General features: G+C 72.6%; 50 protein-coding genes and 2 pseudogenes (1 of these 52 only partly in view). 18 read left to right on the top strand and 34 right to left on the bottom strand.

Annotated elements, in window-relative coordinates; genetic code table 11:
- The 5 genes and pseudogenes from ACT3SP_RS07790 to adhP form a co-directional block, all read left to right on the top strand.
- Positions 1-443: pseudogene (locus tag ACT3SP_RS07790) on the top strand (ornithine cyclodeaminase); the annotation flags it as partial.
- Positions 444-445: 2 nt separating this feature from the next.
- Positions 446-1441 (top strand): citrulline utilization hydrolase CtlX, encoded by a 996-nt coding sequence (gene ctlX / locus ACT3SP_RS07795; RefSeq protein WP_444586700.1) that lies wholly within the window; start codon positions 446-448, stop codon positions 1439-1441.
- 70 nt (positions 1442-1511) lie between these two features.
- On the top strand, positions 1512-2828 hold the full coding sequence (locus ACT3SP_RS07800; protein ID WP_444586701.1) for a helix-turn-helix domain-containing protein: 1317 nt from the start codon (positions 1512-1514) through the stop codon (positions 2826-2828).
- A gap of 288 nt (positions 2829-3116) precedes the next feature.
- The gene (gene adh / locus ACT3SP_RS07805) at positions 3117-4640 is read left to right on the top strand and encodes an aldehyde dehydrogenase (protein WP_444586702.1); all 1524 of its coding nucleotides are present in this window, start codon (positions 3117-3119) and stop codon (positions 4638-4640) included.
- Between the two features lie 174 nt (positions 4641-4814).
- Complete coding sequence (gene adhP, locus ACT3SP_RS07810) at positions 4815-5837, top strand: alcohol dehydrogenase AdhP (RefSeq protein ID WP_444586703.1); 1023 nt, start codon at positions 4815-4817, stop codon at positions 5835-5837.
- A gap of 115 nt (positions 5838-5952) precedes the next feature.
- On the opposite strand, the gene ACT3SP_RS07815 is transcribed toward adhP, so the two are convergent.
- Positions 5953-7863 carry a BCCT family transporter gene (locus ACT3SP_RS07815; RefSeq protein WP_444586704.1) on the bottom strand — a complete coding sequence of 637 codons (1911 nt, stop codon included), beginning with the start codon at positions 7861-7863 and terminating at the stop codon, positions 5953-5955.
- A 296-nt stretch (positions 7864-8159) separates the two neighbouring features.
- On the opposite strand from ACT3SP_RS07815, the gene ACT3SP_RS07820 reads away from it, so the two are divergent.
- Complete coding sequence (locus ACT3SP_RS07820) at positions 8160-9182, top strand: ornithine cyclodeaminase (protein WP_444586926.1); 1023 nt, start codon at positions 8160-8162, stop codon at positions 9180-9182.
- A gap of 8 nt (positions 9183-9190) precedes the next feature.
- Here ACT3SP_RS07820 and ACT3SP_RS07825 read toward each other — a convergent pair whose 3' ends face one another.
- From ACT3SP_RS07825 to ACT3SP_RS07855, 7 genes are all read right to left on the bottom strand, one after another.
- The gene (locus ACT3SP_RS07825) at positions 9191-10489 is read right to left on the bottom strand and encodes a uracil-xanthine permease family protein (RefSeq protein WP_444586705.1); all 1299 of its coding nucleotides are present in this window, start codon (positions 10487-10489) and stop codon (positions 9191-9193) included.
- A gap of 63 nt (positions 10490-10552) precedes the next feature.
- Positions 10553-12337 (bottom strand): DUF7937 domain-containing protein, encoded by a 1785-nt coding sequence (locus tag ACT3SP_RS07830; RefSeq protein WP_444586706.1) that lies wholly within the window; start codon positions 12335-12337, stop codon positions 10553-10555.
- Positions 12338-12465: 128 nt separating this feature from the next.
- Positions 12466-13131 (bottom strand): DUF6320 domain-containing protein, encoded by a 666-nt coding sequence (locus tag ACT3SP_RS07835; protein WP_444586707.1) that lies wholly within the window; start codon positions 13129-13131, stop codon positions 12466-12468.
- Entirely contained in the window at positions 13128-14639 is a 1512-nt protein-coding gene (locus ACT3SP_RS07840; protein WP_444586708.1) for an alcohol acetyltransferase, read from the bottom strand. The genes ACT3SP_RS07835 and ACT3SP_RS07840 overlap by 4 nt, the downstream gene beginning before the upstream one ends.
- 53 nt (positions 14640-14692) lie before the next feature.
- Complete coding sequence (locus tag ACT3SP_RS07845; protein WP_444586927.1) at positions 14693-15643, bottom strand: alpha/beta hydrolase; 951 nt, start codon at positions 15641-15643, stop codon at positions 14693-14695.
- Between the two features lie 123 nt (positions 15644-15766).
- A complete protein-coding gene (locus ACT3SP_RS07850) occupies positions 15767-16264 on the bottom strand; it encodes a flavin reductase family protein (RefSeq protein WP_444586709.1) in 498 nt (165 codons plus the stop codon).
- Between the two features lie 3 nt (positions 16265-16267).
- Entirely contained in the window at positions 16268-16687 is a 420-nt protein-coding gene (locus ACT3SP_RS07855; RefSeq protein WP_444586710.1) for a YccF domain-containing protein, read from the bottom strand.
- Between the two features lie 143 nt (positions 16688-16830).
- On the opposite strand from ACT3SP_RS07855, the gene argS reads away from it, so the two are divergent.
- Positions 16831-18597: an arginine--tRNA ligase gene (gene argS, locus ACT3SP_RS07860; RefSeq protein WP_444586711.1), complete on the top strand. Its 1767-nt coding sequence runs from the start codon at positions 16831-16833 to the stop codon at positions 18595-18597.
- A gap of 200 nt (positions 18598-18797) precedes the next feature.
- Positions 18798-19505 (top strand): lysoplasmalogenase family protein, encoded by a 708-nt coding sequence (locus tag ACT3SP_RS07865; RefSeq protein ID WP_444586712.1) that lies wholly within the window; start codon positions 18798-18800, stop codon positions 19503-19505.
- On the opposite strand, the gene ACT3SP_RS07870 is transcribed toward ACT3SP_RS07865, so the two are convergent.
- Positions 19506-20408, bottom strand: a complete 903-nt coding sequence (locus ACT3SP_RS07870; protein ID WP_444586713.1) for an alpha/beta hydrolase fold domain-containing protein — start codon at positions 20406-20408, stop codon at positions 19506-19508.
- A gap of 131 nt (positions 20409-20539) precedes the next feature.
- On the opposite strand from ACT3SP_RS07870, the gene mtnN reads away from it, so the two are divergent.
- Together mtnN and ACT3SP_RS07880 are read left to right on the top strand one after the other, a co-directional pair.
- Positions 20540-21289, top strand: a complete 750-nt coding sequence (mtnN, locus tag ACT3SP_RS07875) for a 5'-methylthioadenosine/S-adenosylhomocysteine nucleosidase (RefSeq protein WP_444586714.1) — start codon at positions 20540-20542, stop codon at positions 21287-21289.
- Between the two features lie 255 nt (positions 21290-21544).
- Positions 21545-23485 (top strand): BCCT family transporter, encoded by a 1941-nt coding sequence (locus tag ACT3SP_RS07880; protein WP_444586715.1) that lies wholly within the window; start codon positions 21545-21547, stop codon positions 23483-23485.
- Between the two features lie 71 nt (positions 23486-23556).
- Here the strand turns inward: ACT3SP_RS07880 and ACT3SP_RS07885 are convergent, their stop codons facing one another.
- Positions 23557-24495, bottom strand: coding sequence for a phosphoglycerate dehydrogenase (locus tag ACT3SP_RS07885; protein WP_444586716.1), 939 nt, complete (start codon positions 24493-24495; stop codon positions 23557-23559).
- A gap of 81 nt (positions 24496-24576) precedes the next feature.
- Here ACT3SP_RS07885 and ACT3SP_RS07890 point away from each other — a divergent pair, with 81 nt between their 5' ends.
- Positions 24577-26370, top strand: a complete 1794-nt coding sequence (locus ACT3SP_RS07890; protein WP_444586717.1) for an alpha/beta hydrolase — start codon at positions 24577-24579, stop codon at positions 26368-26370.
- Positions 26371-26417: 47 nt separating this feature from the next.
- Here ACT3SP_RS07890 and ACT3SP_RS07895 read toward each other — a convergent pair whose 3' ends face one another.
- Entirely contained in the window at positions 26418-27266 is an 849-nt protein-coding gene (locus tag ACT3SP_RS07895) for a sulfurtransferase (RefSeq protein ID WP_444586718.1), read from the bottom strand.
- 5 nt (positions 27267-27271) lie between these two features.
- Positions 27272-28492, bottom strand: a complete 1221-nt coding sequence (locus ACT3SP_RS07900; RefSeq protein WP_444586719.1) for an endonuclease/exonuclease/phosphatase family protein — start codon at positions 28490-28492, stop codon at positions 27272-27274.
- A 92-nt stretch (positions 28493-28584) separates the two neighbouring features.
- Here ACT3SP_RS07900 and ACT3SP_RS07905 point away from each other — a divergent pair, with 92 nt between their 5' ends.
- Together ACT3SP_RS07905 and ACT3SP_RS07910 are read left to right on the top strand one after the other, a co-directional pair.
- On the top strand, positions 28585-29451 hold the full coding sequence (locus ACT3SP_RS07905) for an NAD(P)-dependent oxidoreductase (protein WP_444586720.1): 867 nt from the start codon (positions 28585-28587) through the stop codon (positions 29449-29451).
- Between the two features lie 96 nt (positions 29452-29547).
- Positions 29548-30807, top strand: a complete 1260-nt coding sequence (locus ACT3SP_RS07910; protein ID WP_444586721.1) for a prolyl oligopeptidase family serine peptidase — start codon at positions 29548-29550, stop codon at positions 30805-30807.
- A gap of 28 nt (positions 30808-30835) precedes the next feature.
- Here the strand turns inward: ACT3SP_RS07910 and ACT3SP_RS07915 are convergent, their stop codons facing one another.
- From ACT3SP_RS07915 to ACT3SP_RS07930, 4 genes are all read right to left on the bottom strand, one after another.
- Positions 30836-32491: an FAD-binding dehydrogenase gene (locus ACT3SP_RS07915; RefSeq protein WP_444586722.1), complete on the bottom strand. Its 1656-nt coding sequence runs from the start codon at positions 32489-32491 to the stop codon at positions 30836-30838.
- Position 32492: 1 nt separating this feature from the next.
- On the bottom strand, positions 32493-32813 hold the full coding sequence (locus ACT3SP_RS07920) for a hypothetical protein (protein WP_444586723.1): 321 nt from the start codon (positions 32811-32813) through the stop codon (positions 32493-32495).
- Positions 32814-32901: 88 nt separating this feature from the next.
- Positions 32902-34272, bottom strand: a complete 1371-nt coding sequence (locus ACT3SP_RS07925) for a TFIIB-type zinc ribbon-containing protein (RefSeq protein WP_444586724.1) — start codon at positions 34270-34272, stop codon at positions 32902-32904.
- 22 nt (positions 34273-34294) lie between these two features.
- Positions 34295-35524 (bottom strand): SPFH domain-containing protein, encoded by a 1230-nt coding sequence (locus ACT3SP_RS07930; RefSeq protein ID WP_444586725.1) that lies wholly within the window; start codon positions 35522-35524, stop codon positions 34295-34297.
- 108 nt (positions 35525-35632) lie between these two features.
- Between ACT3SP_RS07930 and ACT3SP_RS07935 the strand changes: the two genes are divergently transcribed.
- Positions 35633-36604 (top strand): arsenic resistance protein, encoded by a 972-nt coding sequence (locus ACT3SP_RS07935; RefSeq protein WP_444586726.1) that lies wholly within the window; start codon positions 35633-35635, stop codon positions 36602-36604.
- Here the strand turns inward: ACT3SP_RS07935 and ACT3SP_RS07940 are convergent.
- The 3 genes from ACT3SP_RS07940 to ACT3SP_RS07950 all read right to left on the bottom strand — a co-directional run bounded on the left by ACT3SP_RS07940 (position 36570) and on the right by ACT3SP_RS07950 (position 38903).
- Entirely contained in the window at positions 36570-37358 is a 789-nt protein-coding gene (locus ACT3SP_RS07940; RefSeq protein WP_444586727.1) for a class I SAM-dependent methyltransferase, read from the bottom strand. The two genes, ACT3SP_RS07935 and ACT3SP_RS07940, sit on opposite strands and share 35 nt — an antisense overlap.
- Before the next feature lie 35 nt (positions 37359-37393).
- On the bottom strand, positions 37394-38215 hold the full coding sequence (locus ACT3SP_RS07945) for an alpha/beta hydrolase (protein ID WP_444586728.1): 822 nt from the start codon (positions 38213-38215) through the stop codon (positions 37394-37396).
- Positions 38216-38345: 130 nt separating this feature from the next.
- A complete protein-coding gene (locus ACT3SP_RS07950) occupies positions 38346-38903 on the bottom strand; it encodes a helix-turn-helix domain-containing protein (protein ID WP_444586729.1) in 558 nt (185 codons plus the stop codon).
- A 74-nt stretch (positions 38904-38977) separates the two neighbouring features.
- Between ACT3SP_RS07950 and ACT3SP_RS07955 the strand changes: the two genes are divergently transcribed.
- Complete coding sequence (locus tag ACT3SP_RS07955) at positions 38978-39349, top strand: hypothetical protein (RefSeq protein ID WP_444586730.1); 372 nt, start codon at positions 38978-38980, stop codon at positions 39347-39349.
- 23 nt (positions 39350-39372) lie between these two features.
- On the opposite strand, the gene ACT3SP_RS07960 is transcribed toward ACT3SP_RS07955, so the two are convergent.
- The 6 genes from ACT3SP_RS07960 to ACT3SP_RS07985 all read right to left on the bottom strand — a co-directional run bounded on the left by ACT3SP_RS07960 (position 39373) and on the right by ACT3SP_RS07985 (position 46219).
- Positions 39373-41247, bottom strand: a complete 1875-nt coding sequence (locus tag ACT3SP_RS07960; protein ID WP_444586731.1) for an ABC transporter ATP-binding protein — start codon at positions 41245-41247, stop codon at positions 39373-39375.
- Between the two features lie 245 nt (positions 41248-41492).
- Positions 41493-42428 (bottom strand): bile acid:sodium symporter family protein, encoded by a 936-nt coding sequence (locus ACT3SP_RS07965; protein ID WP_444586732.1) that lies wholly within the window; start codon positions 42426-42428, stop codon positions 41493-41495.
- A 33-nt stretch (positions 42429-42461) separates the two neighbouring features.
- On the bottom strand, positions 42462-43127 hold the full coding sequence (locus ACT3SP_RS07970) for a LuxR C-terminal-related transcriptional regulator (RefSeq protein WP_444586733.1): 666 nt from the start codon (positions 43125-43127) through the stop codon (positions 42462-42464).
- Positions 43124-44305: a sensor histidine kinase gene (locus ACT3SP_RS07975; RefSeq protein ID WP_444586734.1), complete on the bottom strand. Its 1182-nt coding sequence runs from the start codon at positions 44303-44305 to the stop codon at positions 43124-43126. Before ACT3SP_RS07975 ends, ACT3SP_RS07970 begins: the two co-directional genes overlap by 4 nt.
- Positions 44306-44333: 28 nt before the next feature.
- On the bottom strand, positions 44334-45182 hold the full coding sequence (locus ACT3SP_RS07980) for an ABC transporter permease (protein WP_444586735.1): 849 nt from the start codon (positions 45180-45182) through the stop codon (positions 44334-44336).
- Between the two features lie 44 nt (positions 45183-45226).
- Positions 45227-46219 carry an ABC transporter ATP-binding protein gene (locus ACT3SP_RS07985; protein WP_444586736.1) on the bottom strand — a complete coding sequence of 331 codons (993 nt, stop codon included), beginning with the start codon at positions 46217-46219 and terminating at the stop codon, positions 45227-45229.
- A 105-nt stretch (positions 46220-46324) separates the two neighbouring features.
- On the opposite strand from ACT3SP_RS07985, the gene ACT3SP_RS07990 reads away from it, so the two are divergent.
- Positions 46325-47845, top strand: coding sequence for an amidohydrolase family protein (locus tag ACT3SP_RS07990; RefSeq protein ID WP_444586737.1), 1521 nt, complete (start codon positions 46325-46327; stop codon positions 47843-47845).
- Between the two features lie 51 nt (positions 47846-47896).
- Here ACT3SP_RS07990 and ACT3SP_RS07995 read toward each other — a convergent pair whose 3' ends face one another.
- The 3 genes from ACT3SP_RS07995 to ACT3SP_RS08005 are packed head-to-tail and all read right to left on the bottom strand — an operon-like array spanning position 47897 to position 50961.
- The gene (locus tag ACT3SP_RS07995) at positions 47897-48787 is read right to left on the bottom strand and encodes a carbohydrate ABC transporter permease (protein WP_444586738.1); all 891 of its coding nucleotides are present in this window, start codon (positions 48785-48787) and stop codon (positions 47897-47899) included.
- Positions 48780-49691: a carbohydrate ABC transporter permease gene (locus ACT3SP_RS08000; protein ID WP_444586739.1), complete on the bottom strand. Its 912-nt coding sequence runs from the start codon at positions 49689-49691 to the stop codon at positions 48780-48782. The genes ACT3SP_RS07995 and ACT3SP_RS08000 overlap by 8 nt, the downstream gene beginning before the upstream one ends.
- Positions 49681-50961 carry an ABC transporter substrate-binding protein gene (locus tag ACT3SP_RS08005; RefSeq protein WP_444586740.1) on the bottom strand — a complete coding sequence of 427 codons (1281 nt, stop codon included), beginning with the start codon at positions 50959-50961 and terminating at the stop codon, positions 49681-49683. Before ACT3SP_RS08005 ends, ACT3SP_RS08000 begins: the two co-directional genes overlap by 11 nt.
- A gap of 181 nt (positions 50962-51142) precedes the next feature.
- Here ACT3SP_RS08005 and ACT3SP_RS08010 point away from each other — a divergent pair, with 181 nt between their 5' ends.
- Entirely contained in the window at positions 51143-52369 is a 1227-nt protein-coding gene (locus tag ACT3SP_RS08010; RefSeq protein WP_444586741.1) for an MFS transporter, read from the top strand.
- On the opposite strand, the gene ACT3SP_RS08015 is transcribed toward ACT3SP_RS08010, so the two are convergent.
- From ACT3SP_RS08015 to ACT3SP_RS08025, 3 genes are all read right to left on the bottom strand, one after another.
- Positions 52360-52743 carry a DoxX family protein gene (locus ACT3SP_RS08015; protein ID WP_444586742.1) on the bottom strand — a complete coding sequence of 128 codons (384 nt, stop codon included), beginning with the start codon at positions 52741-52743 and terminating at the stop codon, positions 52360-52362. The two genes, ACT3SP_RS08010 and ACT3SP_RS08015, sit on opposite strands and share 10 nt — an antisense overlap.
- Positions 52740-53507 (bottom strand): VOC family protein, encoded by a 768-nt coding sequence (locus ACT3SP_RS08020; protein ID WP_444586743.1) that lies wholly within the window; start codon positions 53505-53507, stop codon positions 52740-52742. The genes ACT3SP_RS08015 and ACT3SP_RS08020 overlap by 4 nt, the downstream gene beginning before the upstream one ends.
- A 199-nt stretch (positions 53508-53706) precedes the next feature.
- The gene (locus tag ACT3SP_RS08025; RefSeq protein WP_444586744.1) at positions 53707-53922 is read right to left on the bottom strand and encodes a hypothetical protein; all 216 of its coding nucleotides are present in this window, start codon (positions 53920-53922) and stop codon (positions 53707-53709) included.
- Between ACT3SP_RS08025 and ACT3SP_RS08030 the strand changes: the two are divergent.
- Positions 53906-54493, top strand: a pseudogene (locus ACT3SP_RS08030) (RIO1 family regulatory kinase/ATPase domain-containing protein); the annotation flags it as partial. The gene ACT3SP_RS08025 and the pseudogene ACT3SP_RS08030 sit on opposite strands and share 17 nt — an antisense overlap.
- Positions 54494-54817: 324 nt before the next feature.
- On the opposite strand, the gene ACT3SP_RS08035 reads toward ACT3SP_RS08030, so the two are convergent.
- The 3 genes in view from ACT3SP_RS08035 to ACT3SP_RS08045 are tightly spaced (at most 56 nt apart) and all read right to left on the bottom strand, a layout consistent with a single transcriptional unit that may run on beyond the window.
- Positions 54818-55297: a J-domain-containing protein gene (locus ACT3SP_RS08035; protein WP_444586745.1), complete on the bottom strand. Its 480-nt coding sequence runs from the start codon at positions 55295-55297 to the stop codon at positions 54818-54820.
- A gap of 56 nt (positions 55298-55353) precedes the next feature.
- Complete coding sequence (locus ACT3SP_RS08040; protein ID WP_444586746.1) at positions 55354-55839, bottom strand: SRPBCC family protein; 486 nt, start codon at positions 55837-55839, stop codon at positions 55354-55356.
- Positions 55836-56109, bottom strand: partial view of a beta-propeller fold lactonase family protein gene (locus tag ACT3SP_RS08045; RefSeq protein WP_444586747.1) — the end only. It continues 959 nt past the right edge of the window; only the last 274 of its 1233 coding nucleotides appear in the window; the start codon falls outside the window, past its right edge — the gene reads right to left on this strand; the stop codon is at positions 55836-55838. The genes ACT3SP_RS08040 and ACT3SP_RS08045 overlap by 4 nt, the downstream gene beginning before the upstream one ends.

The following is a 56109-nucleotide window of genomic DNA, read 5'->3' on the forward strand; positions in this document are numbered from 1 at the left end:
TCATCACGACCTGCACCGCGGACAAGGCCCGCAACACGATCCTCACCGCGGACCAGGTGCGCCCCGGGGTGCACGTCAACGCGATCGGCGGCGACTGTCCCGGCAAGACCGAGCTCGACGGCCGGATCCTCGACTCGGCGCGGGTCGTCGTGGAGTTCACCCCGCAGACCCGCATCGAGGGCGAGATCCAGCAGATGGCCCCGGACTTCCCCGTCACCGAGCTGTGGGAGGTGCTCACCGGCGTCGCGCCGGGCCGGCGCGACGAGCAGGAGGTGACCGTGTTCGACTCCGTCGGCTTCGCGATCTCCGACTTCTCGGCGCTGCGCTGCGCCCGGGAGGCGACCGCGGGCACCGAGCTCGAGGCGTCGGTGGACCTGGTGGCCCGGCCCGACGACCCCAAGGACCTGTTCTCCCTGGTCGACGTCCTCGCCCCGGTGAGCTGACGATGAGCGGACAGGCCCCCGCGAGCGCCGTCCTGGTCCGCCCCCACCGCTTCCGTCCGAACCCGCAGACCGCGGTCGACAACGCCTTCCAGCACCGCCTGGCCGCCTCGCCGCCGCAGATCGCGGCCCGCGCGCGCGACGAGGTGGACGGCCTGGCCCGGGTGCTGGGCGCGGCCGGCGTCGAGGTGAGGGTGTTCGACGACAGGAGCGGGGCGACACCCGACAGCGTCTTCCCGAACAACTGGCTGTCCACCCACGCCGACGGCACCGTCGTGCTCTATCCGATGTGCGCCGCGAACCGGCGGGCCGAGCGGCGAGAGGACGTCATCGCGCACCTGCGCGAGAGCTTCGTCGTCGACCGGGTGCTGGACCTCTCCGGGTACGAGCGGGAGGGTCGCTTCCTCGAGGGCACCGGGGCGATGGTGCTCGACCACGTGGGGCGTCGCGCCTACGCCTGCCGCTCGGCGCGTCTCGACCCCGATCTCTTCGCCCGCACCTGCGCGGAGCTCGGGCTCGAGCCGCTGCTGTTCGAGGCCCTCGACTGTCGCGGCGTGCCCGTCTACCACACGAACGTGCTGATGAGCGTGGGGGCGGAGGTCGCCGTGGTGGGCAGCGGCATGATCCGCGACCTCGCCCAGCGGGGCGCTGTGCTGGGCGCCCTGCGCGACAGCGGTCGGGAGGTGGTCGAGATCGCGGAGGAGCAGGTGGCCGGGTTCCTCGGGAACTGCCTCGAGCTCAGCGGCAGCGAGGGCCCGGTGCTGGCGATGTCGGAGCGGGCCAGCGCCCAGCTCACCCCCGCGCAGCGGCGGCGGATCGAGCGCCGCTGCCGGATCCTCACCGCCGCGGTGCCGACGATCGAGGCCGCCGGCGGGTCGGTGCGCTGCATGATCGCCGGCATCCACCTGCCGCCCCGCGCCCCGGCCACTCAGCCGGGCCGGGAGCGGAGCACGGGACGTTGCCTCCCCCTCCCGCTCGGGGTACCGTCGGCGCAGGTGTGATGCGAGCGACGACGAGGTGGATCGTGATCAGCGCTGTTCTCTTCTCCGCGGGTCCCGGTGGCGGGATGCCATGACCGCCACGAGCTGGTCACCGACGGATTCGGCCTATCAGGCGCGCCTGCTGCGCGCCCATGAGGACCTGCGCGCGATCACCTCGCCGCATGCCGAGGACGGCCTGGTGCGCGAGGCTGTCCTGGCCTCCTGGCGCCGCTCGCTCGAGGCCCTGCCCGGCCCCGACGCCGCCGCGCGCGCCGCGATCGAGGGCGAGGAGCTCGCGGAGGTGCGCCGGCACCACGTGTTCGCCGACCTGCTGCCGCTGCTGCGCTCGCGCCTGATCGATCCGGCCGTCGAGGCGGGGCTCATGGTCGCTCTCGGGGACGCCCGCGGCCGCCTGCTGTGGGTCGAGGGCAGACCGCAGATGATCTCCCGCGCCGACGACATGGGCTTCGCCGTCGGGGCCGACTGGTCCGAACCGGCCATGGGCACCTCAGCACCGGCACTCGCCCTGGCCACCTCCTCCTCGATGCAGGTGGTCGGCGCCGAGCACTTCCACGAGGCGGTCCACCCCTGGAGCTGCAGCGCGGTCCCCGTGCTCCATCCCCATACCCGCGAGACCCTCGGCGTCCTCGACGTCACGGGCAGCGCCGAGGCGGTCGCCCCGCTGGTCCTCCCTCTGCTCGAGGCGACCGCCCGGGCGGTGCAGGACGAGCTGCGCACCCGTCTGGGCGCGGCTCCCCCGCCCGGCGCGGAGCAGACCCGCGCGGCCCCCGCGCGACGCACACGGATCCTCCCTCGCGCCGCGGCCGAGCTGCTCCTCACCGGACGCCGCACGCCGCAGCTGCGCCAGGGCGATCGCACCATCGAGCTCAGCGGCCGCCACGCCGAGCTGCTCGCCCTGCTGCATCTCAGCGCCGACGGCATCACCGGGGCCGAGCTCGCCGAGCGGCTGCACGGGACCGCGAGCGCGGAGGGCACGGTGCGCGCCGAGGTGGTGCGCCTGCGCAAGGTGCTCGCCGCCGTCGACGGGCTCGAGATCGCCTCCCGCCCGTACCGGCTGCTGGGCGACCTCGACAGCGATCTCCTGCGCACCCGTTCCGCGCTCGCGCACGGCGACCTCGATGCCGCGCTCTCCCACGGCGGCGGTGACCTGCTGCCCGGCTCGTCGGCCCCGGAGATCGAGGACCTGCGCCGCAGCACCGGCTCCCACCTGCGCGAGCTGCTGCTCGAGAGAGGGAGCTGGAGGCAGCTGTGGCGCTTTGCGCAGCGCCCCGAGGCCGACGGGGACCTCGACATCCTGATGGCGGTCCTCGAGCTCGCGCCGCCCGACGCCCCGGAGCGGGCGGCCGCGGTGGTGCGGGCCCAGGAGCTGCGCGGCGAGGTCGCCTGAAGGTCTCCTCCCGTCGCTCCGCTCCCGGCACCTCGCACGGCGGCAGCGCCCGGTGCGGCGCTCGACTGCGACGTCCGGCGGCAACGTCTCACGGCGGCGTCCTGCCGCGACATCCGACGTCGGCGTCCGGCAGCAGGGCGTCCGGCAGCAGGGTCCCGCTGCACCGTCCCGCTGCAACGTCCGCGCAACGTGACGCGGGTTACGGTCTATGGCAACCGACGACGCCGTCGGCGCCCGCAGGCACCCGGCGTCGGGACGGACGTCCGCGATCGCGACGAAGGGAACGCCATGACTGTCTACGCACGACCGGGAACCGAGGGCTCGAAGGTCACCTTCAAGCCCCGCTACGAGAACTACATCGGCGGCCAGTGGGTGCCGCCCGTCAAGGGCGAGTACTTCGAGAACCCCACCCCCGTCACGGGCGAGGTGTTCACCGAGGTGGCCCGCTCCACCGCGGAGGACGTGGAGCTGGCGCTGGACGCCGCCCACGCCGCGGCGCCGGCCTGGAACACGACCTCTCCCGCCGAGCGCGCGGTGATCCTCAACAGGATCGCCGACCGCATCGAGGAGAACCTCGAGATGATCTCCGTCGCGGAGACCTGGGACAACGGCAAGGGGATCCGGGAGCCGCTGAACGCGGACATCCCGCTCGCGATCGACCACTTCCGCTATTTCGCCGGGGCCATCCGCGCCCAGGAGGGCTCCCTGTCCCAGCTCGACGACGACACCGTCGCCTATCACTTCCACGAGCCGCTGGGCGTGGTGGGGCAGATCATCCCCTGGAACTTCCCCATCCTCATGGCGGTGTGGAAGCTCGCCCCGGCGCTCGCGGCCGGGAACTGCGTGGTGCTCAAGCCCGCCGAGCAGACCCCCGCCTCGATCCTGGTGCTCATCGAGCTGATCGGCGATCTGCTGCCGGACGGCGTGGTCAACATCGTCAACGGCTTCGGCGCGGAGGCCGGCAAGCCGCTCGCCTCCAACAAGCGGATCTCGAAGATCGCCTTCACCGGCGAGACCACCACGGGCCGCCTGATCATGCAGTACGCGAGCCAAAACCTCATCCCGGTGACGCTGGAGCTGGGCGGCAAGAGCCCCAACATCTTCTTCGCCGACGTGGCCTCCGAGAAGGACTCCTACTACGACAAGGCCCTCGAGGGATTCGCGATGTTCTCCCTGAACCAGGGCGAGGTGTGCACCTGCCCCTCCCGCGCCCTCGTGCAGGAGAGCATCTACGACTCCTTCGTCGCCGACGGGCTCGAGCGCGTGAAGGCCACGACGCAGGGCGACCCGCTGGACACCGACACGATGATCGGTGCGCAGGCCAGCAACGACCAGCTCGAGAAGATCCTGTCCTACATCGACATCGGGAAGCAGGAGGGCGCGACGCTGCTCACCGGCGGCGAGCGCGCCGACCTCGGCGGTGACCTCTCCGGCGGGTACTACGTGACCCCCACGGTGTTCGAGGGGGACAACTCGATGCGGATCTTCCAGGAGGAGATCTTCGGGCCGGTGCTCGCGCTGACCCGCTTCAGCGACTACGACGACGCGATCTCGATCGCCAACGACACCCTCTACGGGCTCGGCTCCGGCGTCTGGAGCCGGCAGCAGAACACCATCTACCGCGCGGGCCGCGCCATCCAGGCCGGGCGCGTGTGGGTGAACAACTACCACTCCTACCCCGCCCACGCCGCCTTCGGCGGCTACAAGTCCTCCGGCATCGGCCGTGAGAACCACCTGATGATGCTGGACCACTACCAGCAGACGAAGAACCTGCTGGTCTCCTACTCGGAGCAGAAGCTCGGCTTCTTCTGAGATCCGTCCGATCAGCCGTCCGACGGGGGCGGCGGTCCGCGCCGCCGGCGCCATGCCCCGCCCTCGTCGGGCCCCTCACCGGGGCACCCCTGTGATCACGAACGGTCCGTCGGCACCCTGCCGACGTCCCGCCCTCACCCCCTGCCCGGCACCGGGCTGACCAAGGAGAGAGACATGAGCACCACCATGACCGCCGCCGTCGTCCGCGAGTTCGGACGGGACCTCGCCGTCGAGGACTACCCTCTGCCGGAGCCCGGCCCCGGCCAGGCCCTCGTCAAGCTGATCTCCTCCGGCGTGTGCCACACCGACCTGCACGCCGCCGAGGGCGACTGGCCCATCAAGCCCTCCCCTCCCTTCGTGCCCGGCCACGAGGGCGTGGGCACGGTCGAGAAGGTCGGCGAGGGCGTCACCGACGTAGCGGTCGGCGACACCATCGGCAACGCCTGGCTGTGGAGCGCCTGCGGCGACTGCCAGTACTGCCGCACCGGCTGGGAGACGCTGTGCGAGGAGCAGCAGAACGGCGGCTACAGCGTGGACGGTTCCTTCGGCCAGTACATGCTGGTGGACACGAAGTTCGCCGCCCGCATCCCCGAGGGAGCGGATCCCTACGAGATCGCGCCCGTGCTGTGCGCCGGCGTCACCGTCTACAAGGGGCTCAAGCGCACCGAGGTGCGGCCCGGCCAGTGGGTCGTGATCTCCGGCATCGGCGGGCTCGGGCACATCGCCGTGCAGTACGCGGTCGCGATGGGCATGCGCGTGATCGCCGTGGACATCGCCCAGGAGAAGCTCGACCTCGCCACCGCGCACGGTGCAGAGATCGTGGTCGACGCGAGCGTCGAGGACCCGGTCGAGGTCATCCAGGAGAAGGTCGGGGGCAGCCACGGCGTGCTCGTGACCGCCGTGCACCCCCAGGCCTTCGGCCAGGCGATCGGGATGACCCGCCGCGGCGGCACGATCGTGTTCAACGGCCTGCCCCCGGGGGACTTCCCCGCCCCCATCTTCGACATCGTCCTCAAGGGGCTCACGATCCGCGGCTCGATCGTGGGCACCCGCCAGGATCTCGCCGAGGCCATCGAGTTCTACGCCGCCGGGAAGATCCGCCCCACCTACTCCAAGCGCGCCCTCGAGGACGTCAACCAGGTGCTCGCGGAGATGAAGGAGGGCAAGATCGACGGCCGCGTGGTCATCGAGTACTGAGCCGCCCGAGCGCCGCGCGGTCACGAGCGCCGAGCGGTCCGCTCACGGCCGACGGGCCCGGTCGTCCCTCGCGGGACGGCCGGGCCCGTCGTTCGTCACGGGGCGGGCGGGTGCCTCAGGAAGGCCGGTCCCGCCCCTCCGATCGGGACCGCCGGGGGTGGGTGCCGCCCTTGTCGAAGACGCCCCGGGTGCGGTTGATCGTGTAGTCGATCCGAGTGTCCACGCGATGATCGACCTGCTCGCCGAAGGCCTCGTCGAAGTCCTCGGCGAGGCGACCGCTGAACTGCTCGTACCGGGCTCGCAGCGCCTGCTGGTCCCGCTCCGCCTGGTCGGCCTTCAGGCTGCGCATGGTCGCCACGGCCATGGCCAGCAGGATGATGCTGAACGGCAGTGCGGTGGCCAGCGCCGCCGCCTGGATGGCCTCCAGACCGCCGGCCAGCAGCAGCGCGATCGCGACCGCGCCCTCGAGCAGCGAGAACGTGACGCGCGACCACATCGGCGGGTTCGGGTGGCCTCCGGAGGCCAGCATGTCGATCACCAGCGAGCCGGAATCGGAGGAGGTGATGAAGAAGATCGCGATCAGGAAGATCGCCGCGATCGACAGCACCCCGCCCACGGGGATCGAGCCCAGGGACAGGTCGCCGAGGATCTCGAACAGGGCACCCTCGACGGCGATGTCCTCGCCCTCGGGGACGATCGGATCGTCGGAGAACAGCTGCCGGTGGATGCCGGAGCCGCCCATCACGGCGAACCAGAAGAAGCCGACGATCGACGGGACCAGCAGCACGCCGGCGATGAACTCGCGCACCGTGCGGCCCTTGGAGATCCGGGCGATGAACACGCCGACGAAGGGCGCCCAGGAGATCCACCAGCCCCAGTAGAACAGGGTCCAGGTGGTGGACCATGCCTGCCCGTCGGCGCCCTCGAAGGCCCCCACGTCGAAGGTCATGTTCAGGGCGTTGGCGAGATAGGCGCCCAGGGACTGGATGAAGTTCTGGAACAGGAAGACCGTCGGGCCCAGCAGCAGCACCGCGAGCAGCACGACCGCGGCCAGCGAGAGGTTGATGTTCGAGAGCCACTTGATGCCCTTGCCCAGGCCCGAGACCACCGACAGGGTCGCGGCGAAGGTGATCGCCACGATCAGGATCACGAGCAGGGTGTTGTCGGCGGTCTCGACGATCCCGATCGCCTCCATGCCCGCCCCGATCTGCTGCACGCCCAGGCCCAGCGAGGTCGCGACCCCGGCCAGGGTGCCGAAGACGGCGAGGATGTCGATGAGGTCGCCCATCCAGCCCTTGACCCGGTTCCCGAGCAGCGGCTCGAGGGCCCAGCGGATCGAGACCGGACGGCCGCGACGGTGGATCGCATAGGCGAGCGAGAGCCCGATCACCGCGTAGATCGCCCAGGGGTGCAGGCCCCAGTGGACGAAGGTCTGCGCCATGGCCAGCTGCGAGAGCGCGGCGTCGTCGCCGCCGCCCCAGCCGGGCTTGATCTCGCTGGTGACGTAGCCGAGCGGCTCGCCGACACCGTAGAACACCAGGCCGATGCCCATGCCGGCCGCGAACAGCATGCAGAACCAGGTCAGCACCCCGAACTCGGGCTTCTCGTCGTCCTGCCCCAGGCGGATGGTCCCGTACCGGGAGAAGCACACCACCAGCGAGAAGACGATGAAGACGGCCACCGCCAGCATGTAGTACCAGCCGAGGTTGCCGACGATCCCGTCCTGGACGCTGAGCAGCACGCGCCCGGTGGCTCCCGGGAAGAACACGGCGACCGCCACCACGGCCAGCACCGCGATCAGCGAGGGCAGGAAGACGGCCGGGGCGACGTCGAACTTCCCCAGCCGGACGCCCTGGGCCTTCAGCTTCGCGACGATCTGATGGTCGTCGTCCTCGTCCTCGAGGGGCGCGGCGACCGTCTCGGACAGGTCTCGCTCCTGCACGGCGGCGAGGGCGGTGTCGTCCTGGCCGGGCGGGGGCGGTCCGGTCTCCCGCGCCGGAGGATCCTCGGGCGGCGTCTGGCTCATCACGGCCTCTCCCCCGAGGACCGCCGACAGGCTGGAGCGCCCCGCGGTTCCCGGGTGTCTCTCGGAATGTGCACGTCGAGTCCCCAGACTACAGACCGGCGCCCGGCGGACCGGATCCCGTGGACCGACGGCGCGCGGCGCGAGTCCCGCGCCCCGCGCACCGGCACGGGACGCACCGGCGCGGGACGGGGGAAGTCCGTCGGTATCGCTCCGGCGGGAGCCTCCCTCGGCCTACCCTGGAACCAGAGCACTCCTCGACCCCTGCGCGATGCGCCCCACGACGGGAGATGACGACGATGCCCCACCTGCTCGATGTGCCCGGCATGAGCCGATGGATCCAGCGCGACGGCCCCGAGAGCATCCTGTCCGGCCTGGCCCGGGTGCTCGAGGAGGATCTGCTCCGCTGGACCTCCTTCGAGAAGATCCCGCGCGTGGCCAGCCACACCCCGTACGGCGTGATCGAGCTGATGCCGATCACCGACGGGCACCTGTACTCCTTCAAGTACGTCAACGGCCACCCGCTGAACCCCGCGCGGGGGCTGCAGACCGTCACCGCCTTCGGGGTGCTCGCCGACGTGGACAACGGCTATCCGATCTTCTTCGCCGAGATGACCCTGCTGACGGCGCTGCGCACAGCGGCGCAGTCGGCGCTGGCCGCGCGCGAGATGGCCCGCTCCGGCGCGCGGGTCCACGCCCTGATCGGAGCGGGTTCGCAGGCGGAGTTCCAGGCCCTTGCGTTCCGGGCGCTGCTGGGGATCGACCGGCTGCGCGTCATGGACCTGGACGGCGGCGCCGTGGAGAAGGTGCGACGCAACCTCGAGCCGCTGGGCTTCGAGGTGGTGCTGTGCGAGTCGGTGGACGAGGCGGTGGCGGGGGCCGACGTGATCACCACCTGCACCGCGGACAAGGCGCGCACCGCCGTGCTGCACCGCGACCAGGTGGGGCCCGGCGTGCACGTGAACGCGATCGGCGGGGACTGCCCGGGCAAGACCGAGCTGGATCCGTCGCTGCTCGAGCACGCCCGGGTGGTGGTCGAGTTCGCCGAGCAGACGCGCAGCGAGGGCGAGATCCAGCAGCTGCCGCCCGAGTTCGAGGTCGCCGAGCTGTGGCAGGTGCTCAGCGGCGAGGCCGCCGGGCGCACCGACGACGAGGAGATCACCGTCTTCGACTCGGTCGGCTTCGCCCTCGCGGACTTCTCGGCGCTGCGCTACGCCCAGCAGGCGACCCGGGGCGCGGAGCTGCTCTCGTGGATCGACGTGATCGCCGACCCGGACGATCCCAAGGACCTCTTCTCGCTGGTGACCGCCGCTGATCGCTGAGCGCGGGCTCAGCCCTCGCGGACCGGCTCGACGGCCTCGGCCGGCTCGCGCACCAGCTCGGTGCCCGTGGCGCGCCCGAGCCGGTTCATCAGGTGGTAAATGATCAGCGTCGCGAGGGTCCCCAGCGCGATGCCGGTCAGCTCCATGCCGCCGAAGGTCCAGGTGACGTTCGCGATCCCGACCACCAGGGCGACGCCCGCGGTGAACTGGTTCTTGGGGCGGGAGAAGTCGACCTTGCCGTCCACCCACATGCGCACGCCCACGATGCCGATCAGGCCGTAGAGCACGAAGGTCACGCCGCCCAGCACGCCCGGGGGGATGGTGAAGATCGCGGCGCCCACCTTCGGGGACAGCGAGAGGCCGATCGCGACGACACCGGCCACCCAGTAGGCGGCCGTGGAGTAGACGCGGGTGGCGCTCATGACGCCGATGTTCTCGCCGTAGGTGGTGGTGGGCGAGCCGCCGAAGCCCGCCGAGAGCGCGGTGGCGAGGCCGTCCGAGGACAGGGTGCGCCCCACCATGTGATCGAGGTTCCGGTGGGTCATCAGGCCCACGCTGGTCACGTGGCCGACGTTCTCGGCCAGCAGCACCAGCACGACCGGCAGGAACATCGGCAGCAGGCCGAGCTGGAAGGTCGGGTGGTGGAACTCGGGCAGGCCGAACCAGGCGGCCTCGGCGACGGGGGCGAAGTCGACCTCACCCCGCAGCACGGCCACGAGGTAGCCGATCAGCACGCCCAGCAGCACGGAGACGCGGCCCAGCAGCCCCCTGAACAGCGCCGTGCACAGCACCACCGCGAACAGGGTGATGGTCGCGGTGAGCGCGGACTCCTGGAAGTTCTCGTAGGCCGTCGGGGCGAGGTTGAAGCCGATCAGGGCGACGATCGAGCCCATCACCACCGGCGGCATCAGCACCGTGATCCAGCGGGTGCCGATCCGCTGGACCAGCAGACCCAGCGCGGCCAGCAGCAGACCGGTGATCATCACGCCGCCCAGCGCCGCACCCATCGAGTGGGACTGCGTGGCCGCGGTGATGGGGGCGATGAAGGCGAAGGAGGAGCCGAGGTAGCTGGGGACCCGGTTCCGCGTGATCGTGAGGAACAGCAGGGTGCCGATGCCGGAGAACAGCAGCGTGGTCGAGGGCGGGAAGCCGGTGATCAGCGGGACCAGGAAGGTCGCGCCGAACATGGCGACCACGTGCTGGGCGCCGATGCCGATGGTCAGCGGCCAGGCGAGGCGCTCCTCGGGCAGGACGATCGCGTCGGGGGCGATGGTGCGGCCGTCGCCGTGCAGTCTCCAGCGGAACATGGTTCTCCAGGGGGTGAGGAGGGAGAGGGGGGAGGGAGAGGAGACGCTCGCGGCGGGCGCGGCTCAGCGACCGGGGAAGGTCTTGCGGCGAGCGGTCTCGGCGGTGACGTCGGGGACCCGGTCCAGCAGCGAGACCCGGCCGCCGTCGCGCGCGCGGAAGTCGGCGAACATCCGGCCGACGTCGGGAGCGCCGAACTCGTCGCGCACCGGGGCGGGGACCGTGAGCATCAGGGCGATGGCGAGGCCGATCACGAGGGCGACGCCCCCGGTGACCAGTCCCGCGCCCGCGGCCATGGCGAGCGAGTTGACGATGACGTCGAGGAAGCCGACGACCACCAGCACCAGCGCCGAGACCACGCCGCTGGCGCGGGCGCTGACCGCCTGGCGGGACAGCAGCGAGGTGCGGCCGACGAGGGACACGACCACGAAGCAGGCGCAGACCACGGCGTCGATGAGATGCAGGACGGGGCTGCCCGGAGCCTGCCCCGCGGTCGCGGCGGCAGCGGCCATCAGGTGCCAGAGCACGGCTGCGGTGTGCATGATCGCGCTGAACTCGAAGGCGCGCACCGAGTAGACCAGCCAGTCGGTGCGGCGGAAGGAGACCGGCATCGAGCGCACGAAGGACCGCGAGATCATCAGGCCGAAGGCGGCGACGAGGTAGGGCAGGTAGACGTATCCGGAGGCGGCGCTCAGCGCGGCCGCGAACTGCAGACCGAGGGTGTTGTCGGCGAGCGCGGCGATCACGAGCGCGGCCACCACCCCGGTCGAGAACACGTACCAGGAGCGCTCCCTGCGCAGCGCGGCGACCAGCACGATCCCGATCAGGAGGGCGGAGACCATCGTGTTGGCGAAGGTCATGAGCGAGTAGGCCCACCCGGTGGTGAACACACGGCCGACGATCATGACCAGCGCGAGCAGCAGCGTGAGCGCGGCGGCCGCGGCCACGGCGAGCAGGAGGGTCCGCGCCACCCGGCGCGCCCTCGCCTGGGGGAGATAGCCCTCGTGGGCACGCGGCTCGATGCCGAGCACGCCGCCGAGCAGCAGCAGGGACACCCCGATCCCAATGCCCACCGGCGGGCCCTCGGGGAGGGAGGCGAACAGCTTGGGCAGCGAGAGCACCAGGTCCGTGGCGAGGACGGCCACGGCGGTGAGCAGGGCCGGCAGCATGCCGACCATCCGCAGCACGCGGATCACGGCGAGAGGGGGCGTCTCGGGGACCCAGCGCAGGAGGTGCACGAGGACCAGGGCCACGAGACCGGTGCCGATCGCGATCTTCCCGGCCAGGTCCAGGCCCGGGCTGTGGCCGAGCGTGAAGGTGGTGGTCAGTGCCGTCGCCAGGCAGATCAGAGCGGCCACGTCGCGCAGCGCGTCGAACACGCCGAGGTCGCGGAAGCGGTCGGGGAGCACGAACCCGTTCAGCGGGATCTCGTCCTCCTCCGCGTTCGGGGTGGTGCCCGAGCGGGCGTAGGAGACGGTGCGGGGGCGGGCCAGCGGCGCGACCAGCTCGTCGTCGTCCAGGACCTCGCCGTCCTCGCCGAGAGCCGGGATCGCCCCGGTGACGGCGTCGGGCTCCGCACCGGGCAGGGTCGTCGCCGACCTCCCGGGCCGTGCTTCGCCGGGCGCCGCACCGGCGCGCAGCGCCTCGGGGTCGAGGTCGCTGAGGTCGACGGTCTCGCCCTCCCCCGGCGGGAGCGTCGGCTCGGCGGCGCGACGGGCCAGCAGCGGGGTCGCATAGCGGTCGAACTCGGCGCGGTCCGGCAGCCTGTCGGTGGGCAGGCTGTGGGGATCGTCGACGGCGAAGATCCAGTCCGCGTCCTGGGGGTCGTCCTCGCGCGGATCCCGCTCCATAGACCTGCTCTCCTGCCGTGCTCCGTCCGGGCATATGCGTCTCGCATCCTAAGGAGGAGCACGGCCCCTCGCCGGTCGGCGCGCCGAGGGCATGGTGCGCCGTGCGTCTCAGCCGAGCTCCCGCGCCCCTACAGATGCAGTCGCGTGGCGAGCTCGTGCCGCACCGCACCGCCCCGCACGGTCAGCAGCAGCACCACGGTGAGCACGCTCAGCCCGCCGCAGATCGCCGAGGGGATCACGGTGCCCACCCACCCCAGGGCGAGGAACACGATCGGGGTGAGGCCCAGCAGCACCGTCAGCCCGCTGTAGACGACGTAGTCGCCCACCTCCATCCGGATCACCCGCACGATGATCAGCAGGCCGATGATCGAGGCGGCGCACAGGATCGGCACCACGTAGGTCAGCGACCACGCGCTCCAGCCCGTGAGGTAGTCCCAGTACACGCACACCCCGCCGGCGAGCGTCACCAGATACACGATGGACTTGGCGATGTTGCGGCGCTTGGTCGCCGCCACCACGACCACCAGCCAGGTCGCGGCGATGCCGAGCCACACCGAGCGCAGCGCGCCGATGCCCTCCTGGTCGGGACGGAACAGCAGCTGGGCGAGGAAGGACAGGGCGATCACCGCCAGCGAGGTCAGGGTGAGGACGCGCAGCACGCGACGGCGGGTGAAGCGCAGCGGCACGGCCGGGTACGGGCTGGGCGCTGCGGCGCCCTCGAGCGCCGTGCCGCACAGCGGGCAGCGGGCCCAGTCCCCCTCGACGCGGACTGTGCAGTCGGGGCAGCTCCTCATCGCCCCACCTCCGCGAGCTCCGCCTCGGTGGTCCGCGACGCGGCGAGGGACACCTCGATCCCCGCCTCGGCGAGCAGGCGGGCGTACTCCCGCACGTGATCGTTCTCCACGAAGGGCGAGGTGAAGGAGATCGTGAGCAGGTCTCCGTGGGAGATGGCGCAGAACTGCGGGCGCGCCGCGGAGACGTGGAAGAGCATCCGCCCCACATGGGACGCGGCCGGCTCGGGCAGCGTCACCCGGCCGAGGTTCGAGATCGCGACCGTGAGCGAACGGTTGTTCGCCCGGTTGACGAGGCTCAGCAGCGTGTCCTTGAGGGGGCGGGGCACGATCCGCGCGAAGGGCGAGCGCTCGACCCGGATCAGCCGGTGCAGCTTCTCCTCGAGCGCCTCCGGGGTGGCCTCGGCGCTGAAGGACTCCTGGAGGCGGCGCGCGACCGCCCCGAGGGAGTCGTCGCCCTCGCCGTAGGTGTGCTCCACCGTGATCGTCGCGAAGAAGTTCCGCGCCGAGGTGGAGGGGAAGAACTGGCGCAGGTTCACCGGCACGGAGGCGGTGAGGGTGGCAGCGCCCGCGGCGCCCGCCGGGGTGCGGCGGATCGCCGCGAAGAACAGGGCGGTCAGGTACATCGACATGGCCGCACCCTCGTGCTTGGCGAGGGCCAGGACGGGCCGCGCCGGCATGGTGAGCTCGAGGACGCGGGTGCGGTGGTCCGGAGTGCGGGTGCCGCGCACCCGGTGGACCCGACGGGCCGGCGGGGGTGCGGCGGGCGCCCACGGGGCGGGCGGCGGCGCGGCGCCCTCCTGCACCGGCGAGCTCCCGGCGGTGGGGCTTCCTGCGGTGGGGCCCTCCGTGATGACGGCCTCTGCCTCCTCGACCCTCAGCACCGCCGGCGCGGCCTCGCGGCTGAACTCCTCCTCGTGGGAGACGCGCGCGCGCCGGGCCCGCCGGCGCCGACGGAAGTAGTGGGCGAAGGAGTCGGTGGTCAGCTCGTGCACCTCCTCCGCCGCCTGCGCCCCGTCGCCGGCGGGGACCTCCTCGGGCGGCGGGTCGGGGTGCTCCGGGGACCCGGGTGCCCCCTCCGGGAAGCGTCGACGGGTGTAGGCGTCCAGCAGGTCGGTGAGGAACCACAGCGCCCCGGTGCCGTCGGAGAGGGCGTGGAAGACCTCGAGGCTGACGCGGCGGCGGTGATGGACCACCCGGAACAGCAGGGTGCGGCGGTCCGCCTGGTAGATCGGGGCGCAGCTGTGCTCCGTCTCCTCCTCCGCCACCGGCCGCAGGTCGCTGTCCTGGAGGTAGTACCAGAACACGCCGCGGCGCAGCACCGCGTGGTAGAGCGGGAAGCGCTCGAAGGTCGCGTCCAGCGCCTGTTGCAGCAGCGCGGGGTCGACCTCGTGGTCCAGCTCGGCGCTCATGCGGAACACCTTGGTGTCCACGTCGCTGCGGGCGGCGAGGAAGATGTTCGAGGCGTTGTCCAGCCGCACCCAGCGGCGACGATGCCGCTGCGGGCTCATGCCAGGCACCTCGTCGGCCGCGCCCTCATCGCCGCACCCTCATCGCCGGCTCCTCATGACGCGTCCCGCGCTGCCGGCTCCTCATCGAGGAACTCGTCGATCACCTCGTAGACGTCGCGGAGAGGGCGGGCGAAGCGGGGCAGGGTGATGATGCCGTGCAGAGCCTGCTCGACGCGGTGGGTCCGCACCCGGTTCCCGGCCTCCGCGAGAGCCCGGCCGTAGGCCTCCCCCTCGTCGCACAGCAGATCGAGCTCGGCGGTCAGCAGCAGGGTGTCGGGCTGGCCGGAGAGATCCTCGGCCATCAGCGGCGAGACCAGCCGGTTGCGGCGCATCGCGGGATCGGAGACGTACAGCTCCATGTAGTCCTGCACCTCGGTGCTGGTCAGGCGGTAGTCCTCGCCGTGGCTGCGCACCGAGGCGAAGGGGGAGGTCTCGGGGTCGTGGTCCCAGTGCATGACCGGATACAGCAGGATCTGCCGGCTGGGCGTGCGGTGACCGCGCTCGCGCAGCAGCAGGGAGACGGCCGCGGCGAGGTTGCCGCCCGCGGAATCGCCCACCAGCACGATCCGGTCGGGGTCCCCGAGCCCGGCCCGGGCAGGGTCCTCGAGCAGTCGGCGGGCGGTGCCGTAGCAGTCCTCGAGGCCGGCGGGGAAGGGATGCTCGGGCGCGAGCCGGTAGTCGACCGAGGCCACCCGGCAGCCGGTGAGGTCCGCCATGGTGGCGCAGGCCGGGGTGTAGCTCTCGATGTCCCCGGTCACCCAGCCGCCGCCGTGGAAGAACAGCAGCAGGTCCTCGCGGCGCTGCTCGCGCGGGGTGAACACCCGCACCGGCACCCGTCGGCCGTCCTCCCCGTCGGAGACGGTGTCCCAGGAGGGGCTGCGGTAGCGCGCCGGGGGCAGGGAGGCGAGCTGGCGCTGCAGACGTCGCACCCGTTCGTAGTCCTCCCGCATGTCGAAGCGGGCGAGGCGGAGCAGGCGCAGAGCGAGCCGCAGCAACGGGTTCACGGGCGCGGCGGTCACCGGCGCGCGACCGCTGCGGCGGAGGGCAGGTCCATCGCTGTCGGATCCATGCCGCTCAGGATAGACGCCGCCTCTCAGCGCAGGCCCCGCTTCTGCGCAGGTCCCGCTTCAGCGCAGGTCCCGCTTCTCGCCCGCGAAGCGCACGGCGGGATCCGCGTCGACCCGCCCCTCCCCCATCTCCACCACGGTCCCGATGAGCAGGCGATGGGTGGCGGCGTCGACCGCCTGGTCGATCCGCAGCCCGAAGTGGGCGAGGGCGCCGGGCAGGATCGCGTCGCCGTCGTCCGTGCGGGTGACCGCGAGGCCGCTGAGCATCCCCTGCAGCGGGGCGGCCGGGGTGCCGAAGCGGTCGGCCAGGTGGTGCTGGTCCGCGGCCAGCAGGGTGAGGCAGCAGTGCCCGGCCTCCTCGACCGCCTCGGCGGCGCGGGACATGCCGTACAGGGCCACCAGCATGGTCGGCGGATCGTAGGAGAGGTCGAGATAGGAGTCGACGGTCACCGCGAGGTCATGGGATCCCCGCCGCGTGCTCACCACGGCCAGGCCCACGGCGAGCAGGTCGCTCAGGCGCCGGTACTCGTCCTGGTCGACCGCGGGCGGGGTGCTCACGGCTCAGCGCGCAATGGGGAGCATCCGGGACCGGGCGGAGTCCGAGTCCACGATCTGCTTGCCGAAGGGGAAGCAGGTCACCGGGATCAGCTTGATGTTCGCCCAGGCCAGCGGGATGCCGATGATCGTCACGGCCTGCGCGATCGCGGTGCCGACGTGCCCGAGCGCCAGCCACCAGCCGGCGATCACGAACCAGATCACGTTGCCCAGCGTGCTGGCCGCACCGCCGGCGCGGGTGTCCACCACCTCCCGGCCGAAGGGCCAGATCACGAAGCCCGCGATCCGGAAGGAGGCGAGGCCGAAGGGGATCGTCACGACGAGGATGCAGGCGAGGATCCCGGCGAGCAGGTAGCCGAGGAACAGCGCCCACCCGGCGGTGAGCAGCCAGATGATGTTCAGGATCAGGGTCACGAGGGTGCGCATGCTCCCACTGTAGGCATCCGCTCCCGACAGCGACCAGGGGGATGTCCCCCTGGGCGGGCGGGGGTCCGCCGGACGACGGGTCTGTCGAGCGTCACGTCCTCGGCGTGCCGGCGGCTCCGCGATCGCGGATTACCCTGGGTCCCATGCCTGCTCCCGAGATCGCGCTGACCGAGCGCTTCCAGTCCGCCTTCGCCGCCGCCTTCGGGCCCGAGTTCGCAGGCGCCGACCCGATCATCCGCCCCTCGCAGTTCGCCGACTTCCAGTGCAACGCGGCGATGGGCCTGGCGAAGCGCCTGGGCAGGAAGCCGCGCGACATCGCCGCGGACATCCTCGCCGCTGTCGACCTCGAGGACATCGCCGAGACGCCCGAGATCGCGGGTCCCGGCTTCCTGAACATCCGCCTGCGCACGGACTGGATCGCGGCTCAGGCCGCGCGGATCGCGGACCCGTCGGCCGCCCTCGGCATCCCCCTCGCGACGTCGCCGCAGACGGTGGTGGTCGACTACTCGGCGCCCAACGTCGCCAAGGAGATGCACGTGGGCCACCTGCGCACCACGGTGGTGGGCGACTCGATCGTGCGCACGCTCGAGAAGCTCGGCCACACCGTGATCCGCCAGAACCACATCGGCGACTGGGGCACGCCCTTCGGCATGCTCATCGAGCATCTGCTGGAGGTGGGCGAGGACAGCGCCGAGGCGGGTCTGCTGGAGACCGATCCCAACGCCTTCTACCAGGCCGCGCGGGCGAAGTTCGATGCCGCCGAGGCGGCGGGCGCGGCGGCCGACGGCGGCGACTTCGCCTCCCGCGCCCGTCGGCGGGTGGCGACGCTGCAGTCGGGCGACGGCGACACCCTCGCGATCTGGACCCGCCTGGTGGAGCTGTCCAAGCAGTACTTCCACCGCATCTACGACATGCTCGACGTGACGCTGACCGACGCCGACCTCGCCGGCGAGTCCAGCTACAACGACCAGCTCGAGATCGTGTGCAAGGACCTCGAGGCCGACGGCATCGCCACGATCTCCGACGGTGCGCTGTGCGTGTTCCCCGAGGGCTTCATCGGCCGGGACGAGCAGCCCCTGCCGCTGATCGTGCGCAAGTCCGACGGCGGCTACGGCTATGCCACCACGGATCTCGCCGCGATCCGCCACCGGGTGCGGGACCTGGGCGCCGATCGCATCGCCTACGTGGTCGGCACGGCGCAGGAGCTCCACTTCCAGATGGTGTTCTCCGCCGCCCGCGAGGCGGGATGGCTGCCCGAGGAGGTCCAGGCGCGGCACGTGAAGATCGGCTCGGTGCTCGGCGAGGACGGCAAGATCCTGCGCACCCGCTCCGGTGCCTCGCTGCGTCTGATGGCGCTGCTCGAGGAGGCGGTGGGCACCGCCCGCACCGTCATCGAGGAGCTGCGCCCGGACCTGCCCGCGGTCGAGCGCGAGCAGATCGCCCAGGACATCGGCATCGGCGGCGTGAAGTACGCGGACCTCTCCACCGCGCACGACTCCGACTACACCTTCGACCTCGACCGCATGCTGGCCCTGACCGGCAACACCGCGCCGTACCTGCAGTACGCGGTGGCGAGGATCCGCTCGATCGCGCGCAAGGCCGAGGCGCAGGGCGTCACCGCGGCCTCCGCTCCCCACGTCGAGAACGGCGCCGAGCGGGCGCTCGCCCTCGAGCTGCTGGACTTCGGCTCCACGCTCGAGGCGGTCGGGGCCGAGTACGAGCCGCACCGCCTGTGCGCCTACCTGTTCTCGCTCGCCCAGGCCTTCACCTCCTTCTACGAGGCCTCCCCGATCCTCAAGGAGTCCGACGAGGCGGTGCGCGCGGGCCGTCTCGCCCTCGCCCACCTCACCGAGCGGGTCCTGGTCGAGGGTCTGGACGCCCTCGGGGTGAGCGCGCCGCAGCAGATGTGACCGGGCGGGACGCGTCCCGTCATCGCACGTCATCCGGCGTCACGTCCCGTCATGTCCCGCCCTGCGCGGCGGGCGATCCCGGGCAAAACGGTCACCCTCCGGGCGTCGTGACCGAAACGTGGCCCGACGTTATCCAAACGTGCCCGTGACGAGCGGTCCTCACACTGGTCCGGGCGGGACGGTCTTCCTACGCTTGAGCGGTGCCGCCGATCCGATCAGTCCACCTCATGCTGTGGGTCGCCTATGCGCTGACGGTGATCGTGCACGTCGGCTCGGTCACGGCCGACGCCGACATGGTCCGTCGCATCACGCAGCCCCTGTTCGTCCCGCTGCTGGTGGGGGTGCTGCTGACCGCCGCCCCGCACCGCTCCCGGACCACCATGCTGCTGCTCGGGGGGCTGCTGTGCGCCTGGTGCGGGGACAGCCTCGGACAGCTGCTTCCCCACGTCGAGCAGATCGTCACGGTGTCCGGCTTCCTCGGCGCCCTGATCTTCTACGCGGCCGCACTGGCCCCGATGTGGGCCCGCACCCGGGACGCGATGCGCATCGCGCTCGCGATCCCCTACGGCGCGGTGGTGATCGGTCTGTTCGTGGCCTGCGCGGACGGCGCCGGGCCCCTGCTCCCGATGGTCGGCGCCTACGCGATGGCGCTCGCGACGGTGGCCTTCCTCTCCGCGGGCGGCAACGGCCTGACCTGGAGCGGAGGGACGCTGTTCCTGCTCTCCAGCTCCCTGCTGGCGATGGACTGGTTCCTGCCGGGGGCCTCGATCGCCTTCAGCACCGAGCTGGTGATGCTCACCTACACCGTCGGGCACGCCCTGCTCATCGCCGGCATGGTGCAGGCGATGCCGCGGCGGCGCTGGACGGCGTGCGCGCCGGGCGCGGCGCTGGTGATCGTCGAGAGCTGATCAGCTGCCGGGAGCCAGCGCCCGGGCCAGCAGCTCCGCCTGCTCGCGGTGGAGCCGTTCGATGTCCTCGCCCTTGCGGGGGATCAGCTGCAGGCCCAGCCGTCCGCTGATCTCGCGGTAGGACAGCTCCGCCCCGTTCTCCTCGAGCTGCAGCCGCGCCACCCGCACGTCGGAGAGGAACAGGTCCCGCAGGCCCACGCTGAGGTGGATCGGCGGCAGCGCCGCGAGGCTCCCGTTGATCGGCGAGAGGTCCGGATCGTCCAGGGAGGTGCGGCCCGCGTAGCGGCGCGCCGCACCCCGCAGCAGGCGGCGCTCGTGCACCGGGTCGATCTGGTCGGTCTCGGTGATCCCGGAGTTCGTGAGCTCCAGATCCAGCCAGGGGGACATCGCGATCACGGCCGACGGGGCGGGGACCGCTCCCGTCTCGCGCAGCCGGCGGGCGATGACGAGGGCGAGACCGCCACCGGAGTGCTGGCCGGCCAGCACCCAGCGCCGCCCGTCGAGGCGACCGTCGGCGACGAGCGCGGCCAGCGCCGCCTCGACGTCGTCCCGCGCGACCGGATGCTGGTGGTCGGGGGCGTTGCGGTAGTCGATCATCAGCCCGGCGCAGTCACGGGCGTCGGCCTGGCGTGACAGCCAGGCCCAGTCGCTGGTGAAGGGCCCGGAGACGTAGGCGCCGCCGTGGAGGAACACGATGATGCCGTTGTCCGCGCGATGCTCGTCGAGCCAGACGGTGCGGGTGCGGCCGACCATCTCCGGCTCGATCGCGTGGGACTTCAGCACGTGCCCGGGAGGCTGCGGGCTGCGGGCCTCCCGCAGCGCCTGATGGGTCAGGGTCGAGGGGATCGGGATGCGGCGCACGGCCCGCGCCCCCGTCACCACGGCGTCTCGGATGCGGCCCATCTGTGCCTCCTGTCCGCGACCCTCGCAGGTCGCCTCGCTGGCGGATGCCTCCAGACTAACGAACCCGCCTGTGCCCGGGGTCCACGGGTCACCCGCCTCCGGAGCGCCCTCGCCCCCGGTACCCTTCGACCATGACCACCTCCCTGCCGGCGCCCACCGGTCCGCTGCTCGTGCTCGCCGCCATGCCGGAGGAGGCGGCGCCGCTGGTCGCGCGCCTCGAGGGACCCACGGTGCTCACGCCCCCCTTCGACGGCGGGGTCGCGGCGGTGCGCGGTCGGCTCGGCGGGAAGGACACCCTCGTGGTCACCACCGGGATCGGCATCGCCGCCGCGACAGCGGCGCTCACCTGGGCCGTTCTCGAGGCACGGCCAGGAGCCGCGGTCGCGGCCGGGTCCTGCGGGGGCCTCGCGGCCGACGTCGAGGTCGGCACCCTGATCGTCGGGGAGACCTTCGCGTACTCGATCGCCGACGCGACCGCCTTCGGCTACGCCCCCGGACAGGTCCCCGGCTCCCCCGAGCGCTTCACCGCCGATCCCGCCCTGACCGACGCCGCCGAGACCGCCGCCCGGTCCGTGCACGGGCCGGGCGAGGGAGGTGCCGCGGTGCGCCGCGGGCTGATGCTCGCCGGCGACGCCTTCGTCACCGCCCCTCTCGCGGCACCGATGAGGGAACGCTTCCCGGACGCGCTCAGCGCTGACATGGAGACCACCGCGAGCGCCCGCACCGCCGCGGCCCTCGGGGTGCCGTTCACGGCGCTGCGCGCGGTCTCGGACCTGTGCGGCCCGGCCGCCGGGCAGCAGTTCCACCTCGAGCTGGACCTCGTCGCCGAACGCTCGGCCCGCGCCGTCGCGGCTCTCGCCGGCGCCCTCGCCCGCGTCTGAGCGCCCGCCCCCTGCTCAGCGCGCGCCCTCGCCCGAGCTCCCCGCCGGCCCTGCGTACCCTGCGGGCCCCGGGGGCCCTGCTGCACGGTGCTCCGCTGTGCGACTGCGCACGTGATCACGCTCCGCGTTCGTCCCCGCGGCAGGAGACGGAGGTACGGTGCCCGGGCCCCTCCCACCGCCGCGGGACCCGAGTCCACTCGGATCCACGTCGGTGTGCCGGGCCGTCCCCGTCCCCGACCCGCGGAAAGAGCGATCGTGGCCTCCTCGGCACCTGACTCCTCCACCACGACGACCGACGCCTCGCCGGCCGCCCCCCGATATTCCCTGTCCAAGCCCGTGTTCTTCGTCGCGAGCGGCATCATCGTGCTCGCCGTCGCGTTCGCGCTGCTGCTGCCGAACACGTTCAACGACGTCATCTCGACACTGAACTCCACGGTCGTGGACTCGATCGGCTGGTACTACGTCCTCCTCGTCACGGCCTTCGTGGCGTTCGGGATCGTGGTGGCCGTGAGCCGCATGGGCGACATCAAGCTCGGCAAGGACGACGACGAGCCCGAGTACGGCGTCTTCTCCTGGTTCGCGATGCTCTTCGCCGCGGGCATGGGCATCGGCCTGGTGTTCTGGGGCGCTGCCGAGCCGCTGACCTTCTACGCGGACACCGCCTCCCCCGGCATCCCGCCGAACGCGGCCGGGATGGACGGTCCCACCCGCGCCGAGCGCGCCCTGGGGCAGACCTTCCTGCACTGGGGCCTGCACGCCTGGGGCATCTACGTGGTGGTCGGACTCGCCGTCGCCTACGCCGTGCACCGCAAGGGCCGCCCGGTCTCCATCCGCTGGGCCCTCGAGCCGGTGCTCGGCAAGCGCACCGACACCTGGATCGGTGACGTCATCGACATCATCGCCCTGGTGGGCACCCTCTTCGGCATCGCGACCTCGCTCGGCTTCGGCGTGAACCAGATCGCCGCAGGGCTCGACCACCTGGGCCTCCTGCCGAACTCGACGCTCGTGCAGGTCGTCATCGTGATCGCGGTGACGGCGCTGGCCACCCTCTCGGCCGCGAGCGGCGTGGACAAGGGCATCAAGCTGCTCTCGAACCTCAACATGGCGCTGGCCGCCCTGCTGCTGGTCGCCGTGCTGATCCTCGGCCCGACGCTCTTCCTGCTGCGCGACGTCGTCTCGAACGTCGGCTACTACCTGCAGAACTTCCTGCAGCTCGCGTTCCAGACCCAGCCCTTCCGCGGTGAGGACGGCGCCCGCTGGCTGGGCAGCTGGACCACGTTCTACTGGGGCTGGTGGATCTCCTGGTCGCCCTTCGTGGGCGTGTTCATCGCCCGCATCTCCAAGGGCCGCACGATCCGCGAGTTCATCACCGGCGTGCTGCTCGTCCCGACCTCGCTGACCTTCCTGTGGTTCACGATCATGGGCGGCACCGCCCTGTACGAGTCCGTCATCCAGGGAGTCGACTTCACCGACGCGGCCGGAGCGATCGACCCGAACACCGCACTGTTCGACACCTTCGCCCAGCTGCCGGCGGGCGCGCTGCTCTCCGGCATCGCCGTCGTGCTGGTCTCGATCTTCTTCATCACCAGCGCCGATTCGGGCGCCTTCGTGATGGACATGATCGCGCACAAGGGCGATCCGAACCCCCCGCGCATCACGCGCATCTTCTGGGCCTCCGCCTCGGGGGTCATCGCCGCCTCGCTGATCTGGGTGAGCTCCCTGTCCGGGGACGCCGAGGCGAGCGGCATGACCGCGCTGCAGTCACTCGCGCTGCTCTCCGCGCTGCCGTTCTCGATCGTCATGATCGGCATGTGCGTCTCGCTGTGGCGCTCGCTCAGCGACGAGGTCAAGGTCATCGCGAAGCTCGAGCTGCAGCTGCGACAGCGCGAGTTCGTGGAGCGGTACTCCGCACAGCTCACCGAGGAGGTCAGCGACCGGGTCGAGTCCCAGGTCGCGGACCATGTCGAGTCCCATCTCGAGGGCGAGTACGGCCAGCAGTTCCAGGCCCAGCTGCACCAGCAGGTCGCGGGGCAGATCCACGACCAGGTCGCCGAGCAGCTCTCGACCTACACGAGCGAGCAGCCGGCGCTCGGCGCGGACGGCGAGGACGGCTCGTCGGCCCGGGCCGACCAGCTCGGCGCGGTCGGGTCACGCGGGCGCCGCGCCCGCTGGAGCCCCTTCCACCGGGAGGACTGAGAGGGCACGGAGGGGGCCGCGCGGACGCCGCCTCCTCCGTGCCTCCGCCCCGGGGTGCCTCCGTCCCGGGATCAGCGGGCGACGTGCAGGATCTCTCCGCCGCCCTCCAGCGCCTGCAGGTTGCGGGTGATCCGCTCGTCGGCGCCCACCGGGCGGCCTCCCGCCGCGTGGGGCGTGATCAGCAGCCGCGGCGCATCCCACAGCGGGTCCTCGGCCGGCAGGGGCTCGGGCTCGGTGACGTCGAGGGCGGCGCCGCCCAGCGTCCCCGCCTCGAGCGCCTCCCGCAGCGCGTCCTGATCGACCGTGGCGCCGCGGCCCACGTTGACCAGCAGGGCATGGTCCGGCAGCGCCGCGAGCACCTCCCGGCCGACGACCCCGCGGGTCGCCTCGGTGGCGGGCAGGTTGTTCCCCAGACTGTCGACCTCGGGGAGCGTCTGCAGGACGGTGTCCTCGGCGATCACCTCGACGCCCGCGCGGGTGCCGGCGCTGCGGGCCGCCCCGCGCACCTCGGCGCCGAGCGCCTGCAGGGTCGGGGCGAGGGTCTGCCCGATCTGACCGAAGCCCCAGATCAGCACCCGTGCGTCGAGCAGGGTGGTGATCCGCCCCTCGGGATGCAGGGGCTGCAGCCCGCCGAGCTCCTGGGACCACTCGTGGCGCTGCTGGGCCTCGCGGCTCTCGGGCAGGCGGCGCACCAGGCTCAGCAGGAGGGCCAGGGCGTGCTCGGAGACCGTGGCCGAGTGCAGGCCGGCGCCGGCGGCGATGACCACGTCCTTCCCGAAGCCGGCGGCGAGGATCCCCTCGACGCCCGCCGCGAGGGACTGCACCAGGCGCAGTCCGCCGAGGTGCTCGGCCGCGGAGGCGAGGTGGCGGCGGGAGGACCCCCACACCACGAGCGCCGCGGCGTCATGGTGCTCGGCGGGGATCTCGGCGCGGGCGTCGACCACCACCGCCTCCCAGCCCTCGGGCAGCGCGGGGTCCAGCGGAACGGTGTCGGGCAGCAGGATCTTCATGCCCCCAGACTACGGAGCCGCCCCCCGCGACGGCGCATATCTCGGATGCCGACCCTCGGGCAGGACCGATAGCCTTCCCGCATGCCCTCCGGTACCGCACCGTCCCCGTCGTCCCTGGCACGGATCGCCGGCGGTGCCCTGCGTACCCTGCGCGCCGCGACGCGGAGCACCCGCCGGCGGGCCCGCCGCACGGCGATCGTCGCCCCTCTGGACACCGGCGGCTTCCTCGGCGCCTCGGTCACCGCCTGGATCTCGACCTCGCCGAGCCTGCTGCCGCGCACCTGGTGGATGTGGGCGGCGAACATCGGCCTGTCGGAGGTCTACGGCTACGCCAGCGGCGCCCTCGCCGGCCGGGCCCTGCACCGGGTGGCGCGGGAGCTCGGGCTGCAGGTCGAGATCGCCCCCGGGCACCGCCGACGGGCCCGCTGGGTCGGTGCGAGCGCGCTGGTGGGCATCACCGCGTACTCCTGGGTGCGCGGCGTGCTGCGCCAGCGGGAGATCAGCCACCTCGTGCAGCAGGAGCCGAAGAACCTCGCCACGCACGTGGTCGGCTCCGCCGCGGGTCTCGGCGCGTCCGTCGGCGCGCTGCTGGTGGCCCGCTCCACCCTCGCCACCGCGCGCCTGTACCGGGCGCTGCTGCGCCCCTACCTGCCGCCCCGCATCGTCGGGGTGCTCTCGCTGCTGCTGACCGCGGCGACGGTCGCCGTGATCACCGACCGGCTGATCCGCGGCCGCGTGCTCGAGGGCATGATCGAGCGGGCCGACGCCGCCAACCGCCTGATCTCCCCCGATGTGCCGCGGCCCACCTCCTCGCTGCGCTCGGGCGGGCCGGGATCCCTCGAGACCTGGCAGTCCCTCGGCGCCCCGGGGCGCAAGATCGTCTCCGCCGGGGCGGACCGCGAGCTCATCGCCCGCACCGTCGGCCGCCCGGCGCTCGACCCGATCCGGGTCTACGCTGCGCGCTCCGCCTCGCGTTCCCTCGAGGAGACCGCGCAGGCGGTGGTGGCGGAGCTGGACCGCACCGGGGCCTGGGACCGCGAGGTGCTGGTGCTGTTCACCGGGACCGGCACCGGCTGGCTGCAGGAGTGGTCGCTCGCGGCGATCGAGTTCCTCACCGCCGGGAACTGCGCGACCGCCTCGATCCAGTACTCCTATCTGCCCAGCCCCCTCGCCTATCTGGCGGACCGCCGCACCCCCGAGCAGGCGGGGCGGCTGCTGCTGGGGGCGGTGCGCCGCCGGCTCGCCGAGCTGCCCGCCGAGCGCCGCCCGTCCCTGTACGTGGCCGGGGAGTCGCTGGGCTCCTTCGGCGGCCAGAGCGCCTTCCGCGACGTGCGGGAGATGCTCACCACCGTCGACGGCGCGGTGTGGACCGGCACCCCGAGCTTCACGCCGCTGTGGCAGCAGCTCACGGCCCGCGCCCGCCCCGGCTCCCCGGCGGTCGCGCCGATCATCGACAGCGGCCGTCACGTCCGCGTGGTGACCCGTCCGCAGGACCTGCACCGCAACTACTGGGGCGGGCTCTACGAGCCCTGGCAGCATCCGCGCGTGGTCTACGCCCAGCACCCCTCGGACCCGGTGGTCTGGCTCGACCTCTCGCTGCTGTGGCGGGAGCCCGCCTGGCTGCAGGAGCGGGTGGGGCACGACGTCACCCCGGCGATGCGCTGGTTCCCCTGGATCACCTTCTGGCAGATCGCGGCGGACATGCCGCTGTCGATCGCGGCCCGCGGCGGGCACGGGCACTCGTACCACGAGGAGATGGTCCCGATCTGGGCCGCCGTGCTGGGTCAGGACGTCACCGAGGCGGAGCTGAGCGTGCAGATCCGGGAGCACCGGGCGATCGTCGACGCGATCCGGGCGATCACCCCGCAGGGCTGAACGGGGGCCGACCCGCCCGGATGCTCAGGGGCTGAGGGGATCGGGGCTCAGGGGGTCGGGCCGACGGCGACGGGCCGCTCCGGATCCGCGCTCCACTGCGACCACGAGCCGGGGAACAGCCGCACCCGGCCGAAGCCGGCGCTCTCCAGGGCCAGCGCGTCATGGGCGGCGGTGACACCGGACCCGCAGTACACGATCGTCTCGCGGTCCTCGCGCACGCCCGCGTCCTCGAACCGCCGGCGCAGCTCGGCGGGGGTCAGGAAGCGGCCCTGCTCGTCGAGGTTCCCGGAGAAGGGGAGGTTCACGGCACCGGGCACGTGCCCGGCGCGCGGATCGACCGGCTCGACCTCGCCGCGATAGCGCTCCGGGGCGCGGGCATCGACCACCAGCGCGTCCCCGGCGGCGACCTCGTCGGCGCTCGCGATCCGGCGCTCGGGCCAGTCGCGGGCCGTGACGTCCCCCGGAGCGGGCTGCACGTCGTCGGTCTCGAGCGGGCCGTCCCAGGCGCCCAGCCCGCCGCTGAGCACGGCCGCGTCGTGGCCGAGGGCGCGCAGCATCCACGCCAGGCGACCGGCCGGGGCGCCGTCGGCGTCGTCGTAGACCACCGCCGTCGCCCCTTCGGTGACCCCGGCGCGGCGCAGCGAGGCCGCGAAGTCCTCGGGCCGCGGCAGCGGGTGCCGGCCGGCCGCGGGGCGGGCGGGGGCGGCGAGCTCGGTGTCGAGGTCGACGTACACGGCCTCCGGCAGATGTCCCGCGAGGTAGGTGTGGCGGCCCTTCGAGCCGTCCAGGGCCCAGCGCACGTCCAGCAGATGCAGGGGGCGGCCCTGCGCCGCGCGCTGCTCGCGCAGGGCTCGCAGCTGCGGGACGTCGATGATCGGCGGCAGCGCGGCGGTCATCCGCCTCAGGCCTTCAGCTGCAGGTCCACCCGCACCAGGCGGTGGTCCGAGGCGGGGAAGGGGTGCACGCCGGTCAGCTCGCTGCCGGGCTGTCCCTGCTGCGGCCAGTACACCGCGGAGGAGACCACCTGCAGCGACCGCGAGGGCAGGACGTAGTCGACCCGCAAGTTGCCCGGGGAGGGATCGTCGCCGAAGTCCGCCGTGTCGAACCGGGCCTCGCCGCGGTGGTCGCGGTTCGCCCCCGCCTGCTGCTCCGCGGCCTCCGCGGCGCCCTCGCTGGCGGGCCTGGTGTCCTGGACCCGGGCATGGCCGAGCAGCTGGTCGATCGCACCCGGCCAGGAGTCGCCGTCCAGCGGATCGGAGTTCTGGTCGCCGAGGATCACGAACTGCTCGCGCGGGGCGAGGCCCCCGCGCCCGCCCTCGTCGTCGATGATCCAGTTCGCGCGCCGTCCGGGGCTGAGGTAGTCCGCCCACAGGCGGATCTCGTCGCTGTTGCGGCGCTGGTTGCGCTTCTCGGGACCGTCGAAGCTCGGCGGGGTGGGATGGGAGGCGAGCACGTGCAGCGTGGTGGTGCCGATCCGCACCGGCACGTCCCAGTGGGACTTCGAGCTCAGGCGCATCTTCCCGGAGATCTCCGGGCCGTAGAACTCGGTGGGCATGAGGTTGCTGGGCATGTCCGACCAGAGCAGGTGCTGGAAGGTGCGCACCTTCTCGGTGAGGATCGGGTGCCGGGAGAGGATCACCATCCCGTACTGGCCGGGGAACTCGCCGAAGCCCCACGCGTCGTCGGGCCCGCCGACGCTGCCGTCGCGGTCGAGGTCGAGACCGCTGGGCACCCCGGTGTTCACCGGTGCGGTGAAGGCGTAGGGGTAGAAGACGGGGCTCTTCCCGTTCTGCGGGACCTCGAGGAACTTCTCGCGGAAGAGGTCGATGCCGCGGCCGTCCTCGTCGTGGTCGAACTCGTTGAGCAGCAGGACGTCGGGATTGTTGATCTGGATGATCTCCGCGACCGCCCGGATCTGCTCGTCCTTCCCGCCGGCGAGGTCCTCGAGCAGCTGCCCGTCCTTCGCGCGGTTCAGGGACGCGTTGAAGGTCGCGACCCGCAGGTTCTGGAAGCGGCCCCGCCCGCGTGCGGGGGCCGGGGCGGCCTCGGCCGCAGCAGGCAGGCCGAGCCCGGCGGCGGCGGCCGCGACGAGCGCTCGACGACGGGTCACGCGAGGAGTCATGCTCCCATTGTGCACTCTCCGGCACGGGTCCCGCACCGCACCGCCGACGCCGCGAGACGCGCCGGATGCGGGCGCGATGAGAGACTGGACGCATGAGAATCGCGTTCCTGGGCACCGGCCGCATGGGCACTGAGCTCGCCCTCCACCTGCTCCCCCGTCACCAGCTGACCGTCTGGAACCGCACGACGGAGCGCACCGCGCGCCTCGCCGAGGCCGGGGCCGCGGTCGCCCGCACCGCCGCTGCGGCGGTCGAGGGCGCCGAGCTGGTCATCACCTCGCTGTTCGGCCCACCTGCCGTGCGCGAGACGGTGCTCGAGCCGGGACTGATCCCCGCCGACGTGCCCTGGGTGGACACCACCACCGTCTCCCCCGCGGACGCCGAGGAGTTCGCCGCCGCGGTGCCCACCTACGTGGCCGTGCCCGTCGTCGGCTCGCTGGGGCCGGCGCGCAGCGGGGCGCTCGGCGTGTACGTCGGCACGCCCGACGAGGCGCTGCGCGCCCAGGTGCTCGAGCTCGTCGCCCCCTGGGCGGACCCGGAGCGGCTGCGCGGCGTGGACTCGGCGCGCCGGGCCGCCGTGGGCAAGCTGCTGGCGAACCTCGCCCTCGCCGTCAGTGCGCAGGGGCTGCGGGAGGCGCTCGCGCTCGCGGAGGCCACCGGCGTCTGCGCGGAGGACGCGCTGGAGATGCTGGGCGGCACCGGGCTCGCGTTCCTCGCCGGGATGAAAGGGCCGTTCGTGCGCGGCGAGCGCAGCACCGAGGGCGGGGACTTCACCGCGGACGCGATCGCCAAGGACGCCCGCCTGATGATCGACACCGTCCAGGACGGCGAGCGGCCCGGCGCCGACCTCCCGGCCCTCCGCGGCGCCCTGGCCTCGCTGGACGCGGAGATCGCCGCCGGTCGCGGGGAGGACGACTTCTCGACGATCCTGCTGCCGGGCGCCGAGCGCACCGGCGGGTGAGACCGCGCCGGGGGCATTGACCGTCCGGGACGGGGTCGCTAGGTTCGCCGGCGAGAGGTGAGCCACGTCACGGCCCCTCCGGACGAAGGAGTTCCCATGAGCAGCCCCGTGCGCCGCCGCACCCTCCTGGCCACCGGGACGGCGGCCCTCGCGACCGCCGGCCTCGCCCCGACGGCGGTCGCGAGCCCTCCGGCGCCCGGCCGCGAGCGCCGCGCCGACGTCACCCTGGACGCCGAGGTGCTCGACGGCGGGGAGCAGATCGTCTCGGTGACGATCGACGCCTCCCGCCAGGGCGGTCTGGTCGCGGGCGAGCTGCCCGCCTCGACCTTCACCGTCAACGCCCGCGCCACCGATCCGCTGACCGGCGAGGAGGCCTTCGACCTCGACAGGACGGTCACCGCGGCGAGCATCGACCCTCGCGGCCGGATCACGGTGGAGCTCGAGCACGGCTTCGGTGTCGCGGGGGCGGACACCCTGGGCTGGAAGGAGGACGCGGCCCGCAACGTGCAGCTGGACCTCGAGTACACGCTCACCCAGAACGAGCCGCTGCCCGTCCGCGGCGGCGGCGTCCCGTGGATCTCCGCTCTCGTGCAGGGCGATCTCGTGAGCCCCGAGGTCGACGCCTTCACCGCGCACGTCTCCGCCTCGGGCACGAACTACCGCCTGTTCAGCCCGCCGCGCGACGGGCGGACGGATCCGCTGCCGCTCGTGGTGTGGCTGCACGGCGGCGGCGAAGGAGGGTTCGGGGAGGACGGCGGCGAGTACTACGACAACGAGACCGCGCTGCGAGCCAACCGGGGCGCCCTCGGCCCCGCCACCGCCGAGGCGCAGGAGATCCTCGGCGGCGCGCTCGTCCTCGCGCCGCAGTGCCCGTCGGCCTGGATGGAGGACGGACCCCGTTTCGAGCCCCTCGTCATGGAGATCATCGAGGAGGTCGCCGCCTCGCACCCCGTCGACCGCGACCGGATCCACGTCACCGGCGCCAGCAACGGCGGCTACATGACCCTGAAGATGGTCGTCGAGAACCCGGGGGTGTTCGCCTCCGCGGTGCCGATCTGCGGGGTGGTCCGAGAGTACGGCGACATCCCGGGCCCGCTGATCCCGGATTCCGAGCTCGCATCGATCACCGAGCCCACCTGGCTGATCACCTCCGCGGACGACGCCACCGTCGACCCGATCGCGAACACGGTGCACGCCCATGAGCTGATCGAGGGATCGATCCTCAGCCTGTACGACACGGTGACCTGGGAGGGCGTGGACTATCCCGGCCACTTCTCCTGGATCTACGCGGCCCGCGACGACCCCTCGCACGAGGGCGAGAGCCTGTGGGAGTGGACGGCGGCGCAGCGGCTCTGAGGACCACGCCCCCGAGCCCCTGCCCCGATCACCGATCCGCCAGGATCCCCTGGGCGGCCTGTCGACCCGAGAACAGGCAGCCGCCGAGGAAGGTGCCCTCGAGGGCGTTGTGCCCATGCATCCCGCCGCCGCCGAAGCCGCTCGCCTCGCCCGCCGCGTACAGCCCCGGCAGCGCGCCGGCCCCGCCGCCCGGCCCGCGCTGCACCCGCCCGCCGAGGTCGGTCTCGAGGCCGCCGAGGGTCTTGCGCAGCAGCACGTGCAGCCGCACCGCGATCAGCGGACCGGCCGACGCATCCAGCAGTCGATGGGGGCTCGCGGTGCGGATCAGGCGGTCCCCGATGTAGGTCCGCGCCCCGTGCAGGGCGGTGATCTGGGCGTCCTTCGAGTAGCGGTTCAGCACCTCGGCGTCCCGCGCCCGGATCACGCGCTCGAGGTCGTGGGCATCGAGCAGGTCCTCCCCGGTCAGCGCGTTCATCCGCGCGACCAGGTCGGGGACGGTCGCGGCCTGCAGGAAGTCCTCCCCGTGATCGAGGAAGGCCTGCACGGGACCCGGGGCGCCGGGCCTGATGCGGCCGAGCACCTGCCTCCAGTCCTTGCCGGTCAGGTCCGGGTTCTGCTCGCTGCCGGAGAGCGCGAACTCCTTCTCGATGATCTTCCGCGTGAGCACGAACCAGGAGTGGTCGTGCCCGGTGGTGCGCAGGTGACGCAGCGTCGAGGTGGTGTCGAAGCCGGGGAAGGCCGGCGCGGGCAGACGGTTCCCGCGCGCGTCGATCCACAGCGAGGAGGGGCCGGGCAGGATCCGGATGCCGTGCCCGCGCCACACCGGGTCCCAGTTGCGGATCCCCTCGGTGTAGTGCCACATGCGGTCCTGATGGATCCAGCGGGCTCCGGCCCGTTCGGCGGCGAGCATCCCGGACCCGTCCACGCTCGCGGGGACCCCGTGCACGACATCCTCCGGCATGGTGCCGAGCTCGGCCGGCCACAGCGAGCGCACCAGCTCCTCGTTCCCTCCGATGCCGCCGGTCGCGACGAGCACCGCCGCCGCACGCTCCTCGAACTCCGCGGCCACCTCCCGGGTGGAGCCGACGCCCCGCGGGGCCCCGTCGGGGGCGAGGACGCTCCCTCGCACGCCGACGGCGCGGCCGTCCTCGACGAGGATCTCCTCGACGGCGTGCCGGGGACGCAGCGTAATCGCCCCGGACTCCCGATGCGCGGCGAGCTTCCGGGCGAAGGGCTCGACGATCCCGGGACCGGTGCCCCACGTGAGGTGGAAGCGCGGCACCGAGTTGCCGTGCCCCTCGGCGCGGCCGTCGCCGCGCTCGGCCCAGCCGACCACGGGGAAGGACCGGTGCCCCATCCGGTGCAGCCAGTCCCGCTTCTCCCCGGCCGCGAACTGCAGGTACGCCTCGGCCCAGCGGCGCGGCCAGTGGTCCTCGGGGGTGTCGAAGGCGGCGGAGCCCAGCCAGTCCTGGCGGGCCAGGTCCAGGCTGTCGCGGATCCCGAGGCGGCGCTGCTCCGGGGTGTCGACCAGGAACAGACCGCCGAAGCTCCACCAGGCCTGCCCGCCGAGGTCCCGCTCGCCCTCGCGCTCGAGCAGCAGCACCCTGCCGCCGCCGTCGGCGATCTCGGTGGCGGCCACCAGGCCGGCCAGCCCGGCGCCGACCACGATCACCTCGGCGCTCACCTCACTGCACCCGGATGCGGTCGACCCGCGTGAGGTGGTCGGTGCTGTTGCGGCCGGACATGCTGCGGCTGCGCTGGCGGTTGTTGGTGCCGACCCTGCGGTCCTGCTGCTGGAGGTTGCCGACGCGGACGTCGGTCTCCTTCTCGAAGTGATGGCGCTTGTCCGTGTTGCGGTAGTAGCGGTAGATCCCGCCGTAGACGGCGGCGAACACCGCCGGTCCGATCACGAAGGGAGCGATCAGGCCTGCGATCGCGGAATCGGAGTCGGCCAGCAGCATCGCGGTCCCCGGATCGGCGGACAGCGCGGCGAGCAGCGGGAGCATCACGGCCTCCTGGGGATCGGTGTCGGGGTCGCCGGTGTCGGGGTCGCCGGTGTCGGGGTCGCCGGTGTCGGGGTCATCGTCGTCGGCCTCATCCCATCAGGAACCAGCTGAAGCCGAGCACCGCGGAGACGACCGTCGCGACGCCGCCCACCGCGCAGGCCACGGCGAAGATCTTGGGATGGGAGACCGGGACGGAGCCCATCGTGGTGCCGTTGCGGGCGTTGACGGCGATGTAGTGCACGAGCGAGCCCTCGCCCTTGGCCGAGTCCGCGTAGCTGTACAGCCACACCGGGACGTACACCGAGACCCAGCGGGTGCCGTGCACGGCCACGCCCTCCTGCTCCCAGCGCACGCCGCGGTCGTAGCGGCCGACGGTGGGGGTCGCCTTGGCGCGGGCGATCGCCAGGAACCGGTCCTCGACCTCGTCGTCGACGTCGCGCACGTTGAGGTCGCGCCGCTCGGAGGTGAAGCCCTTGAGGTAGTTCGAGTTGTAGGCGACCGCGTTCTCGGTGTCGTACGGCTGCACGGCGCCCAGGATGTTGTTGGTCGCCTGCTGGTTGTCCTTGGTGTCGTAGCGCTGGGCCGATTCGACCGCGAGATCGTCCACCAGCAGGTCGAAGGCGCGCTGGACGGCGTAGACGTCCGCGTCGTAGTACGTCTCGGTGCGGCGGTTCTTCCCGCTGCCCCGGGTGACCGTGTACTGCCGGGTGGTGACCTCGCCGGTGCCCCGCAGGACCGCGTGCATGTTGCCGTCGACGACCATGTAGGGGATGTACACGCCCATGACGTTGTCGGGGACGAACTCGGCCTTGAACCGTCCCAGCGCGAAGGTCTTGCGCTTGCCCGCGAACTCGTCGATCCGCTGGACCGCCTCCTCACGCGTGAGCTGGAAGGGCAGCACGGCGTCGGGCACCGCACCGTTGGGGATCTGGGTGTTGATGGACAGCGTCTGCCGGCACCAGTGACAGCGGGCCTGCAGCTCCTTCTCGACGTTGACGACCACCTCGGCCCCGCAGCCCTGGCACTTCAGGGTCATGGTGGTGAGGTCCTCGCGGACGTCCGCGGTGCCCGAGGCCAGGGTGTGTCCGCGCAGGTCGGCGATCGACGAGTCCAGCCCGAAGGCCTTCTCCGCGTTCTCCTCGTTCCAGGTGTGACGGCAGTAGGAGCAGTACAGCGCCTTCGCGCTGAGCGAGTAGTGGATGTCGGTGCTGCCGCAGCGCGGGCACTTGTTCAGGCCGTCGTCGCGGCTCGAGCTGGTGTCGATGATGCGGTTCGCGGAGTGCTTCCGCGCCGCCTCCGCCGCCTCCGCGACGGCCTCGTCCCCGAGCATCTGCTGTTCCTGCTGTCCGGTGGACGCGGGCGGGGCCGGCCCGTCCGCGCCCTGGGGCGGGACGGGCCGGTCCGGGCGTGCCCACTGCGGACCCTGGGGATCCGGCGGATCCTGCGGAGGAACGGTCATCGTCGTGTGGTGCTCGGCCGGCTCAGAGGCCGAGCGCGGCCTTCTTCGCCGCCTCGTAGTCCTCGTCGCTGATCAGGCCCTGCTCCAGCATCTGCTTGTACTGGGCGAGCTTGGCCACCGGGTCCTCCTGCTGCGGCGCGGCCTGCTCAGGAGCCGCCTGCTGTGGCGCCGCCTGCTGCTCCTGTCCGCCCTGCGCAGGAGCGGCCTGCTGACCGGACGGGTTCGTGGGCTGGGCGGGGTTGACCATGCCGCCGGCAGCACCCATGCCCGCGCCGAACATCGCCAGCCCTGCGCCGCCGCCGGTCTCCCCGGCGGACTGCACGCCGCGCGCGGCGGCCTGGTTCATGAAGGACTGCGAGCGGGCGCCGGAGAGGGCGTCGGCCTTCTGGACGTCGTTCAGCAGCTCGCGGGTGTTCTTGTCGTACTCGATGGAGACGATGGCCGTCTTCACGATCGCGAGGCCGCGGTCGCTGGACCAGCGATAGCCCTCCTCGACGGCGGCCGAGAGCGACTGCGCGAAGCCCACCGAGTCGCCCTGGATGCGAGAGATGCGATTGCCCTTGTCGGGATCGTTGGTGTACCGGGAGAAGGCCTGCGCGAGCGAGCCGACGACCTCCTGGAACAGCTGGTTGCCGGCCTTGTTGTCCGGGTCGGCGAAGTCGAACACGGAAGCGTTCGCGGAGATGAAGCTCGCGGGCACGAAGTTGTGCACGAACAGCAGCGGGTCGATGATCCGCAGCGTGTACGAGCCACGGGTGACGGCACCCACCTGGGCGTTGAGGTAGGCGTCGTCCCAGTAGATCTCCGACTGGGTGCCGAAGCGGTTGTCCGGGATCTCCTTGAGGCTCACGTAGAAGGCGAGCTGCTGGGAGGAGGGGCGACCGCCGAACTTGAACCGCTCCCACGAGGTGCCCACGGTCGAGGCGAGAGCGTCGTCGCCGGCGAAGACCGAGCGGGCGTCCGGCGAGGCGTCGTTGAACTCGTAACCTCCGGCCTCGGTGATCAGGCCCGTCGCACGGCCGTCGACGACCGTGATCAGGCCGTAGCCCTGCGGGACCAGGATCTTGGACCCGTTGGAGATGATGTTCTCGCTGCCGCGGGTGTTCGAGCCGCGGCCGGCGTTGGTGCCCTGCGGAAGGGCCGGGAACAGCGCCGCCGTCTGCGGCAGGCCGCTCGGGACGGTCAGGAAGTCCTTCCACTGGTCCGCGAACGTGCCGCCGATGGCACCCTTGAATGCCTGGATGAATCCCATGTCTGCTCCTTCGTTCCCCCGGGGAGAGTGTGATCGCCGACATGCTATCCCTCGCGCCCGGACGTCCGCTGGGACACCCGCGGCCGGAACACCCGATACCGTGCCGACATGCAAATCCCTCGGCACCGTGACCGAGTGCGTGATCGCCTCGAGGTGCGCCAGGTCCCGATCTACCTGGGCGCGATCGCCGCCGGCCTCCTGCTCGGTGCCCTCCTGCCGGGCACCGCCGAGGCTCTCGAGATCGCGGTCGAACCGGCGATCGCGGCCCTGCTGCTGGTGACCTTCCTCGGGATCCCGCTGCGCGCGCTGGGCCGCTCCCTGCGGGATCGGCGCTTCCTGCTCGCCCTGCTGGCGGTGAACTTCGTGGCCGTGCCGCTGCTGGTCCTGATGATCACGCGGCCGCTGGTCGGCGCACCGGAGCTGCTGGTGCCGGCGCTGCTGGTGCTGCTCGCCCCGTGCATCGACTACGTCATCGTGTTCGCGGCACTCGCGGGCGGTGCCCGGGAGCGCCTGCTCGCGGCGACACCGCTGCTCATGCTCGCCCAGATGCTCGCTCTGCCGGTGCTGGTCCCGCTGCTCGCCGGCAGCGCCGCGGCGGACCTCTTCTCCCCGGCGCCCTTCCTGCGCGCGCTGGTGCTGCTGATCCTGCTGCCGCTGCTGCTCGCGGCGCTCCTGCAGCGCCTCGTCCCCGCGCTCGACCTCTCCGGGACGATGGTGCCGCTGATGGTGCTGGTGCTGCTGTGCGTGGTGGCCTCGCAGACCCCGCGAGTGCTCGGGGCGGGGACCGCGCTTCTCGCGCTGGTGCCGGTCTACCTCGCCTTCCTCGTGCTCGCGACGGCGGCCGGGATCCTCGTGTCCCGCCTGGCCCGGCTCGAGGTGCCCGAGGCGCGCGCCCTGACCTTCTCGGGCGCGACCCGGAACTCGCTCGTGGTGCTGCCGCTGGCCCTCGCCCTGCCCTTCCCGCTCGCTCCCGCTGCGGTGGTCACCCAGACCCTCGTGGAGCTGGTGGGAATGGTGGTGCTGGTGCGGGTGCTGCCGCGGCTGCTCAGGGACGGGTCGCGGCTACCAGCACAGCGGTGACGGGGAACGCGAGCACGCCGCCCGTCCCGGCGAAGGGCCTCCACAGCTCCCGTGCCCGCCGCTCGATGTCCGCGCGCACCGCAGCCGTCTGCGCCCGATGGAGGCGGCCCGCGCCACCGACTCCTCCCGCGATCCCGGCGATCAGGTCCTCGGCCGTGATCTCCCAGATCCAGCGCAGCTCCTCGGCCCGCACGATCCGCAGCCCCGCCTGCGCCGCGAGGAGCGCGAGCCCGTCGGCCGACCGCTCGAAGTCCAGCTCCGGCACGAGGTGCGTGCTCGGCACGGGAACGGCACCTGCCGCCCTGCTCGCCGCGGCGTAGGCCGCCAGGTGCGGGCCGGGGTCGCTCGGCCAGATCGTCAGGGCGATCACGGCCGACGGGGCCGCGACCCGGGCGAGATCCCGCACCGTCGCACGCGGATCAGGCACATGGTTGACCACGAAGTTCGCGGTGATCGCGTCCCTCGAGGCGTCCTGGACCGGGAGCACCGGCGAACCCGCCTCGAGGACCGTGAGGTGCTCCCCCGCGGCCCGTGCCGCGGCGCGGGTGCTCGTCACCATGTCCGGGTCCGGATCCACGGCGAGGACGCGGCGGCCCTCCTGGGCGGCGGCGAGGGCGAGATCGCCGGTCCCGCAGCCCAGGTCGAGATGGCGAGAACCCGGCGCGGTGGCCTCGATCAGCGCGGGGACGCTCCCCGCGCACAGCGTCGCGAAGGATCGCCGATAGGCCTCGGCCACGCCGCTCCAGGTGCTCATGGAGCCATTGTCCCCACAGCGGCGATGGCTCCGCGTCACGTCGCGGCGAGGGCCCGTCCCAGGAAGGCGATCGCGTCGCGGCTCCTCGTGACGGCGGGATCGTCCATGTGGCCCGCGCCGTCGACCAGACGGAACCCGTGCTCGATCCCCAGCTCCTCGAGCACGCCGTGCAGATGCGCCGCCCCCTCGTGCAGCAGGAACTCGTCGGCCGCCCCGCAGTCGATGAGGATCCGCAGCGAGGAGGCACGGATCACGGCGGCGCGGCGGCGGGCCCGGGCGTGGACGTCGTTCTCGGCGTAGACCGAGAGGTCCCCGGTGCCGCCGGACATCGCGGAATGGAGATCGCCCAGCACGGAGGGGATGTTCCGGGCCGGGACCTCGGCGGGCGCCTCCGCGGGGAACACCGCCGGGGAGATCGCGGCCACGGCCGCGAAGCGCTCGGGATCGGCGACGGCGATCGCGAGCGCCCCGTAGCCGCCCATCGAGGATCCGATCAGCGCGGTCTCACCCAGCGGGCCGAAGCGCTCCTCCAGGTGCGCCGGGTACTCGCGCGCGACGAGCGACTCCCACGCGGCGCCGGGCCGGTCGATGTAGAAGCCGCCGACGGTCGGTGTGCTGACGCAGGCGATGATCGCTCGCGGGAGCCCGCCGGAGACCGTCAGCTCGTCGTAGAGCGGACGATGCAGCTCGAGGGACGCGGCGGAGGAGAGGGCGCCGTGCAGGTGCAGGACGAGGGGCAGACGCTCGCCCGGCGACCGGTCGGCCGGAAGCAGCACGCGATGGTCGACGCGCTGCGCGACCGACTCGGCGTCGAAGCCGTCCTCGATCAGGGTGGTGGGGGCGGAGAGGGCAGACATGGAGAGCTTCCTGAGGGCCGGATGGGTGCGGGGCCGGATGGCCGCCGCGGAGCTCGTCGCGCGGCCGCCGCCCATGGTGCGCCCGGTGCCCTCCCGAGCGCACGGCCTTTTCCGTCCCGTGAGCCGCTCCTCAGCCCGTCGTCTCCTCGGCGGCGGGGCCGCCCGCCTCCGGCAGGAGGATCGTCGCGAGGCTGAGGCGGCGCTTCCCCTCTCCGCGGTCCTCCCGGTAGGGGGCCAGGAGCTCCGCGAAGCCGGCCTGGATCGCTGCGAGGTCCTCGACGTCGACGTGGACCGGCCCCCTCCCGAAGCCGAGGAACTCGCGCAGCTCCTCGTCGCCGCAGTCCACGACCCGATCGAAGTCCGCGGCGACGTCACCGAGGAAGGCGAGGAAGGCCGAGCGCAGCTGCGCGTCGCTCATCGCGCGCAGCCCGTCGCGGTCCACGTGCGCCATCTGCTCCCCGAGGGCGAGGGTGCGCTCGACGGCGCCGCGCACCTTCCGCTCCTCGACCACGGTCAGCATCCCCGCGTCCAGGAGGGTCGCGACGTGCCGGTACAGCGTCGCCTGTGTGACGTCCGGCAGGGCGTCGCGCAGCTGGGCGGTCGTCAGACTGCGCCCGCCGAGCTGCTGGAGGATCCGCAGCCGCACGGGGTGCGTGACCACCTCCGCGATCGAGGCATCGTTCGACATCGGCCTTCCCTTACCGTTCTCAGAGTGATAACGTTCGCACTACGAGATCATTCTATCGAGGACGAGGTGGCACGATGACACGGGTCAGCACCGACACATCACGGCTCCGGATCGACTTCCCCGGCTGGGAGTCGCTCATGGTGGGGCGAGGCGCGATCGAGATCCCGCACGCGGCGATCCGCACCGTGCAGGTCGAGCCCGGCTGGACCTCGGAGATGCTCGGCGTCCGCTCGGGGCTGGTGGTCTCCGGGTACCGCAAGGTCGGCACCTTCCGCCACCCCTCGGGGACCCGTCGGCTGGTCTCCATGAAGCGCGGGCTCCCCTTGCTGCGCATCCACGTGGACCGCGCGGTGACCGGCTACGACGAGGTGCTGCTCAGCACGTCCGAGGCCGAGCGGATCGCCGCCGAGCTCCCCGTCGGTGCCGGGAGCCCGGGACCCCGGTGAGGCTCAGCCGGTGATGGTGAGGCTCAGCCCGTGATGTCGTACTTGGCCAGGCGCCGTGTGTCCCCGGAGCTCTGCAGCGCGAGCAGCTGGGCGTAGATCCCGCCGCTCGCGGCGAGCTCGGCCGGGCTGCCGATCTCGTCGACGTGCCCGTCGCGCAGGGTGACGATGCGGTCCACCTCGGCGACCGTCGAGAGGCGGTGGGCGATGATCAGCGAGGTCCGGCCGGCCATCAGCTCCTCGAGGCCCTTCTGCACCTGGATCTCGGCCTTGGTGTCGAGTGCGGAGGTGGCCTCGTCCAGCACCAGCACCGGGGCGTCCTTGAGCATCGCCCGCGCCACGGCGATCCGCTGCCGCTGTCCGCCCGAGAGCTTCAGGCCGCGCTCCCCGATCAGCTGCTCGTAGCCGTCCGGGAAGCGGCGGATGAAGGCGTCGGCGTTCGCCCGGTGCGCGGCGTCGACCACCTCCTCGTCGCTCGCGCCGGGACGGCCGTAGGCGATGTTCTCGCGGATCGTGCCGGAGAACAGCGAGGCGTCCTGGAAGACCACCCCGATCCGCGAGCGCAGCTGGTCCAGCGGCAGCTCGGTGCTCGGGCGGCCCACCACCTCGACGCTGCCCGCGCGCGGCTCGTACAGCCCCAGCAGCAGGTTCACGATCGTCGACTTCCCCCCGCCGGACTCCCCCACCAGCGCGACCTTCTCCCCGCGTTCGATCGCCAGGTCGATGCCGTGCAGCACGTCCTCGCCGTCCTCGTAGGCGAAGGAGACGTCGCGGAAGGCGACCACGGGGGCACCGGGCACCGGCTCGACGGGCGATGCGGGGACCAGGTCGTCGGCGGACGGCTCCGGGCCGTCGTCCGCCGTGGGGCCGGCCCCCGCGGACCCGTCGGCCAGCGGTGCGCCGAGCATCGCCGCCGTGCGCGGATCGACCTCCGTCTCCATCACCCGGAAGTAGTCCCGCGAGCCCGCGATCGCCCGCTGGGCCGAGTCGATCACCCAGCTCATCGACTCCACCGGAGCCTTGGCCATGCTCATCAGCTGGATCAGCAGCACCATCTCGCCGAGGGAGAACTGCCCCTGCACGGTGCGCACGAAGATGATCACGTAGATGCCGAAGAAGATGACGTTCAGGAACGACCGGCGGATCACGTCCATGCGGTGCCAGTGCGTGGACTGGGCGCGGGTGGTGGCGTCGGTGGAGCCGAAGCGGCGGGAGAAGTCCGCCAGCTCGCCGCGCTCGCGCACGAAGGACTTCACCACCCTGATCTGCCCGATCACCTCGGCGAAGCGCCCCGAAGCGATGTCCACCTGCTCGTTCTTCTGCGCCTCGAGACGCTGCCACTTCACCGACGTCAGCGAGGTCAGCCACACGTAGACCGGGAACACGACGAGCAGCAGCAGCGTGAGCGGCCAGGCGTACCAGGCGCTGATGGCGAGCACCGCGACGGTGGTGATGAGCATCGACGCGAAGGAGTTCGACATGGTCTTCGCGAAGTTCGTGATCTCGGTGATCGAGCGGTTCAGCCGGGCGACGATGGTGCCGGTGATCTCGCTGTCGAACCAGCGCTGCGGCAGGTGCAGCAGCTTGTCGTAGTAGCGCACCGAGAGGATGGTGCGCATCCGGTTGCTCATCACGTCGCCGAACCAGCCGCCCACGTTCGAGATCACGGTGCTCAGCAGCTCCGCGACCAGCACCGCGAGGGCCAGCAGCACCACCGTGCGCACGGCGGTCCCGGTCGTGACCTGTCCGCTCACGGCCCCGGCGACGGTGTCCGTCGCGCTGCCGATCAGGAAGGGCACCGCGAGCGCCGTGGCGGCGGTCAGCACCGAGCAGACGATGACCGCGGTGTAGAGAGGGGCGAGGGTGCGGGTGAAGCGGACGATGCGCAGCAGGGAGGACACGTCCCACGACCCTAGGCTCTGGCGCCGCGCGAGGACAGGGCGGAGCGCTCGCAGCGGTGACGCCTTGAGCGAAACGCCCCGTCGGACGCCGCGCGGCCGGTGCCACGTGCCCGGGTTCCGCGCTCGAGGATGTCCGAGGCGTCGGCGAGGAGAGGCCGACGCGACGGCTCAGGCGTCCTGCCCGGCGGGAGCTGCGGCCGGGAGCCCCGCTCCGGGCCCGGGCGGGCGGTGCGGGGAGAGGCCGCTCAGTCCGCCCTGGGGCCGACGACGCCCAGCAGCACCCCGAGCGTGGCCCGCTCCCCGGCACGTCGGCGCCGGATGTAGCCGCTGACCAGCGAGTAGGGCACGAGCATCACGAAACCGACCGCGCTCAGCAGCAGGATCGCGACCACGATGGAGCCGTCACCGTCGGAATCCGCGCCGGTGCGGGCCACCAGCAGGGCGGCGGCGATGTTGCGCTGGCTGGTGAGGATCGCGGGCCCGTCGGCGACGGTGAGGGTGCTCCCGGCGAGATCCCCGGAGATGCGTCCCGCGGCGAAGGCGAGCGCGACCAGACCGGCGGCGACCAGCAGCACCGGCGAGAGCAGCAGCGAGAGCACCAGGCCCGAGTTGGCGCCGAAGCCGGAGAGGAACATCAGCACCGCGGAGACCGCGGCGACGCTGCCGGCGATGCGGGCGAACAGATCCGCGCGAGCGGGCCAGACGGCCGCGATGACGATGCCCGCGATCATCGGGGAGAGCATGGTGCCCAGGAGCAGCTGCGCCACCGACCAGCCGTGCACGGACACGTCCCGCAGCAGGAACGGCACCACCAGCGGCATGAACACGATCGAGCCGAGCAGCAGCACCGCCATCGGCCCGGCCGTCTCGCCGTAGGGGATGCGGGCCATCGCCCCCAGCTGGAGGACGAAGGGCGCGCCCGCCGCGCACAGCGCGATGACGAAGCCCTCGGCGATCTGATGCGGCATCAGGCCGTTGAGCAGCCAGATCAGCAGCGTCCCCACTGCCGGGACCACCACGAAGTTGGCGCCGAGCAGGGACAGGACCGTGCGGCGGTCGCGCAGCTGGCGGCGGAAGGCGCGCAGCGGGGTGCGCAGTCCCATCGACAGCATGGACGCGATCGCGAAGGCCGGCACGCTGATCTCGATCAGCAGGCCGAGAAGGGATTCGATCGTGTGCACGACGGCAGGCTAGTCGGATCGCCCCGGAGGGGGTCAGATCCAGCCGTTCTCCGAGGCGGTCCTCACGGCCTCGGCCCGGTGGGAGACCCCGAGCTTCCCGATCACCGCGGAGAGGTGGTTCCGCACGGTGCCCTCGGACAGGAACAGCGACCGCGCGATGTCCGCGGTGGTGCCGCCCGCGGCGGTGGCCTGCAGCACCTCGGTCTCCTTGGCGGTGAGCGGGCTGGGGCCGACGGCGAGGGACTGCGCGGCGAGCTCGGGATCCACCACCCGCATGCCCTGGTGCACGCGACGGATCGCGTCGACCAGGCGCTCGACCGGGGTGTCCTTGACCATGAACCCCTGGGCCCCGGCCTCCATCGTGCGGCGCAGGTAGCCGGCGCGCCCGAAGGTGGTCAGCACGATGATCCGCGGCACGGGGCCCTCGTCGTCGCCCGCACCGCTGTCGCCCGCCCCGCTGTTCAGCCTCTCGGCGACGGCGATGCCGTCCTCGGGCCCGGCGGCGCCCTCCGCGGTGGTCCCCGGGGGCATCTGCACGTCCAGCAGCAGCACGTCAGGGCGGTGATCGGCGACCGCGGCGAGGGTCCCCGCCCCGTCGGCCGCCTCCCCCACCACCTCGAGATCGGTCTCCAGGCGCAGCAGCGCCACCAGGCCCGAGCGCAGGATGGCCTGGTCGTCGGCGACCACGAGGCGGATCATGCCGTGCCCTCCCCGGTGTCTCCCGCGTCCGATGCCGCGCCCATGCGCGCGGTGAGGCGGGTGCCGGTCCCGCTCGAGTCGACCTCGAGACGTCCGCCGGCGAGCACCACCCGGGCCTCGAGGCCGCGCAGGCCGGTGCGGCCGGTGCCGGCGGGGATGCCGATGCCGTCGTCCTGGACGGTGACGGCGTCGGGGTCGACGGCGATGGTGGCGCGGGAGGCGCGGGAGTGGCGCACGATGTTGGTGATCCCTTCGCGGATGACGTAGCCGAACAGCTCGGAGAGGTCGTCGTGCAGCGGCGGCAGGGCGGTGGGGACCTCGGCCCGGATGCCGGCGGTGGAGAGGACGGTGCGGGCGGAGGCGATCTCGGTGGCGGCGCGCACGGTCTGCATGCCGCTCGCGGTGGCGCGCACGTCGGCGAGCGCCTGGCGCACGGTGGTCTCGATGTGCGCGAGCTGCGCGCGGGCGGCCTCGGGATCGGTGTCGAGCAGGCGCCGGGCGAGCTGGGCGGAGATGGTCAGGGAGGTCAGCGAGTGGCCCACGAGGTCGTGGAGGTCGCGGCCGATGCGCTCCCGCTCCGCGGCGACGGCGAGCACGGCGTTGCGGTGCTGGGCGGCCTCGAGCTGCTCCTGCAGCACCTGCTGGCGGATCCCGTAGCCGATGCCCCAGGCCATCACGGTGCCCATCACCGCGAGTCCCGCCGCGATGTACACCTGGAACACCATGGCGAGCACCACCACGGTGACGCTCATCAGCAGCATCGTGGGCACCGCCCACCGCCACGGCAGCAGCAGCACATGGGTCATGGCCTGGAACATCACCATGTACAGCACGTTGGCGCCGAGCAGCGGGACCAGCAGCAGGATCAGTGCGGTGCACAGCGCGAACCAGGCCAGCCGCACCCGCAGCGGGTACAGGCCGATCCCGGTGGCGTAGACGAACAGCAGCCCGTAGACGGGCAGCACGAGCGTGGCCAGGAGCGCCCCGATCCCCGGGGCCTCGATCCAGGCGAAGACGATCGGGATCAGCACGAACAGCACCGGCGGGACCGCGAAGGCGAGGCCGCCGGACTCGACGGCGGAGCGGTGGATCGCCCGGGGAGTGAGGGGCCGGGCGGCGGCCTCCTCCTCGGAGCCGCGCATCCAGGCCCCCCACTCCGTCGGCGGGGACGTCCTCATGGCCGTCATTGTGTCAGCGTCCGCCCCGTCACCGACGCTTCAGGCCCACGGCGCGGCGGAGGCTGAGCGCGCACAGGACGCCGAGCACGAGGGTCCAGGCGCCGATCACGAGCAGACCGGTCACGGGCAGCGCCTCGCCGTACATCGACCACTCCCCCAGGCGGGAGATCCAGTAGGTGGGCATCGCCTGCCCGAGGGCCTGCATCCAGGAGGGGAACATCTCCAGCGGCATCCAGAGCCCGCCGAAGATCGCCATCGCCATCATGGTCACCACGCCGCCGGCCATCGCGGCGCCGCCCTTGAGGATCATGCCGAGCACGATGCCGACGAGGATGGTGGGCAGCAGGCCCAGCCAGAGCACGGCGATGGTGGAGACGAAGGGGACGGGGCCCACCTCGACGCCGGTGGCCACCCCGACCAGGCCCACCGCGATCAGCGCGGGCACGATCACGGCGCTGGCGGCGATCACGGAGCCGGTGAGGAAGGAGCGCGGCGACAGCCCCGCCACGATCAGCTGGCGCAGGAAGCCGTTGCGCTGGTCCTCCTGGATCTGGGTGCCGGCGGTGACGGCGGCGCCGAGCCCGCCGTAGGCGGCCATGTTCACCATGATCATGCCGCGGGCCCGGCCGTCGTCCTGCTCGCCGAACATCATCGAGAACAGCAGGTACATGCCCACCGGCAGAGCGATGGTGAAGACCATGAACACCACGTTGGTGACGGTCATGCGGGTGGTGTGGGTGGCGTAGCGGAGGGTGCGGCTCGCGGCCGACGGGGCGGCGGCCGTGCGCGGCGCGGCGGGGGCGAGGCCGCCGGGGTGGTCGCCGGTGGAGGGGCGGTCGGCGGAGGTGAGGACGGTGGAGTCGGTCGGCGTGGTCATCGGGGTGCTCCTCGGGGTGGTCCGGGCGGGGCCGACGGCGGTGCTCATCGCGGCGCCCCCTCGTGATCGGCGTCCTCGTCGTGCTCGGTGATCCGCAGGAAGGCCTCCTCGAGACCGGGCGCGGAGACCAGGACCTCGTGGACGACCGCGGCGAGCTCCCCGGTGAACAGCGCGGCGAGCGCCGCATCGGAGTCGGAGCAGACGGCGCGCACGCGGCGCGGGTCGGCCCCGTCGGCCGCGGCGCTCTCGACGCCGGGCAGGGCGGCGATCCGCTCCGGCGCGGCGCCGCGCAGGGTGATCACGCGCCCGGCGACGACGGCGCTGATCTCGGCGCCGGTGCCGTCGGCGACCACGCGGCCGCGGTCCATGACGAGAACGCGGGCGGCCTCGCGCTCGGCCTCGTCGAGGTGGTGGGTCGCGAAGACGACGGTGCGGCCGGTCGCGGCGACCTCGCGCATCTGGTCCCAGAAGGCGCGGCGGGCGCCCACGTCCATGCCGACGGTGGGCTCGTCCAGCAGCAGCACCTGCGGGTCGCCGAGCAGGGCGATCGCGAAGCGGACCCGCTGGGCCTGGCCGCCGGAGAGGGTGCCCATCTTCCGTGTGACCAGGTCGGCGATGTCGGCCTGGGCGACGACGTCGGCCATCGGCATCGGATGCGCCTGCAGGGAGTGCAGCATCCGCAGCATGGAGCGCACGGACTGGTCGGGCAGCAGTGCGCCCGCCTGGAGCATGGTGCCGATCAGCCCGGTGCGGGTGGCGGTGGTGGGATCGGTGCCGAGGATGCTCACGGCGCCGGTGTCCGGGGTCGCGAGCCCCACCATCATCTCCATGGCGGTGGACTTGCCGGCGCCGTTGGGGCCCAGCAGCGCCACGATCTCCCCGGGACGGATCTCGAGGTCGAGGCCGTCCAGGGCGCGCACGGCGCCGTAGCGGCGGGTGACGCCGCGCAGGCTGATCGCCGCGGTGCGGGCGGCGGTGCGGGCGGCGGCGGTGCCCGGTGGCCGTGCAGGAGGGGCGGAGGCGGTCGTCGATGTCATGGCACGAGCCTCCCGTGCACGCCGCGGCCGTCCCAGTCCCCGCGATCACGTCCGCCCCATGACAGCCGTCATGACCTTCCCACGCGTCCCGGCTAGTCTGGATCGGTGCTGATCAGACAGGTGCGGCCCGTCGATGCCGCGTCCGGCCGGGCCCCGGCCTCCCCGGTGGACCTGCGCCTGCAGGACGGGGCGATCGCCGAGCGCGCCCCGGAGCTCGCCGCGGACCCCGGCGAGGAGGTGCTCGAGGGCGGCGGGGCCCTCGCCCTGCCCGGGCTGTGGGACCAGCACGTCCACACCGGTCAGCTCGCCCAGGCCCATGCCCGGCTGGACACCACCGGGGCCGGCAGCGTGGGGGTGATCCTCGAGCGGGTGCGGGCCGAGCTCGCCCTGCGCCGCGATTCCGCGGTCGATCCCGGGCAGGCGCTGATCGGCTTCGGGCACCGCCTGGTGGACTTCGCGGTGCCGCCGACGGTCCCCGCGCTCGACGAGGCCACCGGTGCGGTGCCGACGGTGCTGATCGGCGGCGACGCCCACCACGCCTGGCTGAACTCCGCCGCGCTGCTCGCCCTGGGCGTGCCGCCGCGGGACGGGATCCTCGCCGAGGAGGAGTGGTTCGCCCTCGCCCCGCGCCTGCCCGAGCTGCCGGGGGTCGCCGAGGCCGTGGCGACGGGCTCGGCGATGATGCAGCGCCAGGCCCTGCAGCGCGGGGTCGTGGGGCTGACGGACATGGAGTGGGGTCGGCCGTGGGAGACGTGGCCGCGGCGGCGCCCGCGCCTGCGGATCCGCACCGCCGTGTACCCCGAGGAGCTCGCGGCCGCCCCCGGGCCGACGGGCACGGTGCTCGACGAGCGGGGCCTGGTGACCATGGGTCCGCTCAAGGTGATCGTCGACGGGGCGCTCGGCTCGCACTCCGCCTACACCCGCGACACCTACACCGACGGGCACGGCTACGCCGGGCGCGGGGTGCTGAGCGTGGGCCCGGAGGCGCTGCGGGAGGCGCTGACCCGGGCGAGGGCGCAGGGCCTGACCGCTGCGGTGCACGCGATCGGGGACGCCGCGGCGCAGGTCGCGCTCGCGGCGATCGGGGCGGTGGGGATCGAGGCCAGGATCGAGCATGCGCAGATGCTCACCGACGACGACGTGGACGCGATGGCCGCGCTCGGGGTGGTGGCCTCGGTGCAGCCCGCGCACCTGCTGGACGATCGCGACGCCACCGAGAGCATCTGGCCCGGCCACGGTGCGCAGGCCTTCCGTCTGCGGGACCTGCTCGCGGCCGGGGTGGAGCTGGCGCTGGGCTCCGACTCCCCGGTCGCGCCGCTGGATCCGTGGCTGGCGATGGCCGCCGCGGTGCATCGCAGCGCCGACGACCGACCCGGCTGGCATCCCGAGCAGCAGCTGCAGCCGCGCGAGGCCCTCGCCGCCTCGACCGACGGCGTCACTGCGCTGCGTCCGGGCGGACCGGCGGACGTGGTGCTGCTCGAGCACGGCGAGGATCTCTTCGCGGACGTCGCGCTCGGCCCGGACGGGCTCATGGTCGGGACCGCCGCCCGCGAGGCGGCGCAGCGACTGCGGGAGACGGACGTGCTGGCGACGGTGGTCGCGGGGCGGCTCGAAGCGCAGAGATGATCGCGTCAGCGGGGACGGGGACAGCGGTGAGCGGGACGGCGAGCCGGGTGCTCAGCCCTTCATCCCCGAGTGCGCCAGGCCCTCGACCACGCGCCGCTGCAGCACGATGAACAGGATCATCAGCGGCAGCATGGCCATGAACGCCGCGGCCATCATCACCGGGTAGTCGGTGGTGAACTGACCCTGGAGCGAGGACAGCCCCACCGCGAGGGTGGTGCGGTCGTCGTAGGTCGCCACGATCAGCGGCCACATCAGATCGTTCCAGGAGGCCAGGGCGGTGAGGATCGCGACGGCGCTGAGGGCCGGCCCGGAGAGCGGGAACATGATCCGCCAGAACGTCTGCCAGGGGTTGGCGCCGTCCAGACGTGCCGCCTCCTCGAGGGAGCGCGGCATCCCCAGGAAGTGCTGGCGCATGAGGAAGGTGCCGAAGGCGCTGAAGATCCCCGGCGCGGCGATGCCGGCGACGGTGTTCAGCCATCCCAGCTGCTGGACGATGTCGTACTGGGGGATGAGGTAGATCTGGTACGGGACCATCAGGATCGACAGCACCAGCGCGAACAGCAGGTTCTTGCCGCGGAAGCTCATCCGCGCGAAGGCATAGCCCGCGAGCGCGCACAGCAGCAGCTGCCCGACCACCCGCGCCACGGTCACCGCCGCGGTGGTGAGGAACTGGTTCCCGAAGGGGACCTGCTCGAACACCGCCGGGTAGTTGCCCCACTGGGGGTCGGCCGGGAGCCAGGTGGGCGGCACGGAGGTGACCTCGGCGTGCGTCGACAGGGACATGCTGACCTGCCAGAGGAACGGGAAGATCATCAACAGTCCGCCGAGCAGCAGCACCAGGTGCGTGCCCCAGCGGCGCGGGGTCTGCGTCGCGGTGCGGGGTGTCGCGGTGCGGGGTGTCGCGGCGCGGGTCCTCGAAGCGGTTCTCGTGCGCTCACTCATAGTGGACCCACCTCCTCTGCATGCGGAACTGGAGCAGGGTGAACACCCCGATGATCAGCAGGATCAGCAGGGCGATCACCGAGGCGTAGCCCTGATCGTTCTGGCGGAAGGCCTCGGAGTAGAAGAGATAGACCAGCGACTGGGTGTCGGCCATCGCGGGATTCGCCTGGCCCATCATCGCGAACAGCAGGTCGAACAGCTGGAAGCCGTTGATCGCGGTGATGATGGTCAGGAAGAAGATGCTCGGGGTCAGCAGCGGCACGGTCACCGCGACGAACTGGCGCACGGGTCCGGCGCCGTCGAGCTGCGCGGCCTCGTACAGCTCCGCCGGGATGCCCTGCAGCCCGGCCGAGAGGATGATGATCGCCAGCGGCAGGCTCGCCCACAGGCCGACGATCGAGACCGCCAGCAGCGCCCACCACGGCGCGGTGGTCCAGTAGGGCCCCTCGATCCCCACCAGGGACAGCGCCCAGTTGACGATCCCGAACTCCTTGTTGAAGATCATCCGCCACACGAGCGCGACCGCCACCGGCATCGAGACCGCGGGCAGGAAGAACAGCACCTGGTAGAAGCGGGAGAACCGCAGCCCCTTCTGGTTCATCAGCGAGGCGATCCCGACGGCCAGGGGGATGCCCAGCAGCACGATCGCGGTGTAGATCGCGGTGTTGAGGACGGCACGCGGGATGAAGGAGTCGGTGAGCAGGGTCCGGAAGTTCTCCAGCCCGGCGAAGCTGCGCTCGCCGAAGGGTCCGAAGCTGGAGAAGGAGTTCAGGACGGTGGCCAGGATCGGCCAGAAGTAGAAGACCACCACGCCGATCATCAGCGGGGCGAGGAACACGATCGGCCAGGCGCCGTCGCGGCTGCGACGCCGGCGCGAGGTGGCCGGGGCGGTGTCATGACTCATCGGCGAGCACTCCGTTCATGCGCTCCGCGAGCTCCCGGGCCCCGTCCTGGACAGGGCTCTCACCGCCGAGGATCTTCGGGAACAGCAGCTCCTCCAGCTGCAGCCATGCGCTGGTGTTCTGGCTGGCCGGATACGGCAGGGCGGTCTCCGCGGCATCGACGAACACGTCGAGGGAGAACTCGGGGATCGCCTCGACATAGGCGTCGTTCGTGCCGAGGAACGCGGGGTTGGCGGCCCCCGCCTCGGCCTGGATCCGGTGGGCCCGTTCCGAGCCGAGGAAGGAGAGGAACGCGGAGGCGGCGGGCTTGTGCCGGCTGCGGGCGGACATCGCGCAGCCGATCCCGTGGATGACGTTGGCCTCCTGCTCGCCGTGGATGATCGGGGCCACCCCCAGGTGCTCGCGCACCGGGGACTCCTGGAGCAGGGCGGCCTCCCAGTTGCCGGACAGGTACAGGGCGGAGCGTCCGTTGTTGAACAGGTCCTTGGGCTCGTTCTCCGCGGTGTAGCGGACGTCGGGCGCGATCCCGTCGCGGATCATCCCGTCGAGGAAGCCGAACGCCTCGATCGCCTCGGGACCGTCGTAGCCGGAGGTCTTCTTGTCCTCGGAGAGGATGAACCCGCCGGCCTGCAGGATCAGCGGGTAGATCAGGGCCTGGTTGGCCACGCCTCCCGGATTGCCCCAGATCTGCTCCCCTCCCAGGGCCCGGGTGACCGCCTCGGAGGCCTCGCGGTACTCCTGCCAGGACCAGCTGCCGCTGGGCTCGTCCACCCCGGCGCGGTGCAGCAGGTCCCGGTTGAACCACAGGGCGACGGTGTCGAAGTCCTTCGGTATCGCGTACGGGGTCCCCTCGTAGGAGTACAGGTCCACGAGGTTCGGCGGGTAGTTCTGCGGATCGAAGCCCTCGAGCCCGCTGAGATCCTGCAGCATCCCGTAGGAGGCGTAGAGCTCGAAGTTCGGGCCGTTGATCCAGAAGACGTCCGGCAGGTCGTCGCCCTGGGCCTGGATGCGCAGCCGCTCGAAGTAGGGACCGAAGGCCGTGGTCGAGACGGCGACCGAGATGCCCGGGTAGACCTCGTTGAACGCGTCGATGATCTGCAGCATGGCGGGCTCCTGCGCCTTGTCCCAGATCCCGAAGGTGATCTCGTCCTGCGCGTCCCGCTCCGCGAGCGGGCCCAGTGCGGCATCGATCCGGGGATCCGCCGAGCAGCCGGCCAGCGCCGACGCTCCTGCCACCCCGGCCAGACCGAGGAAGGTCCGTCTGGTCGTCACCTGAACTCCTTCGTCCGACCGAACACGAAGCCCACCACGCTAGCCCATCGACAGCCGCGCAGCGGCCCTCTCCCCCAGCGCGTGTCCGGCGCGGGGCCGACCCCCTCCGCTGCTAGCGTGGCGCTCTCGCACCAGGGTGAGGGGACCGATGGCGACGGAGACGAGGAGCGCCACGACGGCCGTGCCGCCTCTGGATGCGGATTTCCGCCGGCTCTGGTTCGCCCGGGCGACGTCCGATGCGGGGTCGGCCCTGGCGATGGGTGCGCTGCCGCTGATCGCCGTGCGCACCCTGGATGCCTCCACCCTGCAGATCTCGATCCTCACCGCGGCCGCGGGGCTGGTCGGAGTGGCCTTCGCCCTTCCGCTGGGACCGTTCATCGAGGCACGACGCAAACGTCCGGTGATGATCTCCGCGGATCTCGTGCGGGCCGCGCTCTTCGCCTCCGTCCCCCTCGCCGCACTGCTGGGGATCCTCTCGTTCTGGCAGCTCGTCGCCGTCTCCGCGATCGGCGCCCTCGGCGGGATCGTGTTCGGCGGCGCCTCGGCGGCGCACCTGAAGAACCTCGTGCCCCGCGAGCGGCGCACCGAGGCGATCGGGAAGCTGGAGTCGACGTTCTGGCTGTTCAACACGATCGGCCCGGCGCTGGGCGGCGCCGTCGTGCAGCTCCTCGGCACCACCGTCACCCTGGGCCTGCAGGCGGTGGGGATGCTCGCCTCCGCGCTCGGCGTCCGTCGCCTCCGGCAGCCCGAGCCCACGCCGCCGGATCCCGGCACGCGACACTTCCTCGCCGAGGCCTCGGCGGGGTTCACGGTCGCCGCCTCGGATCCCACGCTGCGCCCCCTGCTGCTGAACGCGACGCTCTTCGCCGCCTTCATCGCCTGGATCGGGCCGCTCGAGCTCGTCCTCCTGCTGCGCGGTCTCGACCTGCCCGCCTGGCAGTTCGGGATCGCCCTCGCGGCGCCGAGCCTGGGCGGCATCGTCGGCTCGCGGCTCGCACCCCGCGTGTCGCGGCGTCTCGGCGAGCACCGCACGCTGCTGTGGTCCGGGCTGCTGCGCGGCCTGCCCCTGCTGGCCCTGCCGTTCCTCCCGGGCGGTCCGGCGGGCCTGGCGATCTACGTGGCGGCCACCTTCGGGCTGCTCACCGTGGCGAGCATCTTCCGACCCGTGTACTCGGCCGTGCGGATGGAGGCCACGGAGGACCGGTACATGATGCGTGTGACAACCGCGTTCACCCTCGCCTCGCGGGGCGCTGCGCCGATCTTCGCCCTGGTCGCGGGTCTGCTGGCGACCGCCATCGGGGTGCGCGAGGCACTGCTGGTGGGGGTCGTCGGCCTCATCCTCTCCGGCCTGTTCCTGCCCTGGCGGCGGCGGAAGGCTCCTCCGGCGGAGGCCTCCGCTCAGACCTGACGGAGCCGGTCCGCGCGCGCCGCGTGCAGCGCCAGCGCGACGAGCACGCCCTGCAGCGGGAGTCGGCCGAGGGCGATCGCTCGCTTCCTCGGCCGGGCGTGCCGCCAGTCGTGGGCCATCTGCAGGTTCGCGGGGAACACGGCGACGAACAGGGCGAACGCGGCGAGTCCGCCCACGCGACGGGTGCGCGGGATCGCGAGCAGCCCGGCCACGCCGAGCTCCGCGATCCCGGAGGCGCAGGTGTAGTGCCGCGCCGGTCCGGGCAGCGCCCGCGGGACGATGCGGTCGAAGGGCTCGGGCCGGACCAGGTGCGCGACGCCGGCGCCGACGAGCAGCGCGGACAGTCCGGCGGCGGTCCGGCGACCGGCCGTCACGCGGCCGGTCCCGAGGCGGTTCCCGGTGTCGATCCCGGTGTCGATCCCGGGGCCGGCAGCAGGCAGAACTCGTTCCCGGAGGGATCCCGGAAGACCCGCCAGGGCAGCTCGCCCCAGTCGGGGAGGAACTCGTGGCCGCCGCGCCGGGCGACCTCGGCCGCGATCCGGTCGGGATCGTCCCCGGCCTCGAGCCGCACGTCGAGGTGGATCGGGTTCTTCGCGCCGGGGCGCTTGGGCTCCGGCTCCTCGCACAGCTCGAGCAGCGGTCCACGACCGGAGGGATGGCGGAGGGTGGGCGGCCCGTCGCCGGGAGCCTGCGTCCATCCGGTGATCCACGCCCAGAAGTCCACGTCCCGCTCGGGGTCGGCGGAGTCCAGCGGCAGCGCCGCGATCGGGCCCGTGTCCGTGTAGGCCTCGCGCCCCTCCGTCACGCAGAAGGGGGTGCCCTCCACGTCCGCGAGCACGATCCAGGGCACGTCCCCCTGCCCGATGTCGAGATCGCGCGCGCCGAGAGAGCGCAGGCGATCGGCGATCTCGAGCTGCTGATCACCGCCGCGCAGGTCCAGATGCAGCCTGAGCGGGGCGTCGTTGTGCACCGGAACCTGCGCGAAGCACAGGTCGAGGTAGTCCTCGCCGGCGATCTCCAGGCGGGTCTCGAAGATGTCGGGTTCCGCGGTGAGGGTGGTGGTGCCGAGCGCCGCCTCCCAGAAGCGGCCCAGGCGGAGCGGGTCGAGGGCGTCGATGCCGAGGTTCTCCAGGAACATGACGCCAGTGTCCCTGGCCAGCGCCCGAGGGTCCAGCCGGAAAAGGAGTGGACCCGCTGTGCGCGCCCCGCCTACCGTGATCGCGTCGCGACCCGCACCGGGCCGCCCTGAGGGAAGGAGGACCAGATGGTCGTCGCCGTGCTGACCCCTGCCGTCCTCCCTTCCGTCACGACCTGCTGAGCACCTCGCAGGCCCTCCCTCAGGAGAACCCCATGACCACGTCCTTCGACCGGGACGCCTTCTTCGCGAAGTCCATGTACGCCCTCACCGTCGCCGAGCTCGACGACGACCAGCGCTGGTCCACCTGGCCCGAGACCGCCCACACCCTGGACCGCGGACCGCAGCCCTTCCCCGACTGGGTGGTCCAGCACGACGGGGCGATCGACACCGAGCTGGGGGTGCTGAAGACCGGCAAGGAGGCCGACGCCTTCCTGCTCGAGCGGTCCCTGCCCGAGGAGCTCCTCACCGGCGCTCCCGGGGAGGGTGCGCTGCTGGTCGCCAAGCGCTACCGCTCCCCCGAGCACTCGACCTTCCACCGCTCGCACGCCTACACCGAGGGTCGGCGCAGCACCGACTCCCGCGAGGGCCGGGCGATCGCCAAGGGCACCGCCTTCGGCAAGCAGGTCGCGGCCGGGCAGTGGGCCCGCACCGAGTTCGACGTGCTGGGACGGTTGTGGGAGGCGGGTCTCCCGGTCCCCTATCCGGTGCAGATCGTCGGCACCGAGCTGCTGATGGAGTTCATCGGCACCGACGATGCGCACGGCGCCGTCGCCGCTCCGCGCCTGCAGGAGACCAGCCCGGATCCGGCGACCGTCGGCCGCTGGGCGGAGCGCCTGCGGGAGACGGTGATCGACCTCGCCGCCCTCGGGCTGGTGCACGGCGATCTCTCCCCCTACAACGTCCTGGCCGATGCGCGGCAGGCCGAGCCGGATCCGGTGATCATCGACGTCCCGCAGGTCATCGACCTGATCGCGAACCCGAACGGCTCGGACTTCCTGCGCCGCGACTGCGTGAACATGTGCACCTGGCTGCGCGCGCAGGGAGCGCCCCCGCGGCGGCGGATGCCGAGGAATGGTTCGCCGCGGCCTGGCAGGGATGGGAGCGCTGATGATCGACGACACGACGCGGACCGGGTTCGCCCTCCGTGTCGCCGCGCTCCTGGACCCGACCGCGCCGGGACCGCGCCGGCCGCTCTCGGTGCGGACCGCTCGCCCGAGGCGCTCTCGGAGGCCGTCGGTGCCGTGGGCCGTCGGTGCCGTGGGCCGTGCGGTCGCCTCCACCCGGCACGCGCTGCGCTGAGCGGGAGGGGCTCAGCCCCGTCGGCCGAAAGGCCACCAGCGCCGACGGGGCGGATCCTCCGCCGGCCGCGCCGACGTCGCCTCCGGCGTCGTCGGCGCCTCCGCCGGCCGTGCAGCGCGCAGCTCCCGCCAGCGCCGTGCGGCGTCGCCCGCCTCCCACGCCGGGGCGAGCATCGTCTGGAACGGGTTCGCGCGACGGTCCTGGTGGACCCGCTCGGTGAAGTCCTCCGCGTACTCCCGCGCGGCCCGCTCGGAGGGCAGCGCGGCGAGGGTCTCGTCGCGCTTCTCGTACTCCTTGCGCAGCAGCACCACCACGGGCAGCAGGGCCTGACGGTCGATGTCACCGCTGGCGATGCGCTGGTTGATCCACCAGTCCGGGTCGTGGGTGGAGGGCAGGTCCAGCGGCTTGCCCGCGCCGGGCAGGTCGTCGAAGTCGCCCCGCTTCGCCGCGCGTTCGATCGCGGACTCCACGCGCGCCACGTCGGGGTCCATCGCCGGCCCGAGGCTCCTCGGGTCGACGGGTCCGGTGTTCTCCTCCTCCGGCGAGCTCAGGTGCCCTCGACCTCCTCGGCGAGCCGGGCCAGCCGATCGATCGAGGCCAGCAGCTTCTCGGGCGTCATCTGCCGGGCCTTGGCCAGGCGCTTCTCCTGCTCGGCGGGCAGGGCCGAGAAGTCGTACTCGTGGGTGACGCGGGTGCGTCCGGCGGCGAGCGGCTCGAGGGTCCAGCCCCAGCGGTGCCCGGGCGGCCGCTCGCCGTGCGGGGCGGGCGTCCAGGCGATCTCGCGTCCCTCGGCGAAGGCGACGACGTGGTTGTCCCGCACCCCGCCGCCCAGGTTGGTCATCACGAAGACGTCGCCCACGGCACGCACCCGCTGCCCGGGTGCGGCCTCGGCGAGATTGTCGTTGCCGTCCCAGCGGGGCTGCTGGGCAGGGTCGGCGATGAGGGCGAAGATCTCCTCCGCGCTCGCGGCGACCTCCCGGGAGGCGGTGACGACGGCATCCGGCTGCTGGTCCTGCTCCGTGACGTGGGTCATGGCTCCATGGTGCCACCCGAGGGGGCGGTGTCGTCGAAGACGTCGATCGAACCGGCGTAGTTCGCGACCCAGACGCGGCGCTGGGTGGGCTCGTAGGTGATGCCGATCGGGTTCTGGCCCACCTCCACCGTCTGGATCTCCTCCATCGTCGCGGTGTCGAACTTCGAGACGGTGTTCGCGTAGTAGTTCACGACGTACAGCGCGAGACCGTCCGGGGAGATCGTCATGGTGCGCGGCTCGCGGCCGGTCTCGGCGGTGCGCAGCACCTCG

It is taken from the genome of Brachybacterium sp. AOP43-C2-M15, assembly GCF_052446295.1.
Taxonomy (GTDB): domain Bacteria; phylum Actinomycetota; class Actinomycetes; order Actinomycetales; family Dermabacteraceae; genus Brachybacterium.

Coding starts and splice junctions, on each gene's coding strand:
- ctlX (WP_444586700.1), top strand. CDS start 446: ATGAGCGGACAGGCCCCCGCGAGCGCCGTCCTGGTCCGCCCCCACCGC.
- ACT3SP_RS07800 (WP_444586701.1), top strand. CDS start 1,512: ATGACCGCCACGAGCTGGTCACCGACGGATTCGGCCTATCAGGCGCGC.
- adh (WP_444586702.1), top strand. CDS start 3,117: ATGACTGTCTACGCACGACCGGGAACCGAGGGCTCGAAGGTCACCTTC.
- adhP (WP_444586703.1), top strand. CDS start 4,815: ATGAGCACCACCATGACCGCCGCCGTCGTCCGCGAGTTCGGACGGGAC.
- ACT3SP_RS07815 (WP_444586704.1), bottom strand. CDS start 7,863: ATGAGCCAGACGCCGCCCGAGGATCCTCCGGCGCGGGAGACCGGACCG.
- ACT3SP_RS07820 (WP_444586926.1), top strand. CDS start 8,160: ATGCCCCACCTGCTCGATGTGCCCGGCATGAGCCGATGGATCCAGCGC.
- ACT3SP_RS07825 (WP_444586705.1), bottom strand. CDS start 10,489: ATGTTCCGCTGGAGACTGCACGGCGACGGCCGCACCATCGCCCCCGAC.
- ACT3SP_RS07830 (WP_444586706.1), bottom strand. CDS start 12,337: ATGGAGCGGGATCCGCGCGAGGACGACCCCCAGGACGCGGACTGGATC.
- ACT3SP_RS07835 (WP_444586707.1), bottom strand. CDS start 13,131: ATGAGGAGCTGCCCCGACTGCACAGTCCGCGTCGAGGGGGACTGGGCC.
- ACT3SP_RS07840 (WP_444586708.1), bottom strand. CDS start 14,639: ATGAGCCCGCAGCGGCATCGTCGCCGCTGGGTGCGGCTGGACAACGCC.
- ACT3SP_RS07855 (WP_444586710.1), bottom strand. CDS start 16,687: ATGCGCACCCTCGTGACCCTGATCCTGAACATCATCTGGCTGCTCACC.
- argS (WP_444586711.1), top strand. CDS start 16,831: ATGCCTGCTCCCGAGATCGCGCTGACCGAGCGCTTCCAGTCCGCCTTC.
- ACT3SP_RS07870 (WP_444586713.1), bottom strand. CDS start 20,408: ATGGGCCGCATCCGAGACGCCGTGGTGACGGGGGCGCGGGCCGTGCGC.
- mtnN (WP_444586714.1), top strand. CDS start 20,540: ATGACCACCTCCCTGCCGGCGCCCACCGGTCCGCTGCTCGTGCTCGCC.
- ACT3SP_RS07885 (WP_444586716.1), bottom strand. CDS start 24,495: ATGAAGATCCTGCTGCCCGACACCGTTCCGCTGGACCCCGCGCTGCCC.
- ACT3SP_RS07890 (WP_444586717.1), top strand. CDS start 24,577: ATGCCCTCCGGTACCGCACCGTCCCCGTCGTCCCTGGCACGGATCGCC.
- ACT3SP_RS07895 (WP_444586718.1), bottom strand. CDS start 27,266: ATGACCGCCGCGCTGCCGCCGATCATCGACGTCCCGCAGCTGCGAGCC.
- ACT3SP_RS07900 (WP_444586719.1), bottom strand. CDS start 28,492: ATGACTCCTCGCGTGACCCGTCGTCGAGCGCTCGTCGCGGCCGCCGCC.
- ACT3SP_RS07905 (WP_444586720.1), top strand. CDS start 28,585: ATGAGAATCGCGTTCCTGGGCACCGGCCGCATGGGCACTGAGCTCGCC.
- ACT3SP_RS07910 (WP_444586721.1), top strand. CDS start 29,548: ATGAGCAGCCCCGTGCGCCGCCGCACCCTCCTGGCCACCGGGACGGCG.
- ACT3SP_RS07920 (WP_444586723.1), bottom strand. CDS start 32,813: ATGCTCCCGCTGCTCGCCGCGCTGTCCGCCGATCCGGGGACCGCGATG.
- ACT3SP_RS07925 (WP_444586724.1), bottom strand. CDS start 34,272: ATGACCGTTCCTCCGCAGGATCCGCCGGATCCCCAGGGTCCGCAGTGG.
- ACT3SP_RS07930 (WP_444586725.1), bottom strand. CDS start 35,524: ATGGGATTCATCCAGGCATTCAAGGGTGCCATCGGCGGCACGTTCGCG.
- ACT3SP_RS07935 (WP_444586726.1), top strand. CDS start 35,633: ATGCAAATCCCTCGGCACCGTGACCGAGTGCGTGATCGCCTCGAGGTG.
- ACT3SP_RS07940 (WP_444586727.1), bottom strand. CDS start 37,358: ATGAGCACCTGGAGCGGCGTGGCCGAGGCCTATCGGCGATCCTTCGCG.
- ACT3SP_RS07945 (WP_444586728.1), bottom strand. CDS start 38,215: ATGTCTGCCCTCTCCGCCCCCACCACCCTGATCGAGGACGGCTTCGAC.
- ACT3SP_RS07950 (WP_444586729.1), bottom strand. CDS start 38,903: ATGTCGAACGATGCCTCGATCGCGGAGGTGGTCACGCACCCCGTGCGG.
- ACT3SP_RS07955 (WP_444586730.1), top strand. CDS start 38,978: ATGACACGGGTCAGCACCGACACATCACGGCTCCGGATCGACTTCCCC.
- ACT3SP_RS07970 (WP_444586733.1), bottom strand. CDS start 43,127: ATGATCCGCCTCGTGGTCGCCGACGACCAGGCCATCCTGCGCTCGGGC.
- ACT3SP_RS07975 (WP_444586734.1), bottom strand. CDS start 44,305: ATGAGGACGTCCCCGCCGACGGAGTGGGGGGCCTGGATGCGCGGCTCC.
- ACT3SP_RS07980 (WP_444586735.1), bottom strand. CDS start 45,182: ATGACCACGCCGACCGACTCCACCGTCCTCACCTCCGCCGACCGCCCC.
- ACT3SP_RS07985 (WP_444586736.1), bottom strand. CDS start 46,219: ATGACATCGACGACCGCCTCCGCCCCTCCTGCACGGCCACCGGGCACC.
- ACT3SP_RS07995 (WP_444586738.1), bottom strand. CDS start 48,787: ATGAGTGAGCGCACGAGAACCGCTTCGAGGACCCGCGCCGCGACACCC.
- ACT3SP_RS08000 (WP_444586739.1), bottom strand. CDS start 49,691: ATGAGTCATGACACCGCCCCGGCCACCTCGCGCCGGCGTCGCAGCCGC.
- ACT3SP_RS08020 (WP_444586743.1), bottom strand. CDS start 53,507: ATGTTCCTGGAGAACCTCGGCATCGACGCCCTCGACCCGCTCCGCCTG.
- ACT3SP_RS08035 (WP_444586745.1), bottom strand. CDS start 55,297: ATGGACCCCGACGTGGCGCGCGTGGAGTCCGCGATCGAACGCGCGGCG.
- ACT3SP_RS08040 (WP_444586746.1), bottom strand. CDS start 55,839: ATGACCCACGTCACGGAGCAGGACCAGCAGCCGGATGCCGTCGTCACC.